The organism is Paraclostridium dentum (genome assembly GCF_048568265.1).
Classification (GTDB): Bacteria; Bacillota; Clostridia; order Peptostreptococcales; family Peptostreptococcaceae; genus Paraclostridium; species Paraclostridium dentum.
Genome location: NZ_CP183813.1, coordinates 1 through 57,671 on the forward strand (window position 1 = coordinate 1; position 57,671 = coordinate 57,671).

Sequence of the window (57,671 nt, forward strand, 5' to 3'; positions counted from 1 at the left end):
TTTTTTAAAGAATTAAACACAAACAACCAAGCCAGATATTCAGATAATGATTAGCTGAGCGATGGACAACTTTTTAAATTATATTTGAGAGTTTGATCCTGGCTCAGGATGAACGCTGGCGGCGTGCCTAACACATGCAAGTCGAGCGATCTCTTCGGAGAGAGCGGCGGACGGGTGAGTAACGCGTGGGTAACCTGCCCTGTACACACGGATAACATACCGAAAGGTATACTAATACGGGATAATATATGAAAGTCGCATGGCTTTTGTATCAAAGCTCCGGCGGTACAGGATGGACCCGCGTCTGATTAGCTAGTTGGTAAGGTAATGGCTTACCAAGGCAACGATCAGTAGCCGACCTGAGAGGGTGATCGGCCACACTGGAACTGAGACACGGTCCAGACTCCTACGGGAGGCAGCAGTGGGGAATATTGCACAATGGGCGAAAGCCTGATGCAGCAACGCCGCGTGAGCGATGAAGGCCTTCGGGTCGTAAAGCTCTGTCCTCAAGGAAGATAATGACGGTACTTGAGGAGGAAGCCCCGGCTAACTACGTGCCAGCAGCCGCGGTAATACGTAGGGGGCTAGCGTTATCCGGAATTACTGGGCGTAAAGGGTGCGTAGGTGGTTTTTTAAGTCAGAAGTGAAAGGCTACGGCTCAACCGTAGTAAGCTTTTGAAACTAGAGAACTTGAGTGCAGGAGAGGAGAGTAGAATTCCTAGTGTAGCGGTGAAATGCGTAGATATTAGGAGGAATACCAGTAGCGAAGGCGGCTCTCTGGACTGTAACTGACACTGAGGCACGAAAGCGTGGGGAGCAAACAGGATTAGATACCCTGGTAGTCCACGCCGTAAACGATGAGTACTAGGTGTCGGGGGTTACCCCCCTCGGTGCCGCAGCTAACGCATTAAGTACTCCGCCTGGGAAGTACGCTCGCAAGAGTGAAACTCAAAGGAATTGACGGGGACCCGCACAAGTAGCGGAGCATGTGGTTTAATTCGAAGCAACGCGAAGAACCTTACCTAAGCTTGACATCCCACTGATCTCTCCCTAATCGGAGATTTCCCTTCGGGGACAGTGGTGACAGGTGGTGCATGGTTGTCGTCAGCTCGTGTCGTGAGATGTTGGGTTAAGTCCCGCAACGAGCGCAACCCTTGCCTTTAGTTGCCAGCATTAAGTTGGGCACTCTAGAGGGACTGCCGAGGATAACTCGGAGGAAGGTGGGGATGACGTCAAATCATCATGCCCCTTATGCTTAGGGCTACACACGTGCTACAATGGGTGGTACAGAGGGTTGCCAAGCCGCGAGGTGGAGCTAATCCCTTAAAGCCATTCTCAGTTCGGATTGTAGGCTGAAACTCGCCTACATGAAGCTGGAGTTACTAGTAATCGCAGATCAGAATGCTGCGGTGAATGCGTTCCCGGGTCTTGTACACACCGCCCGTCACACCATGGAAGTTGGGGGCGCCCGAAGCCGGTTAGCTAACCTTTTAGGAAGCGGCCGTCGAAGGTGAAACCAATGACTGGGGTGAAGTCGTAACAAGGTAGCCGTATCGGAAGGTGCGGCTGGATCACCTCCTTTCTAAGGAGTAATTGCCTACTGTTTAATTTTGAGAGTTCTTAAATGAACTTCATATTGTGGGGGTGTAGCTCAGCTGGGAGAGCACTTGCCTTGCACGCAAGGGGTCAGGAGTTCGATCCTCCTCATCTCCACCATATTAGTACTTTGAAAACTGCATAACATTTAGTGATGATTAAATAAACCAATTATAAGAGAAGAAAACTCTTTAAAAAATAACACTTTTAATAACTGGTCAAGTTATTAAGGGCGCAGGGCGGATGCCTTGGCACTAAGAGCCGATGAAGGACGCGATAAGCTGCGATAAGCTTCGGGGAGTTGCACGTAAACTTTGATCCGAAGATTTCCGAATGAGGAAACTCACTTAGAGTAATGTCTAAGTATCATTAAGTGAATACATAGCTTAGTGAGGGGAACCCGGGGAACTGAAACATCTAAGTACCCGGAGGAAAAGAAAGAAATTCGATTCCGTAAGTAGCGGCGAGCGAACGCGGAATAGCCCAAACCAGTGAAGTTTTCTTCGCTGGGGTTGCGGACACATCATCAACAAAGAGGTATCGTAAACGAAGAGAGTTGGAAAGCTCCGCTATAAAGTGTAATAGCCACGTAGTTGAAACGAGAAGACTTTAGATGTGATCCAGAGTACCACGGGACACGTGAAACCCTGTGGGAAGCAGGAGGGACCATCCTCCAAGGCTAAATACTACTTAGTGACCGATAGCGCATAGTACCGTGAGGGAAAGGTGAAAAGAACCCCGGGAGGGGAGTGAAATAGAACCTGAAACCCTGCGCTTACAAGCTGTGGAAGCACTTTATATGTGTGACCGCGTACTTTTTGTAGAACGGGCCAACGAGTTACGATAGTAAGCTAGGTTAAGTACTTAAGGTATGGAGCCGTAGTGAAAGCGAGTCTTAAATGGGCGTTAAGTTTGCTGTCGTAGACCCGAAACCGAGCGACCTATCCATGAGCAGGATGAAGCGAAAGTAAAATTTCGTGGAGGTCCGAACCCACGAGCGTTGAAAAGCTCGGGGATGACTTGTGGATAGCGGTGAAATTCCAATCGAGCTCGGAGATAGCTGGTTCTCCCCGAAATAGCTTTAGGGCTAGCCTCAAGGTTGAGAAATACGGAGGTAGAGCACTGAATATCCTAGGGGGCATTGCGCTTACCGAAGATTATCAAACTCCGAATGCCGTTATTTTATACTTGGGAGTCAGACTGTGGGTAATAAGATTCATAGTCGAGAGGGCAACAGCCCAGATCGTCAGCTAAGGTCCCTAAATGTAAGTTAAGTGGTAAAGGATGTGGGATTGCATAGACAACCAGGATGTTGGCTTAGAAGCAGCCACTCATTTAAAGAGTGCGTAATAGCTCACTGGTCGAGTGATCCTGCGCCGAAGATTACCGGGGCTAAAACTTACTACCGAAGCTACGATATCATTTATGATAGGTAGGGGAGCTTCCTATGCAGGCTGAAGCATGACCGTAAGGACGTGTGGACAGTATAGGAGTGAGAATGTTGGCATGAGTAGCGAGACGTGGGTGAGAATCCCACGGGCCGTAAACCCAAGGTTTCCAGGGGAAGGTTCGTCCGCCCTGGGTTAGTCGGGACCTAAGCCGAGGCCGAAAGGCGTAGGTGATGGACAACAGGTTGAGATTCCTGTACCACCGATAATCGTTTGAGAGATGGAATGACACAGTAGGATAAGCTAACCACACTGTTGGTTATGTGTGGCTAAGTACTGAGGCAGTCAAGGCAGGCAAATCCGCCATGATAATGCTGGGGTACGATGGGGAGCGAAATTAAGTAGCGAAGTAGCTGATTTCACACTGTCGAGAAAAGTTTCTATCGAGATTAAAGGTGCCCGTACCGCAAACCGACACAGGTGGGTGAGGAGAGTATCCTAAGGCCAGCGAGAGAACTGTTGTTAAGGAACTCGGCAAAATGACCCCGTAACTTAGGGAGAAGGGGTGCCACGTTAGGGTTAACGCCCGAGGTGGCCGCAGAGAATAGGCCCAAGCGACTGTTTACCAAAAACACAGGTTTCTGCTAAGTCGCAAGACGATGTATAGGAGCTGACGCCTGCCCGGTGCTGGAAGGTTAAGGGGATCTGTTAGGATTTATCCGAAGCAGTGAACTTAAGCCCCAGTAAACGGCGGCCGTAACTATAACGGTCCTAAGGTAGCGAAATTCCTTGTCGGGTAAGTTCCGACCCGCACGAAAGGCGTAACGATTTGGGCACTGTCTCAACAACAGACTCGGTGAAATTGTAATCCCGGTGAAGATGCCGGGTACCTGCGACAGGACGGAAAGACCCCATGGAGCTTTACTGTAGCTTGACATTGAATTTTGGTGCTACATGTACAGGATAGGTGGGAGGCTATGAAATCGGGACGCCAGTCTCGGTGGAGCTATCCTTGGGATACCACCCTTGTAGTACTGAGATTCTAACCAGATACCTTGAATCAGGTATTGGGACACTGTCAGGTGGGCAGTTTGACTGGGGCGGTCGCCTCCCAAAGAGTAACGGAGGCGCTCAAAGGTTCTCTCAGCACGGTCGGAAATCGTGCGTAGAGTGTAAAGGCAGAAGAGAGCTTGATTGCAAGACATACAGGTCGAGCAAGGACGAAAGTCGGACTTAGTGATCCGGTGGTTCCGCATGGAAGGGCCATCGCTCAACGGATAAAAGCTACCCTGGGGATAACAGGCTTATCTCCCCCAAGAGTCCACATCGACGGGGAGGTTTGGCACCTCGATGTCGGCTCATCACATCCTGGGGCTGTAGTAGGTCCCAAGGGTTGGGCTGTTCGCCCATTAAAGTGGTACGCGAGCTGGGTTCAGAACGTCGTGAGACAGTTCGGTCCCTATCCGTCGCAGGCGTAGGAAATTTGAGGAGACCTGTCCTTAGTACGAGAGGACCGGGATGGACGTACCTCTGGTGTACCAGTTGTTCTGCCAAGGGCATGGCTGGGTAGCTATGTACGGAATGGATAAGCGCTGAAAGCATCTAAGCGCGAAGCCAACTTCAAGATAAGATTTCCCACCGTAAGGGTAAGATCCCAGGAAGACTACCTGGTTGATAGGTCGGAGGTGTAAGTGCAGCAATGTATGTAGCTTACCGATACTAATAGATCGAGGACTTGACCAAGATTATTTAATCTTACAAATGTTATTCAGTTTTTAGAGTACTAACTCTAAATAAAGATTATGCGGTTATTACAGCAAAGAGGATACACCTGTTCCCATTCCGAACACAGAAGTTAAGCTCTTTAGCGCCGATGGTACTTGGTGGGAAGCTGCCTGGGAGAGTAGGACGTAGCCGCGTAATCTTTTTTTATTTTACGTGGATTTAAGTGGTGGTTAGTATTAAGTTACATTTGAAGTCATAAAGCTGAGGAAATGCTTTGAATGACATCTGCATTGTAACTTAATACTAACCACTTTTTTGATGTGTAAAATAAAGAAGAATTACGCTTGTACTGTATGAGTTAAAGAGATGAGAAAAGATGATTTAAAATGACATCTGCATTGTAACTTAATACTAACCACTTTTTGTTGTATAAAATATAAAAATATTATTCTTGTACGAGATGTGATTAAACTATATAAAGTAAAAAATGATAAAAGATACTTTAAAAAACTTGATTATAATTATATGATTAAAATAGTCGTTTAATATAATCACAATATGTTTTGGGAGGAGGATCTTTAGCTTGAAATTTAAGTTAAAGTAAAATTAAAAGTAATGAATACACCAATAATAGATTCTTTAAGAAAAATAGTTGATGATAATATAATATCATTTCATATGCCAGGTCATAAGAAAGGCGCTATATATAAAATGCTAGGGTATGAAGATATACTTGAAAATTTATACAAGCTAGATACAACTGAGATTCCAGGGGCAGATAATTTACATTCACCAGAAGAGTGTATAAAAGAGTCTCTTAAAAGGGCCTCAGAAGTATTTAAAAGCGATAAAACTTTTTATTTAGTGAATGGATCTACTTGTGGAATTGAGGCAGCTATAATGGCTTCTGTAAATCCTAAAGGAAAAATAATACTAAATAGAGATTGCCATCAGTCAGCGATTAATTCTTGTATAATTGGAGATATAAATCCAATTTATGTTAACCCTAGTATAAATAAAGATAGTAATACTTTATCTGGAGTTAGTTTTAATGATGTAAAAAGAGTTATAGACTCAAATCTAGATGCCAAGGCAGTTTTTCTGACTTATCCAACTTATTTTGGAGATGTATTTGATTTAAAGTCTATTTGTAGTTATGCACATGAAAAAGGTATGACTGTTATAATAGATGAAGCCCATGGAGCTCATTTAGGGTTAAGTGAGAAGCTACCAGAGACAGCATTAAGCCAAGGAGCAGATATAGTAATACAAAGTACTCATAAAACATTACCATCTTTTACACAATCATCTATGATTCATATTAAAGGAAATAGAATAGATATAAATAAGTTAACAAATATGTTGAGAATAACAGAATCTTCGAGCCCATCATATTTACTTATGGCATCTTTGGATATAGCTGTAGATATATACGAAAAAAATGGATTTGACTTGATGGACAAACTTTTAAACAATATAGATGAATTTAAAAGTGAACTTTATAAGCTTAAAAATATTAAAGTAGATGAAAGTAAAGATTATACTAAAATATTTTTAAATACAAAGAAACTTGGGATTACGGGACATGAATTAGAAAATATTTTAAGAGAAAATTATAATATACAGGTTGAGTTATCTAATTATTATGGTGTTTTATTGATTGCAACAATTGGGAATACAAAAGATGAATTTTTAAAGTTAAAAGATGTATTATTTGAAATCGATAAAATTTATAAGAAAGAAAGTCATTTAAAAAGCGTATCGTATCCAATTAAGTTACCTAAAAAGATATTAAGTCCAAGAGAAGCATTCTATATGGATAAAAAAAATGTTAAAATAGAGAATAGCATAGGAAAAATTTCAGGTGAGTATATAATACCATATCCACCTGGAGTTAGCTTAGTATCTCCAGGAGAAGAGATTACGAAAGAAGTTATTGATTACATTATAGAATGTAAATCTAAGGGAATGAACGTTAATGGAGTTAAAGATAGTGAACTTAGGTTTATTCAAGTTATAGACATAGATTAAATTCACAAGAAAGGAAGACAGTATTAGTTACGTATATAAGTATATTAAGCGTGATTAATATTGATAGGTGTAAAAAATGAAAGGAAAGTTAATAATTATAGAAAGTGGTTCAGATGCTAGCGGAAAAGCAACTCAAACCAAAAAATTATACAATAGATTAATAGAGGATGGGTATAAAGTAAAAAAAGTCGAATATCCGAATTATAAATCAGAGTCTGCTTCACTAGTTAAGATGTATTTAAATGGAGACTTCGGGAAAAATGCTAATGACGTAGATGCATATGTAGCTTCTACATTCTTCGCAGCAGATAGATACGCATCTTTTAAAACGGAATGGGAATCTTTTTATAATGAAGGCGGAATTATAATAGCAGATAGATATACTACTTCAAATATGGTTCATCAAGCATCAAAAATGGATGAACAAGAAAGAGATAAATATATAAATTGGTTATTTGACTTTGAGTTTAATTTATATAAGATTCCACAACCAGATTGTGTAGTATTTTTGGATGTTCCTGTAGAGTTTAGTAAAAAACTTATGGAAAATAGAAAAAATAAATTTACAGGGGAAGAAAAAAAGGATATACATGAAAGTGATATAGACTATCTAACAAGATCATATAATAACTCTTTATATATAGCAAACAAGTATAATTGGAATAAGATTGATTGTATAGACGATGAAAAATTAAGAAGTATAGATAGCATACATGAAGAAATATATAAAGTCGTTAAAAAAACTATAGATTCTATGGAGAAATAGATATGTATTTTGAAAATATTATAGGACAAAGTTTTGCTAAAAAATATTTATCAAACTCTATTACAAAAGATAAAATAAATCATGCATATTTATTTGAGGGAATAAATGGAGTTGGTAAAAGCACACTTGCACAGGAGTTTGCAAAATTTTTACTTAAAACAAAATATCTTGAGAATAACCCTGATTTTATATCTATAGAACCTCAAGGTGCAAGTATAAAAATAGCTCAAATAAGAAGCTTACAGACTGATGTTATAATAAAGCCGCATGGAGACTATAAAATATATTTAATTACTGATGCGGAAAAAATGACTATAGAGTCTCAAAATGCATTATTAAAAACATTAGAAGAGCCACCTAACTACGTAATAATAATACTTTTAACAAATAATAAAAACTCATTACTAGATACAATAAAGTCAAGATGTGATATAGTAAAGTTTTTACCAATACCGTTTATAGAATTAAAGGAGTATTTGAAAACAAAGGGAATTGAAGATAGAAAAGCTAGCATGTTAGCTACATTTTCTAGAGGAAGTATAAGCAAAGCTTTAGAACTGTCTGAGTCATCAGATTTTATGGTAATGAGAGAAGATATTCAAAGTAATATACAAACTATGTTAGATAAGAATGTAGTTGATATATTAGAACTTCCAAGTAAGTATGATAAATATAAAGATAATATTATTGAAGTTTTGGATATAACTTTGAATTATTTTAGAGATATAATGATGTTAAAAGAAAATATAAATAAAGATATGATTATAAATATAGATAAAATAACATTTTTACAAAACATGAGCAAAAAAATTAACTATTCTCAAGTGTCTAAGATTATTGATATAATAGAAGAGACTAAGAAAAAGTTAAGAAGTAATTGTAACTTTAATTTGAGTATACAAGTGATGTCTTTAAATATATATGAGGTGATTAAATGATAAGAATAGTGGGTGTTAGATTCAAAAGTGCAGGAAAAATATATTATTTTGATCCTGTAGAATTTGAAATAGAGAAAAATGTAGATGTAGTAGTAGAAACTGCAAGGGGATTAGAATATGGTAAGGTTGTAGTAGGACCTAAGGAATTAGATGAAAGTGAGCTAGTATCACCTTTAAAACCTATTGTAAGAATAGCAACAGAAGAAGATACTAAGATTTATTTAGAAAATAAAGAAAAGGCGAAAGAAACTTTTGAGGTTTGCCAACAAAAAATAAAAGAACATGAATTAACTATGTTTCTTATAGATTGTGAATATACATTTGATAGAAATAAGCTAATATTCTACTTTACGGCAGAAGGAAGAATAGATTTTAGAGAACTTGTAAAAGACTTAGCTTCTATATTTAAGACTAGAATAGAATTAAGACAAATTGGAGTAAGAGACGAAGCTAAATCTATAGGTGGACTTGGACCGTGCGGAAGAAGATTATGTTGTTCTTCTTGGTTAGGAGATTTCCAACCTGTATCTATAAAAATGGCGAAGGATCAAAGTTTATCACTTAATCCTACTAAAATTTCAGGTATATGTGGTAGATTATTCTGCTGTTTAAAATATGAACACGATGTATATAGTGAAGCATTAGAAAAAATGCCAACAGTAGGTTCTATAGTACAATCTCCAGATGGAAAAGGAAAAGTAATTGAAATTAACCCTCTTTTAGAACAAATTAAAGTAGAATTACAAGATAAAAATATAAAACTTTATGAAAGAGAAGATATAAAGATTTTACAAGAAGCTAAGAAATGTGCTGGATGTGGACAAAAAGATGAAAAACTTGATGCAGAGACATTAAGAGAGTTAAAAAAATTAGAAGATTAATAGGGGGTAGGATATTTCCTACCCTTTAAATTGTGAATTTTTAACGCTTAAAGAAATTACACTTGCTGAAATTTGTGAATAATCTACAAAATTTAGTTGTATCAAAATACTATATTTTGAGCGTTAAAAAGATTTTAAGCAACGGATGAAGTGAGCGAAGCGAATTTTTAATGTTAAGGAGTAGATTTATGGACGTAAAAATAAAAGAGACGGAAAGAATAGATGATATTCAATTAAAAGGACTAAGGTTGATACAAGACACAACTGGATTTTGTTTTGGAGTAGATGCTGTTTTATTAGCTAATTTTGCTAAAGTAAAAAGAGGTGCTAGTGTAGTAGATTTAGGAACAGGAACAGGTATAATACCAATATTAATAGCTGGTAAAAGTGAAGCTAAGGAAATTATAGGAGTAGAGATCCAAGAAGAAGTTTATGAGATGGCTTCAAGATCTGTACTATTAAATGACTTACAAGATAGAGTTAAAATTGTAAATGGAGATATAAAAGTAATAGATAAAACTTTAGAAGTTAACAAGTTTGATGTAGTTACTTCAAATCCTCCATATATGCATGATAATGGGATAAAAAATCCAAATGATAAAAAGGCTATATCAAGACATGAAGTAAAATGTAATTTAGAAGATGTTATAAGATCAGCATCTAGACTATTAAAAGATACAGGTAAGTTTTACATGATCCACAGACCAACTAGACTGATAGAAATAATAACAGTAGCAAGACAGTATAAGTTAGAGCCAAAGCAAATTCAGTTTATTCATCCTAAGCAAGGCAAAGCTCCTAACATAATGTTAGTTCAGTTTACTAAGGGTGGAAGACCAGATTTAAAAATATTAGATCCATTATATGTTTATGATGAGGATGGAAATTATACTAAAGAAATTGATGACATATATGCAAATCAAGATATAGGAGAAAAGTAAATGAGTGGAAAATTATATGTATGTGGAACTCCAATAGGAAACTTAGAAGATATAACATATAGAACCTTAAGAGTTTTAAATGAAGTTGATTTAATAGCAGCAGAAGATACTAGACATAGTATTAAACTTTTAAACCATTTTGAAATATCGAAACCATTAACAAGTTATCATGAATATAATAAAGATAATAAAGGTGGATATTTAATAAATAAATTACTAAGCGGAGAAAATATAGCGTTGATAAGTGATGCTGGAATGCCTGGAATATCAGACCCTGGGGAAGAAGTAATAAAACAGGCTATTGAAAATGATATTGAAGTAGTTGTATTACCTGGGGCTACTGCATCTATCACGGCATTAATAGGTTCAGGGCTTGAAACTGGAAAATTTGCATTTGAAGGTTTTTTAGATAGAGATAAAAAAAGAAGAAGAGCTCAACTAGAAGAATTACAATATGAAAAAAGAACTATTATATTCTATGAATCTCCACATAGACTAAAAGATACTTTAAAAGATATGTTAAAAGTATTAGGGAATAGATCTATAGCAATAAATAGAGAATTAACTAAAAAGTATCAAGAGATAATAAGAAAAGATATACAAGGTTGTATAGAAATTTTTAATGAAAGAGAAGTAAAAGGAGAATTTGTGCTTATAGTTGAAGGATTTAAAGGTGAAGTAAAAAAAGTTTGTGAATACGATGATTTAAATGATAGAGAGTATGTGGTAAAGCTTATGGAAGAAGGTATAAGTAAAAAAGATGCAATCAAAGCTGTGTGTAAAGAAAGAAAGTTAAAGAAAGATATAGTATATAAACAAGTTCTAGATTTATAAAATAGAGGTGATAAAGCATGACATTAGTAAAAAAGCTAATGGATTGTATAAGAAGTGAAAATACAGTTGATTCAATAAAAAAAATGGATGAGTCAGGCGATCTGTCAAAAATATTACCGATTACTAGTGATATGAAGAGTGTAGGTGAATGTAAATATCATGTCATAAATTGTTTTGAGCATTCAATTCTAGCTGTTAAATTATTTGAAGATATTTTAAAGGAAGAAAACTTTTTTGAAAGTCATTTGAAAGACAGAGTATTTGAATCTTTAAACAAAGAATTAGAAAATGGAATAAAAAAAATAGATCTTATAAAATTAGGGATATTCCTACATGATATGGGTAAACCGATAGCTCAAACTGTTGATGACAATGGAAGGATCCATTTTAAAAAACACGAAATATTAGGAGCAAATAAATCATTAGAAATATCTAAAATATTAAATTTAAGTGAATTAAATTCATCTATCTTATACAAATATATTAGATATCATATGTCATTACTTGAATTATATAGGAATAATGATATGTCTAAAGAAAGATTATTTAATATATTTGATAATCTAAAAGATGAAAGTATAGATATATTCCTTATAGGATATGTTGATATAGTATCAACTCGAAAATTAATAAGACCAGATGAAGACATGGGTATAATTAAATCTTATATGAACTATGCAATGACTAACTATATATATAGATATGAGGGAGATTAGTTTAGATAAAAGGCAAAGTCGTTGGAGTATAGGTATAGTAAAATTTTATTTAACATTAAGATATAGACAATTTGTAAAAATTTGTATATTATAAAAGTGTGTTAATTTTTTTAATTAATACACTTTTATTACGTTTATATTTAAAGATTTTATTAAAAAAAGGTTAAAAAACAATATCTTGGAAAACGGTTTTATAAATGACTTAAGCTTGGGGAGGATAAAGAATGAGAAAAGATATATCAAATAAATTAAAATCAATTCAACCATCGGTAACATTAGCTATAACTGCAAAAGCTAAGAGTTTAAAAGCTCAAGGTGTAGATATAATAGGATTTGGGGCAGGGGAACCTGATTTTAGAACTCCAAAACATATAAGAGATGCAGCTATAGATGCTATAGAAAATGAGAGTATAGGGTATACTGCTGCTTCGGGAATGGATAGTTTAAAGCAAGCTATATGTGATAAATTAAAAAGAGATAATAACTTAGAATACACTAAAGATCAAATAGTTGTTTCTAATGGAGCTAAACACTCATTATTTAATACTTTATCAGCAATATGTAATCCTGGGGATGAGGTAATAGTTCCTAATCCATATTGGGTAAGTTATCCAGAACTAATAAGATTAGTAGATGCAAAACCTGTATTTGTAGAGTGTCCAGAAGAAGCTGAATTTAAATATACAGTTGAAGCTTTAGAATCAGCAATAACAGATAAAACTAAAGCAATAATATTAAATACACCAAATAATCCAACTGGAACAGCTTATAAAGAAGAAGATTTAAAAGCTATAGCTGATTTAGCTGTTAAAAATAATATATATGTAATCTCAGATGAAATATATGAAAAATTATTATATGAAGGAACTCATAAAAGTATAGCATCTTTTAATGAAGATATAAAAGATTTAACGATAGTTGTAAATGGAGTAGCAAAAGCTTATGCAATGACAGGTTGGAGAATAGGATACACTGCTTGTAAAAAAGAAATAGCTAAGTCTATGTCGAATTTCCAAAGTCATGCTACTTCAAATCCAAATACTATAGCTCAATATGCTACAATAGCTGCTTTAAATGCTCCAGAGGATACATTGAAGGACATGGTTGAAGCATTTAAAGAAAGAAGAGACTTCATGGTTGATAAAATTAACTCTATAGAGAATTTATCATGCTTAAAACCACAAGGGGCTTTTTATGTAATGGTAAATATAAGTAAACTATTAGGTAAAACGTTAAATGGTAAAGAAATAAAAAATTCAATAGACTTTGCTGATTATTTATTAGATGATGCAAAAGTAGCTGTTGTTCCAGGAATAGGATTTGGAAATGATAATTACATAAGACTTTCTTATGCAACATCATTAGAAAACATAAAAGAGGGTCTAGATAGAATAGAGAAAGCTATAACTTTATAATTAAGAATTAACATGCTATTTTAACTTGTAGATTTATATTCTACTTGTTAAGATAGCTTTTTTATTTTTGATTTATATAATGTCAATTAGATTACAAAGGTCATATATTATAGAACTAAGTAATATTTTGGAGTATAATAATAAATATTGTTTGAAAAATAGAATAATGGGGGGAATTTATGTTAAAGAAAGGCATAGTAGCTATAGTTATAGCAATTATTGTATTCCAAATGTACAGCATGATATCATCAAAAGAAAAAGATACTTATGCAGATGTAAATGAGGATAAAATTGAATCTATAGAAAAAAAACCAAAACATGAAAGAAGTGAGTATATAGAAGGTATACAACCTCTTTATATAGATGGAATATTGGTTGCGAATAAAGATTATGGTCTTCCTAGTGAATATGCTCCAGCAAGTGGAAGTGAAGATTATGAAGCAATGGAAGCTTTTAAAGAAATGAAAGAAGCTGCAAAGAAAGATGGACTTGAACTAAATGTAAGAAGCGGATATAGAAGTTATGATACACAAGTTCAACTATATAATAATTATGTTCAAAGAGATGGAAAAGAAGCTGCTGATAGATACTCTTCAGTGCCAGGGTTTAGTGAACATCAAACAGGGCTAGCTTTAGATATATCAAATGGAAATTATAAAAAATCAATAGGTCCATGGTTTGACAATACACCGCAAGCTAAGTGGTTGTATGAAAATGCATCTAAGTATGGATTTATACTTAGATACCCAAAAGGTAAAGAAGATATAACTGGGTATATGTATGAATCTTGGCACTATAGATATGTAGGTAAAGAGCATAGTAAGAATTTTAAAATGAATGATTTAACACTAGAAGAATATTTGGGATTAAAATAGAGGATGAAAAAAATCATCCTCTATTTTTATTTATAATATAGATTTACCTTCGATTATAGTTGAAAGAATAACTGATGTTTTAGTTCTTCCGACTTGTTTAATTTTATCAATTACTTGTTCAAGTGCATACATATCTGGAACTATAACTTTTAGTAAAAGGCAATCATCTCCAGTTATATGATGACATTCAACAATACGGTTATCACGTTTAACGTAGTCTATAAAAGATTGATAGTTTTCACTAGGTAAAGATATATTTATAAAAGACTTAATTACTCTTCCTAATTTATCTGGATTTACGATAGCTTTATAGCCTTTAATAACTCCAGATTCCTCTAATCTTTTAACTCTTTCTGAAACTGCAGGTGATGTCAAACCTACTATTTTCCCTAAATCCTTCATGGAAATTCTACCATCTTCTTGTAGTAGTTCTATAATTTTAAAATCTGTTGCATCCATATTAAAACTCCTTTCGACTTTCGATATTAGTTAAATATTTTTTTTAGTGTCTAGCATAGAATTTTTTAGATTCCAAAGATTTTCAGATAAGTCAACTTTGTATGTTTGAGGATAGACTAGTCGTCTATATTCTCTCCATAAAGTATTTAGTTCATTTTGAGCATATTTTTTTATTTCAGACACTGATCTTTTTTCATATACACAATTTCCATTAACAAATAAAGGCTGTAAAAGCTCTCTGATTGTATAATTTTTAAATGTTTTTTTCTTCCATGTATATACTGGATGGAATACAGTCAATGGTTTTGTAGTATCTAGAACCTCATCTTCAAGCATTATTAAATCTGCTTCAGCTTTTCCTTGATTATTATATATTCTAACAACTTTTTTGTATCCAGGGTTAGTAATTTTCTCTGGATCTTCAGAAATTTTTATTTTTGGTTCAATTTGGTTATTTTTAAAAGATGCTACCAGTTTATAAACTCCGCCTAATGATGGAGAATCAGCTGAAGTTATTAGCTTTGTTCCGACTCCCCAAGAGTTAATTGGAGAACCAGATGATTTTAAACTTGATATAGCATATTCATCTAAATCATTAGATGCTGTTATTTGTATATCCGTGAAACCTTCTGAATCTAATACTTTTTTACATGCTTTAGATAAATAATCTAAATCACCAGAGTCTAGTCTGATTCCAACTGGTTTATAGCCTTTAGTCTTTAAATCTTTAAAGACTTTAATTGCATTAGGAACTCCACTATTTAAAACATCATAAGTATCTACTAATAGAAGGCACTTATCTGGATAAATTTTTGCATAAGCTTCAAATGCCTCTAATTCAGAATCGAATTTTTGAACCCAGCTATGAGCATGAGTTCCAACAATAGGGATATCAAACATTTTCCCTGCGAGTACATTTGCAGTAGCACTACATCCCCCGATTATAGCTGCTCTTGCACCATATATTCCTGCATCTGGACCTTGAGCACGTCTTAACCCAAATTCTAATACGGAATCACCTTGAGCTGCAAAGCAAACTCTTGAAGCTTTACTAGCTATTAGTGACTGGAAGTTTACTATTGTAAGCAATGCAGTTTCAATAAGTTGAGCTTGATAAAGTGGTGCTTTAATCCTTATTATCGGTTCATTTGGGAACATTACAGTTCCTTCAGGAACAGAATAAATATCTCCTGTAAATTTAAAATCTTTTAAGAAATCTAAAAATTCATCTGAGAATAAGTTTAAGCCCCTAAGATATTCCAAGTCACTGTTGGAAAAATTAAGGTTATTTATGTACTCAACTAGTTGATCTATACCACAAACAATCGTATACCCACCCTTGCAAGCGTTTTTCCTAAAAAACATATCAAATACGACTATATCATCATGAACACCATTCTCAAAATATCCATTAATCATAGTAAGCTGATATAAGTCAGTAAGAAGTGTTAAATTTTTCATTATATATCTCCTTATTACCCTAAAAATATAAAAAAATTACATAAGTATACTAAAACATAATATAGGATAAGTTTCAAGTATAATATGGGAACTTACTATCATAAAATTCATAAGAGGGGGTAGATTTGTATGGGAAAAATATGGTTTTGGATGATTTCAATTGGGATAGTAGGAAGCATATGTACAAACAATTTAGCACAATTAAATGAGGTTATATTGAATGAATCATCTAAAGGAATTGAATTTGCAGTAAGTTTAGCCGGAATAATGGCCCTTTGGATGGGGATTATGAATATAGCTAAAGATTCTGGATTAATAAATAAAATAGGGGATATATTATATCCTATTTTAAAAAAATTATTTCCATCTATTCCAAAAGGTCACAAAGCTATGTCATATATAGTTATGAATATGGTTTTAAATATGTTAGGCGCAGGGAATGGAGCAACAGCATTTGGACTAAAAGCTATGAATGAATTACAAACTTTAAATAAAAGAAAAGACACAGCCACAAATGATATGATTATGTTTTTAGTAATAAATATTTCATCTATACAAATTATTCCATTTACCATGATTAAATTAAGGTTAGATGGAGGATCAACAAATCCAGGAGAAATAATTATTTCAACTTTATTTGCGACAATTATATCTACAATAGTTGCAATAACAAGTTGTAAATTCCTTCAAAGAAGGAGGTATAAGTAATGATTGATTTATTTTCAAATTCTATAATACCGATTATTATTTTAGGAATTGTAATTCATGGAAAGATAAAAGGCGTAGATATATATGATAGTTTTGTTAAAGGTGCTATAGATGGACTGAAGGCTACATGGAGTATATTGCCATACATAATAGGAATATTTTTAGCAATAGGAATATTTAAAAGTGGAAAAGGGATTGATATGTTAGAGTTTATATTTAAGCCTATAGCAGAATTATTTAATATTCCAAAAGAGCTGATAGGTCTTATAATAGTGAAACCTTTATCGGGAAGTGGAGCTTTAGGAATGTATAATGAACTTGTAAGTAGGGTAGGAATGGGAAATTTAGTTGAGCAAATGGGAGCAACTATAGTTGGAGCATCGGAAACCATATTTTATACAATGGCTATATATTTTGGAAGCTTAAAAATAAAAAATACTAGACATACTTTAGCGTGTGCAATGATGAGTCATGTTGCAGGTGTATTAGCGGCTGTGTTTATATGTTACATATTATTTGCTTAAAATATTGAATCTTAAAATTTAATATCTTATACATAGCATGTCCAATATTGTTCGATAGGCTGAAAACATTTTGCAGAATTTATACAAAAAAGTTTTTTGTTAAATTTTAAAAATTTTTATTTACAATTACATAATAAGGCACTATAATTAGTTTATAATAAAATTTCAAAATTAAATTCTATGAAAAAGAGAGTAACACTAAATTGAGTTTCAGCGAGCTAGGGTTGGTGTGAGCCTAGTAATGAAGTTTATTGTGAAGAGAGCTTTGGAGAAGGTTGCCTGAAATAATAGTATGGTAATCGGTGAGCCTGCCTTAAAGGATAGAGTGGATAAGTTTACTTATCAATTAGAGTGGTAACGCGGATATAATTCGTCTCTTGGTTTTTATAACCAAGAGACTTTTTTAATATAATGAATTATATTTGTATTAGCATATATTTGATTAACTTATCAATGAGAGTGGTACCACGGATAATTTCGTCTCTTAGCATTTTGCTAAGGGGCTTTTTTTATGCTTAAGTGGACAATTAAGGAAAAAATTATAACAAAAGTAACTATGTATTATCAATTACTAATAATTATTAATTAGGAGGTATTATAATGAAAATATTAAAAAAAGTAGTGTTTACAGGATTAATAGGAGTTTTAACTTTAGGTGTAGTAGGATGTTCATCATCAAAAGAGGATAAGAGTCAATTGCAATCAATCAAAGATAAAGGAGTACTAACGGTAGCTACAAGTGCAGATTACCCTCCGTATGAGTTCCATAAAAAAGTGGATGGAAAAGATAGCATAGTAGGATTTGAAATGATGATAGCAGAAGAAATAGCAAAAGATTTAGGTGTAAAGTTAGAAATTAAAGATATGAAGTTTGATGGTTTATTAGGGGCAATTAAATCAGGAAACGCAGATATGGTAATTGCAGGGATGAGTCCAACAGAGGAAAGAAAAAAAGCTGTTAATTTTTCTAATGTATACTACAACGGAGAACATACTATTTTAGTAAAAGACTCTAATAAAGATAAATATAAAAATATTGAAGATTTAAAAAGTGCAAATATAGCTGTACAAAAAGCTAGTTTACAAGAAACTATAGCTAAGGATGTTATAAAAACTAAGAATATAAAATCTTTAGGGAAAATATCAGATGTAATTTTAGAGTTAGAAAACAATAATGTTGATGCAGCTGTAGTAAGTAAAGAAGCTATAAGTGGATACTTAAAACAATATCCTGATCTTGTAGAATCAAATGTAAATTTAGGTCAAAATCAAGGTGAAGGATCAGCTATAGCTATAGATAAATCTCAAGATAAAACTTTAGTAGATCAAGTAAATAAAACATTAGATGAATTAAAATCTAAAAACAAAATAGAAGAGTTTGTTCAAAAAGCTACTCAATTAGCGCAATAAATAGGAGGTAAATTACAATGGATTTTAGTTTTTTAAGTGATTATTCACAGTTTTTTATAGATGGAACGAAAATTACAATTGGAATATCGATATGCACACTAATTTTAGGATTTTTAGTTGGAGTAATAGTCTGTATGGCAAGAACTTCAAGAAATAAAATTTTTAGTATTTTAGGTTCAATATATATAGAATTTTTAAGAGGAACTCCTTTACTTGTGCAAATATATATAATTTACTTTGGATTCCCTACAATAGGAATAAAATTTCCAGATGTAGGTCCTATACCATCTGAGTATATATCAGCGATAGTTGCACTTTCTATTAACTCAAGTGCATATATAGCAGAAATTCTTAGATCAGGAATACAATCAGTAGATAAAGGACAAATGGAAGCTAGTAGATCATTAGGATTTGATTACTCGACTAGTATGAGATTAGTAATTATTCCTCAAGCATTGAAAAATGTACTTCCAGCTTTAGCAAATGAATTTATTGTTTTGGTGAAAGAATCTTCAATAGTTTCTGTAATAGGAATACAAGATTTAATGTATAGTGCAGATATAGTCAAAGGAAACACTTATTTAGCATTTGAGCCGTTATTAGTAGCAGCTATGATTTATTTCGTACTTACATTTACACTATCTAAATTAGTTGGATTATTTGAATTAAAACTTGAAAATAAAAGTGTAAGAGAATCAAAATCTGCTTTTAAAATTTTCAAAACTACTAATGCTTAATAAGGAGGTTAAATTATGATCCAAGTAAAGAATATAAAGAAAAAATTTGGTAAATTAGAAGTATTAAAAGATATAAATTTAGATATAAAAAAAGGAGAAATAGTAGCTATTTTAGGGCCAAGTGGATCTGGAAAAAGTACGTTGTTAAGATGTTTAAACTTATTAGAAAAACCAAATAACGGAGAAATTATTTTTAATAATCAAAATATACTAGATAAAAAATGTGATGTTAATAAGATAAGAGAAAATATAGGGATGGTGTTTCAAAATTTTAATTTATTTCCCAATATGACTGTACTAGAAAATATAATCATATCACCTATTAAATTAAAAAAAATAAATAAAGATGAAGCTATTAAAGATGCTTTGAACTTGTTAGACAGAGTTGGATTATTAGATAAAAAAGATGCATATCCATCTCAATTATCAGGAGGGCAAAAACAGAGAATAGCAATTGCTAGAGCGTTAGCTATGAAACCGGAAGTTTTACTATTTGACGAACCTACGTCTGCGCTTGACCCAGAGATGGTTAAAGAGGTTCTAGATGTTATGAAAGAACTTGCAGATGAGGGAATGACTATGGCTGTTGTAACTCATGAAATAGGATTTGCTAAAGAAGTTGCAAGTAAAGTTGTATTTATGGATGGAGGGTATATCCTAGAAGAGGGTACACCTAAAGATGTATTTGAAAATACAAAAAATATAAGAGCTAAACAATTCTTTGATAAAGTTATATAAAACATAGCAATATAGGAAAATTACATTGACATAATGTAGTAAATTTAATAAAATTAAGCTTAATAAGTTATACAAAAATTCGCTTCGCTCATGTCGCCAACGACCTTAATAAACAGGTCCGTTGCTCAAGTTTATGAGTTGGTAATTACATTAATCTAAAGTTCGCGATTAAATATAATTACCTAAGAATTAAAATAATATTAACAAAAACAATGAATATAACATATACTTTATGTTAAATATAATAACTAATTAAGCTATGAAGAGATGAGTAAATAATTATTTTTCCTACAGAGAGCTAGATAAGGTGAAAGCTAGTGTTAAAAGAGTTATTGAATATGGTCTTGGAGCTATTTTATCCGAATAGTAGATTAATATCTATTTTTAAGATAAAACGGATGGACTCGTTATCGTCTTTTGAGATATCTAATATAATATTTTTTATTAGATAAAGTTAGGGTGGTACCGCGAATATAACCTCGCCCCTATGTATATCATAGGAGGCGAGTTTTTTATTTATATAGAAAATGAGGAGGAAAATATATATGACAAAACCAACTTTTTACGTTACAACTCCTATATATTACCCAAGTGGTAATTTACATATAGGACATACTTACACAACTGTTGCAGCAGATGCAATAGCAAGATTTAAACGTTTCTGTGGATACGATGTAAAATTCTTAACAGGGACAGATGAGCACGGTGAAAAAATACAAAAAACTGCTAAAGAAAAGGGAATGACAGAAATAGAGTACCTTGATGGAATGATAGCAGACATACAAAAACTATGGAAAACTATGGATATATCTTATGATGACTTCATAAGAACAACTCAAGAAAGACATGAAGTTATAATACAAAAAATATTCACTAAGTTATATGAGCAAGGTGATATATATAAAGGATCTTATGAAGGAAGATACTGTACTCCTTGTGAAAGTTTCTGGACAGAATCTCAATTATTAGAAGGAAATAAGTGTCCTGACTGTGGAAGAGATACTTATATAGCGAAAGAGGAGGCATATTTCTTTAAACTATCTAAATATGAAGATAGATTAAGAGAGTTATTTGCAGATCCGAACTTCTGTTTCCCTGTATCTAGAAAAAATGAAATGGTTGCAAACTTCTTAGATAAAGGTTTAGAAGACTTATGTGTAACTAGAACTACTTTTGATTGGGGAATTAAAGTTCCTTTTGATGAAAAACACGTTATATATGTTTGGGTAGATGCGTTATGTAACTATATAACAGCTTTAGGATATATGAGTGAAGATGATTCTGAATACAAGAAGTATTGGCCAGCTAATGTTCATATAGTAGGAAAAGAAATAATGAGATTCCATACTATAATATGGCCAGCTATATTAATGGCTTTAGGTGAAGAGATGCCTACACAAGTATATGGTCATGGGTGGATATTATTTGATAACGACAAAATGAGTAAATCTAAAGGAAATATAGTATACCCAGAACAAATGATAGAAAGATATGGAGTAGATGCTCTTAAATACTTCTTATTAAGAGAATTTGCATTTGGTCAAGATGGTAACTATACTCACAAAAACTTTGTAACTAGACTTAATTCAGATTTAGCAAATGATTTAGGAAACCTAGTAAGTAGAACTGTTTCTATGGTTGAGAAGTATAACGAAGGAATAATACCAATGCCAAAAGTAAGTACTGAGTTTGATGATAGTTTAAAAGAAACAGCTAAAAATTCAGTTGAAAACTTTGAAATAGAAATGAATAAACTTCAATTTAATGAAGCTTTAGAATCAGCTTGGAAATTAATAAGAAGAACTAATAAATATATAGACGAAACTATGCCATGGGCTTTAGCTAAAGATGAAGCTAAAAAAGATGAATTAGATGCAGTGTTATATAATTTATGTGAATCTATAAGAATAGTAGCAACTCTTATAAATCCAATGATGAACGATACTGCTAAAAAGATATATGGACAATTAGGAATAAATGATGAGAGTTTAACTACTTGGGAAAGTACTAAAACTTTTGGATTAATAAAAGAAAATACAAAGGTTGAAAAAGGAAATGCATTATTCCCAAGATTAGATATAGAAAAAGAAGTAGAAGAACTACAAGAATTATTTTCAGAGAAAAAAGAAGAAGTAGAAGCACCATTAGAACATAAACCAGAAATATCTATAGATGATTTAGATAAAATTGAGCTTAGAATAGGTAAAATTATAAGCTGTGAAAAACATCCAAAAGCAGATAGACTTTTAGTATCACAAGTAAAAGTAGGTCCAGAAACAAGACAAATAGTTTCAGGAATAGCTAAGTGGTATAAGCCAGAAGATTTAATAGGAAAAGAAGTTACAGTAGTATGTAATTTAAAACCTGTTAAATTAAGAGGGGTAGAATCACAAGGAATGATATTAGCTGCAGGAGATAATGGAGATGACTTAGTCGTACCATTCACAGAAGGAGCTAAAGACGGTTGCGAAGTTAGATAAGGAGATGACAAAATGTTATTTGACTCACATGCACATTTAAATGATGAAAGATTTGATGAAGATAGAGAAGAATTAATAAACTCACTTAAAAATAAAGGTGTAGATTTAGTTTTAAATCCAGGCGCTTGTATAGAAACATCTAAAAGCAGTGTAGAATTAGCTAATAAATATGATTTTATATATGCTGCAGTTGGAGTTCATCCTCATGATGTAGGTGAAATGAACGAAGATGATATAGAAACATTAAGAAAACTTGCTACTCAAAATGAAAAGGTAAAAGCTATAGGTGAGATTGGTTTAGATTACTATTATGATAACTCTCCAAGAGAAACTCAAAAGGAATGGTTTAAAAGACAAATAGAACTAGCTAATGAACTTAAATTGCCTATAATAATTCATGATAGAGATGCACATGGAGATACATTTGAAATAATAAAAAACACAAAAAGTCCTGAAATAGGATGTGTTCTTCATTGTTATAGCGGGAATGTAGAACTTGCTAAAGAATATATTAAAATGGGATGTTTAATATCTATACCAGGAACTGTAACATTTAAAAATAACAAAAAAACTAGAGAAGTTGTTAGAGAAATACCTCTTGAGTATTTACTTATAGAGACTGATTCTCCATATATGGCTCCAGAACCACATAGAGGAAAAAGAAATGATCCTTCTTTAGTTCAATTTGTAGCTGATAAAATAGCTCAAGAAAAAGGAATTTCATATGAGCAGGTTTGTGAAGTTACAAAAGAAAATGCTAAAAGATTTTTCAATATAAAATAAAGATAAAGGGGGTGTCTAAGACATCCCTTTATTTTGTATAAAAATATTTAAATTAAGGGACAATCTGATTTGTAGCCTTGATAAAATTTAGCATAACGCTTAAAATATAAAGATATTAAGTAAAATGAGCGAAAAGGTGATTAGATGATAAAGGAAATAATAGTAGTAGAAGGAAGAGACGATGTAACTGCTGTAAAAAGAGCATTAGATGCAGAATTAATAACTACAGGTGGATTTGGATTTCCTAAAGGAGTTATGGAAAGAATAAAAGCTGCACAAGAAAGAAGAGGAGTAATAATATTTACTGATCCAGATTTTGCTGGTGAAAAAATAAGAAAGAAGATAGCTGCAGAAGTTCCAGGATGTAAACATGCATTTTTACCAAGAGAAGAAGCTAAAAAAAATGGAGACATAGGTATTGAAAATGCAACTCCAGAAAGTATAAGAAGAGCTCTTGAGAAGGTAAGAACTGAAAGTACAGATAAAAGAGATGAATTCGGACAAGTAGACTTAATAAGAAATGGGCTTATAGGAAGTGATGATGCATCGCATAGAAGAGATAAGCTAGGAATGATACTTGGTATAGGATACGGAAATGCAAAACAATTTTTAAATAGACTAAATAATTATGGAGTTAGTAGAGAAGAATTTGAAAAATCTTTAGAGACTCTATAAAAACTAGATAGGTAAAAGGAGAAAAATATGGATAGACTTTCGTCACATAGAAAAACCAAAGAAGTAGTAGATAAACATGGGTTTAAGTTTTCTAAGTCATTAGGGCAAAACTTTTTAATAGATGATAATGTAATAGATAAAATATTAGATGGAGCCAGACTTTCTGAAGGCGACAAAATAATAGAGGTAGGACCGGGAATAGGAACTCTTACTCGTGAAATGGGAAAAGTTGCAGATAAAGTAGTTGCTATAGAAATAGATAAAACTTTAATTCCTATACTTAAAGATACTTTAGATGAATTTGAAAATATAGAGGTTGTAAACCAAGATATATTAAAAGTAGATGTACAAGGATTAGTAAATGAAAAATTAAGTGGAGGACCAGTTAAGCTTGTTGCAAATCTTCCATATTATATTACAACTCCAATAGTAATGAAGTTTTTAGAAGAAGACATACCTGTAACAGATATAGTAGTTATGGTTCAAAAAGAAGTTGCAGATAGAATGAATGCAGGTCCTGGAACTAAAGATTATGGAGCATTATCTATAGCAGTTCAATATTATTGTGATACAGAAATTGTAGCAAAAGCACCTAGACATATGTTTATACCTCAACCAAATGTTGATTCGACAGTAATAGGTCTTCATGTAAGAGAAGAGAAAAAGTACAAAGTAGACAGTGAAGAAGTATTCTTCAAAACTGTAAAAGCAGCATTTGGGCAAAGAAGAAAAACATTACTAAATGCACTAGGAACTTTAGGGTTTTTAGATAAAGATGAAATAAGAGAAGTTTTACAAGAAGCAAATATAGATGAGAAAAGAAGAGGTGAAACTCTATCTATCGAAGAATTTGCAAATCTTGCAAACTGTGTAAATAAAAAAGTACCTTCTAAATAGAAGGTACTTTTTTGCATGTCCAAACATATAATGTTTAGAGGGATTTATATTTTTTATAGGGGGGATAACTTTGAGTACTAAAAAGAAATATAAAAGAGATTATATAATTTTAGAAGCCAAGGATATGAATTTCAGATATAAAGACAGAGTTTTACCTAAAGCTTTTGCAAAAGTTGAAGTGACAGAAGACAAATCACTAGTTGCTCTTTATGTAGAAAACTTAAAATATGTTAGAGAAGGATATAAAGTAGTTGCGATATTAGAAGATTATAACACTGTAGATTTAGGAAATATAGTTTTAAGTGAGCAAGGAAAAGGGGAATTTGCTTTAAGTTTAGATGAAAATACTTCAAATATTAAATCTATAGCTTTAACATATGAAAAAAGTATTCCTTTAATAGGCTTTAAAGGAAGTAAATTAGAAAACTATGAAGAACTTATATTTGCTGAAAATGAAGAATACGGAGAATATGAAGAAATAGAAGATGATGAATATGAATATGAAGAAGTTGAGTATATTGATGTAGAAGACGAAGATAGCGAATATGAATACGAATATTTAGAGTATATAGAAGTAGAAGATGATGAATATGAAGATGAGCAAAAAGATGTAGAAGAGTATGTAGAGCCTAAACAAGAGTATACTCCTAATAATAATAATAATCATAGAAATCAAAACCAAAGTCAAAAACAAAAACAAAATAAATATAGTAAACAAGTTGAGGATATAAAACAGGTAAATGAAAATATAGAATATGAAGAAGTTGAAACAACTAAAATAAGAAATCTATTAATGCCTAGACAAATAAAAAAAGGATTAAAGATGTTTAAAGAGGTAAAACCATTTGTAAATGAAAGTTTTGACAATACTAGATGGTGGAAAATAGAAATAACACCAATGACTATGTGTGGTTATACAATGCCTTATTTAGGATATGTAAATACTCTAAATTATACTATGTATAGTGATATAGTTTTACAGGCTTATAGATATAGACACTATTTATTTGGTGTTCAATATGATGAATATAATAAACGTAAAAATTATATATATGCAATTCCGGGCAATAAAAATGAACAGCCTGACCAAGGCCATACGGGATTTGATATGTATAAACCTTGCGATGATAGAAGTGATAAACTAGGATACTGGATATGTCTTGTAGATTCTAGAACTAGAAAAATTGTAAAATAATTGGCACTAGTTTAAAAATATCGTTTTCTCTTGAAAAAACTACCAATATAAATTACAATGTATATATCACATATACCAAGGAGGAAATTTAAGATGATAAACAAAAAAAGATTAATAGACGAATTCATTGAATTAGTAAAAATAGATAGTCCTTCAGCTAAAGAAGGTAAAGTTGCAAAGGCTTTAGTAGAAAAATTAGAAGCTATAGGATGCGAAGTTTGTATAGATGAAGCTGGAACAAAAGTTGGTGGAGAAACAGGAAATGTAATAGCTAAATTAAAAGGAAACAGAGAAGGTAAAACTATTTTATTCAGTTCTCACATGGATACAGTTAGCCCAGGAGAAGGAATAAAACCTATAATAGATGAAGCTACTGGAATAATAAAAAGTGACGGAACTACAGTTTTAGGTTCTGACGATAAAGCTGGTATAGCAGCTATATTAGAAGCTTTAAGAGTTATACAAGAAAACAATATAGACCACGCTGATATAGAAGTAGTATTCTCTATATGGGAAGAAGGTGGATTGTTTGGAGCTCAATACTTAGATTATTCTAAAGTAAGCCCAGATTTTGCATTTGTTTTAGATAGCGGTGGATCTCCAGGAGAAATAATAACAAAAGCTCCAGCTCAAGATAAAATAGAAATAACTATAAAAGGTAAGCCAGCACATGCAGGATTACAACCAGAAAATGGAGTAAGTGCTATAATGGTAGCTTCTAAGGCTATAGAAAATATGAAGTTATTAAGAATAGATGAGGAAACTACTGCAAATATAGGTATAGTTAATGGAGGAATAGCTACTAACATAGTTATGCCAGAACTTGAGATAGTTGCAGAAGCTAGAAGTTTAGAAGTAGCTAAATTAGAAGCTCAAACTAATCATATGGTAGAAGAATTTAAAAAAGCAGGAGAAGCTATGGGAGCAGAAGTAACAGCTAAAGTAACTAGATGTTATGCACCATTCAAAATGGATGATAATGAAGAAATAGTAGAACTTGCTAAAAAAGCATTCTCTAACTTAGGAATAGAAGCTTATACAGCAGCAACAGGTGGAGGAAGTGACACTAACGTATTAAATGGAAATGGCGTAAAAGCTGTAAACTTAGGAATAGGTATGAAAAATGCTCATACATTAGAAGAATATATAGCTATAGAAGATATAATAAATTCTTCAAGAGCAGTATTAGAAATAATTAAAGAAGCTTAATCAAATATATGATATAATATAAAGATCGCCCAACATTTGTTGGGTGATTTTTCATTTTAAAGATAAATGATAATTAATATTGAATTATAACCATAATTTATTGCACTTAATATTTAATATAAGTTTAAATGTGAATAAAAATGGATAGTAAAATAAAAGATAGTATTAAAAGGAGGGAAATTAAGTGGAAACAAGGTATGATGAAGCAAATAAGGTAACAATAAAATCTATAGTATGGAATGTTATTTTAACTTTTATAAAAATATTTGCAGGTATAGTAGGTAAATCTAATGCTATGATAGCAGATGGATTACATTCAGCATCTGATATTATTAGTTCGGTAGGAGTTTTAATAGGGAATAAAATAGCTAATGCTCCAAATGATGAAAATCATAATTATGGACATGAAAAAGCCGAGACATTAGTATCTTTTTTACTTTCTATATTATTAATAGTGGTATCATTAAAAATAGGATTTGATGCATTAAAATCATTATTTAATTTAAATAGTGTTCAAATACCAACAGCGTTGCCATTAGTAGTATCAGTTATATCTGTAGCTATAAAAGAGTATCAATACAGAATAACAATAAAAATAGCTCAAAAAATAAATTCACCATCATTAAAAGCAGATGCATGGCATCATAGATCAGATGCTCTTTCATCTATAGCAGCATTTATAGGTATAGGAGGAGCTATGTTAGGTTTTAAAGCATTAGATCCTATTGCTTCTATAGTAGTTGCGTTATTTGTTGCAAAGGTTGGATTTGATATATTAAAAGATTCAGCAAATGAACTTATGGATTATTCTATTGATACAGAAGAAGAAAAACAAATTATAAGTATAGCAGAAGGAACACAGGGCGTAATTAACTTAGGTGAAATTAGAACAAGAAAACATGGTGCAACTGCATATGTAGATTTAACTATATGTGTAAATAAAGACTTAACTGTATATGAAGGGCATGAAATTGCCACTAAATTAGAAAAAAGGATAATAAAAGACATGCAGTTTGTCAAAGGGATAACAGTCCATGTAGAACCATGTATAAATTGCCCAGGAAATTCATGCAAAAAATAATCAAAATTTTAAAAAATAATAAAAAAGCACTATGATTAAATTGTAGTGCTTTTTAGTTTGTGAATTTTATAGTATAATAAAATCGTAATTATATAGGGGGGAGCTTTTATGGCAAAGAAAAGAAAAATAAAAAAGCGCGTAATCATACTTATAGGGATGATTGTTTTTTTCGTTGTATATGCGGGTACATATATTTATTTCTCAAAACAACAAGAAAGTAGTGAACCTGTTAAAGTTCAAGATAAAAGTACAGAATCCGATAATAAAACTTTAATTTCTCAAATGAAAGAGACTGACACTGTATATATTTCAGATGATAAATTAAAAGATGTAAGGATAGAAAAAGATTACTGGGACCAAATAAAGTTTTTCTCTACAAAGTTTAAAGAAGTTAGAAAGCCTAGTAATTACGAAAGTAAATATGAAGCTTACATGGATAATGGAATTAGATTTTCTACAGATTTAGATTATTTTAGAATTTACACAGTAAATAAAGAAGAGTTTTATAAAATACCAGTATCAGAGAAACAAGCATTTGATAAGTTGCTTCAAGAAAGTATATATACATCTATAGATTCTGTAAAAAAATATAAAACTTGGGATAGTGTAGAGATAATATACAAAGATGAAGTAAAAAAACCATGGAAATGGAAATATGATGATTTAGCTTATAAAATATCTGTAAAGAGACTAGTTGGAAAAATTCAACCAGAAAAGAGTAAAGAAAGAAGTGAATATAACTTTACTATTAAAATTCATGGTGATGGTTATTCTACTACACTAGAAACAATGGGTAACGATTATGTTAAAATAACATCAGATAAAGCAACTGCATATTATGAAGTTCATGATGGATTATATGAATATTTAAAAAATGATATATTTAAGATTGGAAGTAAATAAAAAAACTAGGGCTTAGCCCTAGTTTTTTATTTATTAAGAAGCATTTCGCCGATTTTATAAACTGTACCAGCGCCTGCAGTTATAACTAAATCATCTTCAACTACATTTTCAGCAAGATAATTAGCAATATCTTCAAATTCACTTAGGTATAGTACATCAACATTATTTTGATATAACTTATCTACTAAATCTTTAGAATGTATATCACCAGGATCTTTTTCACGAGCAGCGTATATATCTGTTATTATAACTTTATCAGCAGCATAGAATGCATCTGAAAACTCGTTTAATAAAGATTTAGTTCTTGTATAAGTATGAGGTTGGAATATACACCATAACTTATTCTTTTTAATTTTCTTAGCAGCAGATAAAGTTGCCTTTAATTCTGTTGGATGATGAGCGTAGTCATCTACAACTAAAGCATTTTTATATTTACCTTTAACTTCAAATCTTCTTCCAACTCCTCCATATAATGCAATGTTTTTTCTTATAGTCTCTAATTCTACACCAGAAACTAAAGCTGCTATTATAGCACCAGTAGCATTATATATATTGTGGACACCAGGAACAGAAAGTTTGAACTCTCCTAAATTGTTTCCATTATAGTTAATGTTGAATATTCCGTATCCGTTTTCATCAAATCTAACATCTTTTATTAAAGCATTATTTCCTTCATCTTGACCGTATTTTATAACAGTAGCTTTTATTTCATGAAGTATATCTTTAGTATTTTCGTCATCTCCATTGATTATAAAGTATCCATCATAAGGTAATAATTTACCAAACTTATTGAAAGATGCTTTTATCTCATCGATTCCAGAGAAGTAATCTAAATGATCTTCTTCTATATTAAGTACTACTGAAATTTTAGGATTGAAGTTTAGGAAACTGTCAACATACTCACAAGCTTCAGTTATGAAGTTCTCAGATTTACCTATTTTAACATTTCCACCTATAATACTAAGGTTTCCTCCAACTAATATCGTAGGGTCAAGATCCGCGTATTCAAAAATTGCAGATAGCATCGAAGTTGTCGATGTTTTCCCGTGAGTACCAGAGATTGCTATAGCATTTTGATACTCCCTCATTATTTGACCTAAAAATGCAGCTCTATTTATTGTTAATTTATTTTTTTCTTTAGCAGCGATTAATTCCTCATTGTCAGATTTAACAGCAGCAGTATATACTACCATATCTATATTATCAGTTATATGCTCTTTTTTATGACCAACATATATTGTTGCTCCTTGAGAACGTAAATCATCTAATAGATATGACTCTGTAGAATCTGAACCGAAAACATTATAACCTTTATTTAGGCATATTTTAGCTAGAGCACTCATGCTTATACCGCCAACACCTATAAAGAATATGTTCATATTGAAACCACCTTTCTAATAAATTAAAAGTTCTACAATAAGAACTATGTTTGTGATATAATAGTATAATGTTCAATATTTTAAGCAAACTAAAATTATAAAATATTTCTATACATTAATATATTAAATTTCAAATAAAACATAACAAATATTATAACATATTGGAAAAAAATATGCATTAACAAGTTTAAATACATAGGTTTCAGGTACAGGAGGTATTATATATGAAGTTTAAAAGAACGGAGCGTATAGGAGCGATAGTTAAAATACTATCAGATAATCCTAATAAAATATTTACTTTAAGCTATTTCACATCAAAATTTAATTCGGCTAAATCAACTATAAGTGAAGATTTAATAGTTGTTAAAAATGTTTTTGAAAAGCTAGAATTAGGACAAGTAATAACTATATCAGGAGCCGCTGGTGGAGTTAAATATATTCCAAAAACATCAAAATCAGAAAATGAAGAATTTTTATTAAACCTATGTGAAGAAATAAAAGATCCATCTAGAATTCTTTCAGGAGGATTTTTATATCTTATAGATTTAATATACGATCCTAGAATAGCGTCTAAGATTGGTAAAATATTTGCATCAAATATAGATTATTCACAAGCTGACTACGTTGTTACTATGGAGACAAAAGGAATACCTATGGCTCTTATGACAGCAAAAGCTATGAATTTACCTTTAGTGATAATAAGAAAAGACACTAAAGTATCAGAAGGTCCGACACTTAGCATGACATATGTAAGTGGAAATAGTTCTTCTAAAGTAGAAAGCATGAGTTTACCGAGAAAAGCTGTTAAGCCAGGAAGCAAAGTTATATTAATAGATGACTTTATGAGGGGCGGAGGAACTATAAAAGGTATGATGCAACTTATGAATGAGTTTGGAGCGGAAGTTATAGGAAGGGGAGTATTCATATCTACTACTAATCCAACGCAAAAAATGGTCGAAGATTATATATCTTTAATAGAAATAGATGTAGTTAATAATGAAGTTGTAAGCGTTAAACCTAATTTACAAACTTTTAGGGAAGAATATTGGTCTACAGCTGAAGTGGGAGAAACTGTAGAAGAACAAAGTGAAATTGATAAATTAGAAGAATAATATAAATTTTAAGGGTAAATTTCTATCAAATAAAAAAAAGGTAAAAAAATAAAAAATTTTTTCTGAAATAATAGAGGAAATTTAGCAATTTGATAGAATTAATATATTATAAATAAAAAAAGATTTTTTAATGTTCAAATTAAATTTGTCAAAACTAAAAGGGGGATATTAGTAAAATGAAAATCACTGACGTTAGAGTAAGAAAATTAACTGATGAGGGGAAAATGAAGTGTATAGTTTCATTAACTTTCGATAATTTATTTGTGGTACATGATATAAAGGTTATAGAGGGGCACAATGGATTATTTATAGCTATGCCAAGTAGAAAAATAGGTGAAGGAAACTTCAGAGATATAGCTCACCCTATAAATGCTGAAATGAGACAAATGTTAGAAGAAGAAGTTTTAAAAGCATATCAAGAAGCAATTTCTCAATTAGAAGTAGCTGCTGAATAGTAAAAAGAAGAACTAAAATAAGATATATTTTCGAATATATTTCTTAAAGAGCCGAATTTTAGGCTCTTTTTTATTTGAATAATATGTACTTTTTACTTCAAAAATGGTATATTAGTTAATAGAATTAGGAAATTGTATACAAAATAAAATATTTACACATCATATATAGATTTATTTAAAATTAAAAAAGATTGAAATGGAGTGGGTTTATGAATTTTAAGGCAATAATCCTTGCGGCAGGAAAAGGAACAAGAATGAAATCAAGTTTGCCAAAAGTAGTTCACAAGGTATGTGGGAAAGAGATGGTAAACCACGTTGTCAATGTATCTAAAAAGTCAGGGGTTAACGAAATTGTTGCGATTTTAGGTCATGGAAGTGAGGTAGTTCAAGATGTATTGCCTACTGATACTAAAATAGCTATGCAAACTGAACAATTAGGAACAGGTCATGCTGTTATGATGGCAAATGAGCACATATCAGAAAATGATACTATAGTTGTTTTATGTGGAGATACTCCTTTAGTAAATTCAGATACATTAGAAAATCTATTCAAATATCACTTAGATAATGGATATCATGCTACTGTATTAACTACTAAAGTAGAAAATCCAACAGGTTATGGAAGAATAATAAGAGATGAAAAACAAGACTTATTAAAAATAGTTGAACAAAAAGATGCTAACGAAGAAGAAAAGTTAGTAAATGAGATAAATTCAGGAATTTATTGTTTTAACGGAAAAAGCTTAAAAGATGCTCTTTCTAAAATAGACAATAATAATGCTCAAGGAGAATATTATTTAACTGATACAGTAGAAATAATGAGAAATAATAATCTTAAAGTAGGAGCATTTAATGGAGCTACAATAGAAGAACTTATGGGTGTAAACTCAAGAGTTGAATTATCTAAAGCTGAAGAAATAATGAGAAGAAGAATAAACACTATGCACATGGTGAATGGTGTAACTATAATAGATATAAATAGCACATATATAGAATCAGATGTAGAAATTGGAAATGATACAATTGTATATCCAGGAGCTATGTTAAAAGGAAATACAAAAATAGGAAGTAATTGTAAAATTGGAATGAATACTTCTATATCAAATTCAACAATAGGTGATGGAACAGAAGTAGAAAATTCTACGATAATAGATAGTAAAGTTGGTAATAATACTACAGTTGGACCTTATGCATACTTAAGACCTAAGAGTAATATAGGTAATAATGTAAAAATAGGAGATTTCGTAGAAGTTAAAAATGCTACAATAGAAGATAATTCGAAGGCATCTCACCTAGCTTACATAGGAGATGCACATGTAGGAAAAAATGTTAATATAGGTTGCGGAACAGTATTTGTAAACTATGACGGTAAAAATAAATTTAAGTCAGTTGTAAAAGATGGAGCTTTTATAGGATCAAACTCTAACTTAGTAGCTCCAGTTGTAGTAGAAGAAAATGGATATATAGCTACAGGATCTACTATAACGGATGATGTTCCACAAGGAGCATTGGCAATAGCTAGAGAAAGACAAGTTATAAAAGAAGGTTGGGTAGAAAAGAAGAACCTTAAGAAATAAATTCATATAAACAAGGCTATAACGCAGATATAGCCTAGTCTATACCTGCGTTTAAATATAATATTTTCTTTAACAAAATTTTCGGGAGGTAATTATGAATACTAGCGGAAGCGAAATTAAAATACTTGCAGGAAATGCGTCGAAAGAGTTAGCTCAAAAAGTAGCTGATTACATAGGTGTACCAATGGCAAAATGCGAAGTTGGGACATTTAGCGATGGAGAAATATCTGTAAATATAAGTGAAACAGTAAGAGGTTGTGATGTTTTCGTAATACAATCAACTAATAGCCCAGTAAATGATAACTTAATGGAGCTATTAATAATGATAGATGCATTAAGAAGAGCATCTGCAGGTAGAGTAACTGCTGTTATACCATACTATGGATACGCAAGACAAGACAGAAAGGCTAAGGCTAGAGATCCAATTACAGCTAAATTAGTTGCAAACTTAATAACTGCAGCAGGAGCAGATAGAGTTTTAACTATGGATTTACATGCGGCACAAATACAAGGATATTTTGATATACCATTAGATCACTTACAAGGTGGAGCAATTTTAGCAGACTATTTCAATACAAAAGAAATAGAAGATTTAGTAGTAGTTTCACCAGACTTAGGAAGTGTTACAAGATCTAGAAAGTTTGCTAATACTCTAAACGGAGATGTTCCAATAGCAATAATAGATAAGAGAAGACCAAAAGCTAATGTATGTGAAGTTATGAACATAATAGGTGAGGTTAAAGGTAAGAACGTTATATTATTAGATGATATGATAGACACAGCAGGTACAATAGTAAATGCAGCTAATGCTCTTAAAGAATTTGGAGCAAAAGATGTATATGCATGTTGTACACATGGAGTTTTATCAGGTCCAGCTATAGAGAGAATAGAGAATTCAGCTATAAGTGAGTTAATAGTACTTGATACTATACAACTTCCTGAAGAAAAGAAAATTGATAAGATAGAAATAAAAAGTGTAGCTCCTTTATTTGGAGATGCAATAAAGAAAATATTTGCTAATGAATCAGTAAGTCAATTATTTTAATATTCATGCAAATTAAAAAAAGAGTTCATTTATTTATAAATGAACTCTTTTTTTGTTTCAATCTTAATATAACATTTTAAAGTTCAATCTAATTTTTATATATTTCCTAGGAAAATATTTGTATATCTGAACTCAATATAGAAATAATCTTAAAAGAGATGCAAATAAATCGTAGGAGGTAGATTATGGATATATTTGATATTTTAATAAACGCTAGTGATTTAGGAGCTTCAGATGTACATATAAATTCTAAATATGAACCGATAGCTAGAGTGAATGGAAAGTTTATAAAAATTTCAAATGAATTATTAAGCAAGTCAGACACTGAAAAAATGGCTAATGAATTAATAGAGACTCAAAAACTTAATGAGGTTAAAGAATTAGGAGAATATGATTTTTCTATATCAATAAAGAACTTATATAGATTTAGAGTGAATATATATAAACAACAAGATAGTTATGCAATTGCTGCAAGAATAATAAATTCCAAAATCCCTGATCTTGAAACATTAGGACTACCTAATGTTGTAAAAGAATTTGTAAAGAAAGAAAATGGGTTGGTTTTAGTTACAGGTCCAACGGGAAGTGGAAAAAGCACAACATTAGCAAGTATATTAGACTCTATTAATAAAAATTTTCAAAAACACATAATAACACTAGAAGATCCAATAGAGTACATTTACAATAGAAAAAATAGTATTATATCTCAAAGGGAAATAGGTAAAGATACAAAAAATTTTAAATCTGGATTAAAATCAGTTCTTAGGCAAGATCCAGATGTTATTCTTATAGGAGAGATTAGAGATGAAGAAACATTAGCTACAGCTTTAACAGCAGCAGAAACTGGACATTTAGTTTTTTCAACATTACATACCATTGGAGCAGCTCAAACAATAGATAGAATTATAGATATGTTTCAAGCTAATCAACAGAATCAAATTAGGATGCAACTATCGAGTGTATGTGAGGGTATAATTTCACAACAACTTATACCTAATATAAACAACGAAGGTATGGTGGCGGCTACTGAGGTAATGGTATCTACATCCGCTATAAAAAACTTAATAAGAGATTCAAAAACTCATCAGATTTCAAATATTATACAAACTGGATCTAAAAATGGAATGCAACTTATGGATCAAGATTTAGTAAATTTATTTAAAAGAAGGAAAATTTCAAAAGAAAGTGTAATAAATAGATGTATAGATTTAGAATATACGAAACGATTAATTGGATTAGAATTTTAGCAAGATGTTAATAATTAAAATATCCTGCTATTAGTACTTAAATTATGATGAAAATAATATTAATGAGTTTATTAATGGTACAAATAATAATATTTTTTTTAGATGAGGTATTTAAAATTGATTTAAAAGATAATAAAATAAAAATCTTTTTATATGTTATAATACCTATAATTATCTATATGTTATACGTGAAACTAGGATTAAGTAAAGAATTTATAATGTACTCAATACTAATAGGGTTTTTAATAGTGATATCTATAGTGGACTATTATACAATGTATATATACGATATAACTACGATTAGTGGTATAATAGTTCAAGGATTTATTATATTGATAACAAGAGGAATAATAATAGATCATTTGATGGGATTGATATTTGGATTTATGATTCCGTATATAGTGGTAAAAATAACGAAAGGTGTAGGCTCAGGAGATATAGGAGTCTATGCTTTGTGCTGTTTTTGTATAGGAATAAAAAAGTGCATATATATAATACCTATATCTTTTATAATTGGGGGTATATATGGTATGTATATGTTGATTACGAAAAAGAAGCGTGTAGGATCGTATGTTCCTCTTGCGCCATGGATTTCTTTAGGTACATTGGCTGTGATATTTTTAGAACAAAACAGTATGTTACTAATATAAAAAATTTAAAGTAAGTTTTAAATTGAAACAAGATATAAGGAGGAATGAAAATGTATGTAATAGTAGGATTAGGAAACCCAGGAAAACAATATGAAAACACAAGACATAACGTTGGATTTAATGTTATAGATATTTTGGCAAAGGAATATGGCATAAGCGTAACGAAAATAAAACATAAGGCCCTTATAGGTGAAGGTAGAGTAGGAGCTGAAAAAGTTTTATTGGTAAAACCACAAACTTACATGAATTTAAGTGGAGAAACTTTAATTGATATATATAATTACTATAAAGTAGACTCAGAAAATATAGTTGTTATATACGATGATATAGACTTAGATGTTGGAAAAATAAGAATAAGAAAAAAAGGTAGTGGTGGAACTCATAATGGAATGAGATCTATATTAAAATGCTTAGGGACTAATGAGTTTCCAAGAATTAGAGTTGGAGTATCAAAGCCAAGACCAGGACAGGACTTAGCAGATTTTGTGTTATCTAGATTTAGAAAAGAAGAGTCAGAAGATATTCAAGATGGCTTAGAAAAAGCTGCTAAATCTGTTGATTGCATGATTAGAGAAAATATAGATTTAGCAATGAATAAATATAATGGTTAGGTTATAAGGGGGATTTGAATATGTCTGATATTTTTATATCTCCTTTGCAAAATTCTAAAGAATATAAAGACATAATAAATAATATTGAAAATAATAAAAGTGCATTGCTTGTAAATGGATTACTACAAGCTCAGAAATCCAATATAGCTTACTCTATATTTAGTGATTTAAAGAAGCAAATTTTATATGTTGCAAATACTGATTTAGAAGCTAAAAAAGTATATGAAGATTTATGTTTTTATATGAAGGATAAAGTGGATTATTTAAGTTCACAAGATATCTATTTTTATCATTTAGATGCAAAGGATAGAAATGAAGAAGCAAAGAAATTAAAAGTACTTTTAAAGATGATAAGCAGAGAAAATACAATTATAGTTACATCTGCAGAAGCTATTCTTAGAAAGTATATACCTAAAGATGTTTTAAAGGAAAATATTTTTACCTATAAAATAGGCGATGTAGTAGATTTAGATGAATTATCAAAAAAGCTAGTTTCTCTAGGATATGAAAGAGTATCTAAAATAGAAGGGTTTGGACAGTTCAGTGTGAGAGGTGGAATAATAGATATATTCTCTTTAGAATATGATACACCTATACGTATAGAACTATTTGATGATGAAATTGAATCTATAAGAACTTTTGATGTTTTTACTCAAAAATCTATAAAGAAAATAAAAAAATGCACAATAACACCATCAAGGGAATTTATATATCCTGAGGATGTAAATTCTACTATTGAGAAAATAAAAAAAGATACTCATAAATTTACGGATGACGATGTATATAAAAGTTTAGATAATATAGGTAGTAAAACGTATTTTGAAGGTGTAGAAAATTATATAGATTATATGTATGAGGAAGAAAACAAAAGTATTTTTACTTACTTAAAAGAAGATGCAATAGTATTTATAAATGACTTATCTCGTTTGAAAGAAAGATGTGAAAATTACACATCAGAGTTTAAAGAAAATTATAAGTTAAATCTAGAAAGAGGATTAGCTTTAAAAGAACAAGGTAAACTTCTTTATCATTATTCAGATTTAGAATATTTAGTAGAAGAGAAAAAATTGATATTAAATATGCTATTAACTAAAGCTGTTAAGGAATTCAACATAGGAAGTATAGTTAATTTTGAAAGTAGAGAAATACCTACTTTTAATGGAAAGATAGACATTCTAGCAGAAGAATTAAATAGATTAAAATATAATGGACATAAAATTCTTTTAGCTACTAATACATATGATAGAGCTAAAAAATTAAACAAGGAACTATTAAATTTAGGAACAGAAAGTATTTTATCTAGAAAAAGAGATATAGATATTCAATCATCACAAATTGTTATAGTTGTAGGTAATATAACGTCAGGTTTCCAATATAAGTCTATAAAATTTGATGTTATAACCGATAAAGAAATGATAGGCTCAAACAAAAGAGCTAAAACAGTGAAAACTAAAAAATCTAATAAAGGCCAAAAGATAGAAAGTTTCTTAGATTTAAATGTAGGAGACTATGTTGTACATGAAAACAGCGGGGTTGGTAGATATGTAGGTATAGATCAACTAAGTGTGAATGGTGTAAAAAAAGATTATATGAGAGTTGTATATCAAGGTGGAGATAATTTATATGTACCTATAGACCAAATGGATAAGATACAGAAGTTTATAGGTTCAGATACAGAAAAAATTAAATTAAATAAACTTGGTAGCAATGAATGGTCAAAGGCTAAAGCTAAAGTAAAAAAAGAAATAGAAGACATGACCAAAGATTTAGTAGAACTATATGCAAGAAGAGAAAAAATAAAAGGATACAAGTTTAGCAAAGATACTTTATGGCAAGGTGAATTTGAAACTTTATTCCCGTATCAAGAAACAGATGACCAAATAAAAGCTATAGAAGAAACTAAAAAGGATATGGAGTCTAACAAGGTAATGGATAGACTTATATGCGGTGATGTTGGTTACGGAAAGACAGAAGTAGCTATAAGAGCTATTTTTAAGGCTTGTATGGACCAAAAACAAGTTGCAGTATTAGTTCCTACTACAATACTTGCTCAGCAGCATTACAATACGTTTAGAGCTAGGTTTGAAAATTACCCTATAAGAGTTGAGGTATTAAGTAGATTTAAGACTCCAAAAGAGCAAAAACAAATAATTGAGGATGCTAGAAAAGGATTGGTAGACGTAATTATAGGAACTCACAGAATAATATCTAAAGATATAGATCTTCCTAATTTAGGATTAGTGGTAATTGATGAAGAACAAAGATTTGGGGTAAAACATAAGGAATCTTTAAAAAAGATAAAATCAACAGTAGATGTTTTAACATTATCAGCAACACCTATACCTAGAACTTTACACATGTCTTTAAGTGGAATAAGAGATATGAGTGTTATAGAAGAGCCACCTCAAGAGAGATATCCAGTTATAACATATGTTGTAGAAGGTAAAGAGAGTATAATACAAGATGAGATAGAAAGAGAAATCGCTAGGGATGGTCAAGTATTTTTTGTATATAATAGAGTTGAAAGAATAGATGAAATGGCCAGTATGATTCAAAAATTAGTTCCAGATGCTAAAATAGCTGTTGCTCATGGAAGGATGACAGGTAAAGAGTTAGAAAATATTATATTAGGATTTTTAAATAAAGAATACAATGTTCTTGTATGTACAACTATAATAGAAACTGGGATGGACATATCTAATGCTAATACTATGATAGTTTATGATGCTGATAAGATGGGATTAGCTCAACTATATCAGCTAAGGGGTAGAGTTGGAAGAAGTAATAGGCAAGGATATGCTTACTTTATGTATGAAAAGGATAAAGTTTTAAGTGAAATTGCAGAAAAAAGATTAAAAGCCATCAAAGAGTTTACTGAGTTTGGATCAGGGTTTAAAATTGCTATGAGAGACTTAGAAATTAGAGGAGCAGGAAATATACTAGGACCACAGCAACATGGACATATGGCTGTTATTGGATATGATTTATATGTTAAAATGTTAAATGATGCAATAAGAAAGGTAAAAGGAGAAATAGTAGAGGAAGAAATAGATGTAGAAATAGATTTACCTGTAAATGCATACATTCCTGATAGCTATATAGAAGATGAAATTATAAAAATTGAAATGTACAAAAAAATTGCTTCTATAGAAAATGAAGAAGATTTAAATGATATAAAAGATGAGTTAGAGGATAGGTTCTCTGATATTCCGAAATCTGTAAATGCACTTATGTCTATTGCGTACATGAAAACATTATGTAAAAAGTTAGGTATAGAAAAAGTTAGAATGGCAAAAGATGAAATTATTCTTTTACCACAAACTAGATACAAAACTAAGGAAAAAAATGGATATAAGATAATTTTAGAATTAGAAAACATACTTGAGCAAATGTGTAATTCAAAAAAATAAAAAATTAGAGAGGATGTTGAAATTGAAAAAAATAATATCGTTAATAATGGTAGTTCTTTTAGGGGTAGCGATGACTGCATGTGGTAATGAAAAGCCTGTAGCAGTCGTAAATGGAGTTGAAATAACTGCATCTGATTATAAAAAGACAGTTGAGACTTATAAAGAATCTATTTCTAAAATGTATGGTAAAGATTTATGGAACCAAGAAATTAAAGAGGGTGTAAAATACAAAGATGAAATGAAAAAAGCTATTTTACAACAAATGGTACAAGAGCAAGTTATATATCAACAAGCAAAAAAAGATAAATTAGAAGCTAAACAATCAGAGGTTGATAAACAATTTAAACAATTAAAAGAAAGTGTAAAACAAGATAAAGATTATGAAAAATTCTTAAAAGACAATGGTATCGATGATGAATTTTTAAAATCTCAATTAGAAAAAGATATAACTATACAAAATTTTAAAAATAACTTTGATAAAAACACAAAAATAAGTGAAGCTGAAATGAAAAAGTACTATGAAGAAAATAAAAATAATTATGTAGATGATGAAGTTAGAGCATCTCATATATTAATATCAACAGTTGACCAAAAAACTAATAAACCTCTTTCAGAGGAAAAACAGAAAGAAGCTAAGAAAAAAGCTGACGATCTTTATGAAAAAGTTAAGTCAGGAGGAGATTTTGCTAAGCTTGCTAAAGAAAACTCAGATGATAAAGGTTCTGCAGCTAAAGGTGGAGATTTAGGATTCTTCTCAAAAGGTCAAATGGTCCCAGAATTTGAAAAAGCTGCATTTGAAATGGATAAAGGTGATATATCTAATGTAGTAAAAACTCAATATGGATATCATATAATAAAAGTGACTGATAAAAAGTATAAAGAATATACATTTGATGAAGTTAAAGATAATATAAAACAAAACTTACTATATCAAAAATATACTGAAAAAGTTAAACAGTTAACAGATAAAGCAGACGTTGAAACAAATGAAAAAGAAGCTTTAAAAATTAACATATAAAAAAAACCTATACCATTATTATAATGGTATAGGTTTTTTTTGTATATTTTTCTTAACGTTGGTAAAAATAAGTTCAAAGTTACTAATGGAGGTATTAATCTGATATGAGAGCTACAGGAATAGTTAGAAGAATAGATGACCTTGGAAGAGTTGTTATACCAAAGGAAATAAGAAAAACTCTAAGAATTAGAGAAGGAGATCCTTTAGAAATATTTACAGCTAAAGATGGAGAGGTAATATTAAAAAAATACTCTCCAATTGGAGAGCTTAATGAATTTTCTCAAGAATATGCAGAAACTTTGGGAGAAACTTTAGGTCATGGAGTTGTGGTAACAGATTTAGATTCAATAATAGCTGTATCTAAACTACCTAAAAAAGATTACAAAGAAAAAAGTATAAGTAGGGAATTAGAAGATCTTATAGAAAATAGAATTTCTACTCATGTAAAAGATAACAAATTAGTTGCACTATACAAAGACGATTCTATGGACTATAAAATGCAAATAATAATGCCTATAGTTAGCTCATCTGGAGATTGTATAGGATCTATATGCTTAGTGTCTAAGGATGAAGCAGGTCTAAATGATAGTGATGAGAAACTACTTAAAGTGGCAGCTAATTTTTTAGGTAAACAAGTTCAATAGTATTTTTTAAAAGACCCTTTATTAAAGGGTCTTTTAAAGTTTGCAAGGTAATTATTGAATCTACAATAGCATATATGTTATATTAGAGTTTGTTATACAACATAATATGGAGGGGAATTATGAGTAACAATAAGGGAAAAGATTCATTCTTGAAAGGGGCATTAATACTAGGATTAGCAGGAATCTTAGTTAAAATAATAGGTGCATTTTTCAGAATACCTTTGGGGAATTTAATAGGTGCAGAAGGTATGGGATACTATCAAGCAGCATATCCTGTTTATACTTTATTTTTAACTTTAGCAACTGCAGGTTTTCCAACTGCTCTAGCTAAATTGGTTTCGGAAAAAATGGCTATAGGTAATTATAAAGGGGCACATAAAGTTTTTAAAGTATCTTACTCGGTGCTCTCAATAACTGGGTTTGTAGCGTTTTGTATATTTTTCTTTGGAGCAGACTTTATAGTAAATGATATAATGAAAAATCCAGGCGCAAAATATGCAATGATTGCTATTTCACCAGCTCTTTTATTTGTACCAGTAATGTCATCTTATAGAGGATATTTTCAAGGAAGAAGAGAAATGACTCATATAGCTATTTCTCAGATAAGTGAACAACTTTTTAGAGTTATATTAGGAATAACGTTGGCTTACCTTTTTATGTACAGTCTTGGGCCAAACCCTGGACCAGAACAAGGTGCAGCAGGTGCCATAATGGGTGCAACTATAGGTGCTATAGCATCTATTATATATTTAATTTTAGCTTATTTATTTAAGTTAAAAACTATAAAAAGAGAAATAAAATCAAGTAAAAAATTTAAGGAAGAAAGCGTATCTAGAATACTTAAAAAATTACTTGTAGTAGCAATACCTATAACTATAGGGGCTTCTGTTATGCCATTAGTAAATATGATAGATACTGTAATTGTTATAAGAAGATTGGTAGAAGCTGGTTTTAGCCAAACTGAGGCAAATGTAATGTTTGGGCAATTAACAGGAATGGCTATGGCTATAATCAACTTACCGGCAGTTATAACAGTTGCTATGAGTATGAGTTTAGTGCCAACAATATCACAAGCTTACGCTGTAGGAAATAGAGTTAAAGCGATGAAAGAAACTAAAAGTGCTATAAAAGTAACCTTAATGATTGTTTTACCAGCAGCTTTTGGTATGGCGTCTTTAGCACATCCTATAATGAAACTTTTATATCCATCACAGCCATCTTCTGTTGGAACTATACTATTATTTTTAACACCTTGTGTAGTGTTTTTAGGGCTTATACAGAGTTTAAATGGTATACTTCAAGGAATGGGAAAACCGATTGTTCCTGTTATTTGTTTAGTTGTAGGAATGGCTTTTAAAATAGCAATTAGTTACACTTTAACAGCAATACCAGAAATAAATGTTATAGGTTCTGCATTGGGGACTGTAACTGCTTATTTCGTAGCTGCTATGCTTGAACTAATTTACATAAAAAAGGCAATGAATATGAGATTGTCAGTTAAAACATTCTTTATAAAACCATTAATAATTGTATTGATTATGTTTATATCAGTAAAATTAAGTTATAGTTTTATGGTAGGAATGTTAGGAAATACTTTGTCGACGGTAGTATCAATAGCTATTGGAGGTATAATTTATATAATTTTTACAATAGCATTAGGTGGAATAAGAAAAAAAGAATTACTAAGTATGCCTAAAGGAGACAAAGTTTATAAAGTTCTTAAAAAACTAAAACTTATGAAATAATGTATATATATATGTAAATAAAGGAAATACTTATAAAAGTAATTTCCTTTATTTTTACATGATAAGGAGAATTTTATATGGGAAAAATAACTATAGTAGGTCTTGGACCAGGAGAATATTCTTTAATAAGTCAAGGTGCATTAGATGCTTTAAAAAATAGCTCTAGAGTTTTTCTTAGAACAGAAAAACACCCTATAATTGATAAGTTAAAGAATGAGATAAAATATACATCTTTAGATTATTTTTATAATCGAGATGAAAACTTTGATAATGTTTATAACAATATATCAAATTTTATAATTGAAGAATCGCAAAATGGAGATCTTGTATATGCAGTACCTGGACATCCTAGGGTTGCAGAAAAGACTGTAGGTATAATTGCTGGGATTGCGCATAGAAAAGGCGTAGAAGTGGAAATAATAGCTTCTATGAGCTTTGTAGATGCTATGTTTAACTATTTAGAAGTCGATCCATCTGAGGGATTTAAATTAGTAGATGCATTTGAAATTGAAAATAGCTATATAGATACAAATACTAGCATGATAATTACTCAAATTTATGATAGATTTATAGCATCAAATGTAAAGTTAGCGTTAATGGAAAATTATGATGATGAACAAGAAATATGTATAGTAAAAGCTGCAGGAGTTAAAGATTTAGAAAGCAAAAAGTATGTTAAATTATATGAACTTGATAGAAATGACAATGAATTTGATTATTTAACAAGTTTATATATTCCAAAATCTGATAAAACTATGTATAATACAGTAAAAGATCTAGAAAACATAGTTGAGCAACTTAGAGGAGAAAATGGATGTGATTGGGATAAAAAGCAAACACATAAATCTCTTAAATCTCATATAATTGAAGAAGCATATGAACTTGGACAAGCCATAGATAATGATGATATTGATGAAATGATAGAAGAACTAGGTGATATTTTACTGCATGTTGTTTTTCACTCACAAATAGGCAAAGAGGAAGGCTACTTCGATTTAAAAGAAATTACTAATAGTATTTGTGAAAAATTAATATTTAGGCATCCTCATGTATTTAAAAATGAAGAAGTGGATATGAATACATATGACAAAACTTGGGAAGAGTTAAAAAAGAAGGAAAAAGGTGAATCTACGATAACAGAAGGATTGAAAAGAATTCCAAATAGTTTACCGGCACTAACAAAGGCTAAAAAAGTACAATATAAGGCATCTTTGGTAGGGTTTGACTGGGATGATATTGACGATGTTTTTAAAAAAATTGTAGAAGAATATAAAGAATTACTTGACGAACACAAACAAGGAAATATAAAATACATAAAGGAAGAACTAGGAGATTTACTATTCTCTATAGTTAATCTTGCTAGATTTTTAGATATAAATCCAGAAGAAGCATTGAACTTGACTACTGAAAAATTTGTAAATAGATTTGAATTTATAGAAAATAGAGCTATAAGTTTAAATAGACAATTAGAAGATATGTCATTAGCAGAGATGGATGAAATTTGGAATGAATCTAAAAAAATTTAGTAAGCAGAAGGTATTTTGTTAAAAATCTAGAATTTTATCTAATATTGATTATAAAATTCTATAATATAAACTTTTAGGAGGTAAGTAACGTGAATAAAGCTGAATTAGTAGCAAAAATGGCAGAAAAGAGTGAATTAACAAAGAAGGAAGCAGAAGCAGCATTAAATGCTTTCATGAAATCAGTTGAAGAAGCATTAGTATCAGGAGAAAAAGTTCAATTAGTAGGATTTGGAACTTTCGAAACTAGAGAAAGAGCAGCAAGACAAGGAAGAAACCCAAGAAACCCAGAAGAAGTTATAGATATACCAGCTTCTAAGGCACCAGTTTTCAAAGCTGGAAAGGGATTAAAAGATATAATAAATGGATAATTTTATTTATATTTAAAAGTGTGGATTTTCCACACTTTTTCTATATAAGGAGGTTTTCATAGATGAGATTAGATAAATTTTTAAAGGTTTCAAGAATAATAAAAAGAAGAACAGTGGCTAAAGAGGCTTGTGATAAAGGTATAGTTACTATAAACGGTAAGTTAGCTAAATCATCATCAGAAGTTAATATAGGAGATATTCTTGAAATTCAATTTGGTGAAAAACTAATGAAATTTGAAATAAAAGAAATAAAAGAGCATGTATTAAAAAATGATGCTAAAGAAATGTTTGAGATAATAGAATAAATTTTAAATATCCCTCGTATATTTATATTAGGTTAATTATAAAGATTTAATATGGAGGGATATTATGGAACATAGTATAAGCTTAAACAATCGATCAAGTTTAACTATTTCTGGAGTAGAGCATATATACTCTTTCAATGATAAAAAAGTAGAAATAAGAACTACCTCTGGAGATATGATTGTAGATGGAGAAAATTTAGACATGAGCAAGCTTAGTATAGACGAAAAAGTTATTACTGTGACAGGGACTATAAATGGAATAAATTACAGTAAAGCTAAGGAACCTCAAGAAAATTTCTTTAAGAAGTTATTTAAATAATGATACCATTCACTCAGGACCTCGGAGCATTTTTTGCAACGATATATGGTGGAATATTTATAGGGGTTTTATTTGATCTATACAGGGCTTTTAAACAAAACTTTAATATAATAAAAATTTTCTCGTTTTTTTATGATGTATTATTTTGGATAATTGTGACTTTGCTTGTTTTTGTAACTATAAATGTTATAGAATCCTTTGATTTAAGATATTATCATTTCATTGCTTTATTTATAGGATTTATTATTTATTATAATACTATCAGTAAATTCATACTAAAAGTATTAAATAAATCAATAGGATTTGTTATTAACACTATAAGACGAATTTTAGTATGTACGTGCAAGATTTCGGTTAATTTGTATTACGTTATAATCTACTCAATACACTTATTATTTGATACTATATTTTATATACCTAATTTAATTTTAAGAATGGCGATGTTTATGAAATGTAAGTTAGGTAAATTAAAAAGAGTAAAAGTTAAATCGTAAGGAGAGAGATTATGAACAAAAGAAAAAAATTTTTAGGTCAATATCTAATTGTTGGAATGTTTTTATCTTTTTTAGTAATATCACTTATAGGTGGGTTTACGACTCAAATTTTTAAATCTGTTAAATATAACAATGAAATTGCTTCTTTGAAAAAAGAAATAAAAAACACAGAAAAAGAGATTAAAGGATTAAAAGAATCCAAGAAAAGCTTAGATGATGATAAATATGTAGAGGACATAGCTAGAAATAGATTGAAAATGGTAAAGCCAGATGAAATAATATATGTAGATATAAATAGAGGAAGTAATTAAATACTTCCTCTATTTATATCTACATTTTTTAAATTACATTAATAGGAGGTTATTTAATTGAAATTAGGAGCTATAGATATAGGAACAAATTCTATGAGATTGTTAGTTGCAGATTATATAGATGATAAACTTTTAAATAGAGAAAAGTTTGTAAACACGACTAGAATTGGACAAGGTGTAGACCGTGAAGGGTATATATCAAAAGAAGCTATAGAAAGAAATATTGAAGCTTTAAAGGAGTTTTCGGTTTTAGCAAAATCTAAAGGTTGTAAAGAATTATACTGTATAGGGACATCGGCATTAAGAGACAGCAAAAACAAATTGGATTTTGTGAATAGAGCGAAAAAAGAATTAAATATAGATGTAGATATAATAAGTGGAGAACAAGAGTCTAATTTAGGCTTTGCAGGGGTTTTACAGGGGCTAGAAGGTAAAGAAGGCATATTAGCTATAGATATAGGAGGAGGTTCTACAGAATTTATTTTAGGAGGTTTTGAAGGGATCGAATTCTGTAAAAGTGAAAACGTTGGAGCTTTAAGAATGACTGAGAAATTTTTAAAGCATGATCCTATATGTGAAATAGAGTTTGAAAATATGGAAAAATTTATATTTAAAACTATAAATGAAACTCTTAATACATTAAAAAAAGAAAATATAAAATCAGTAGTTGGTATCGGAGGTACAATAACTTCTGTTTCAGCTATGAATCAGGAATTAGAAACATACTCGATGGAAAAAATCCATGAAAGTGAAATATGCAAAAAAGATTTAGATAATATTTTACAAAATTTAAAAAAGATGACATTAAATGATAAGAAAAACTTAAAAGGGCTACAACCAAAAAGAGCGGATATTATAACAGCTGGTGTAGCAATTTTAAATTTAATAATGAAAAACTTAGAAAAAGAAAAAATTATAGTAAGTGAATACGATAATTTGGAAGGGTTATTATGTCAAAATGCAAAAAAAATGTCTTAATATTATAAGGTATTAGCTACCTATTATGACAAAAAAGATATCTCCCATTTGTTACAATTTCAGTATGAAAATAACAGGGGGAGGTTTTTTTATGGAAAGAAGTATAGCGGTTAATAAAAGAAATTTAGTTTTTAAAAATATAGGACAAGTTAATTTTTTAGATACAAATACACTTGTTTTATGTATATTTGGATTTTTACTTAGTAGAGCTATGGTTGTGGATAATATAGCCCCATTAGGTGTAGCTTTTTTCTTATGTGTATCTATTATAGATAAGTATAAATTTCCTGTATTTATAGCTACTTTAGCAGGTACGGTATTATCGTTTAATCAAGTGCCTAATATTATAAAATACTCAATTTGTATAATTATTATTCAAATTGTTTCTAGTCATATTAAAAATATAAAATCGATAAATAAGATATCGATTATAGGAACATTAATAATGATTCCTATATCTATTGGACAAGCTCTTATATTTGGCAGTTACGTATATAATTTAAGTATAGCTTTAGTTGAATGTATTCTAATGTTTGTTGGAACGTATATTTTTTCTTATGGAGTAGCTGTTATAAATAAAAGGGCTTCAAGGACTGTCACTTCTAATGAAGAAATAGTAGCTTTAACAATCATTGTAATATTTAGCATAATGGGAATAGGGGAAGTATCTTTGCTCGGTATATCTATTAGAAATGTTTTAACAACAATGACTATATTAATATTATCTATTACAGGTGGTGCAGCACTAGGTGCATCTAGTGGAGTTATAATTGGGTTGGTTTATTTCATAAATAATCTTGTATCTAGTATGTATATGGGTATTTATGCATTTGCAGGACTTATTTCAGGTGGATTTAATAAAGTTAACAAGTATTTAAGTATAGCGGGATATATAGTAGGTTGGAGTTTGATTTATATTTATACATCTGGAATAGGATCTAATATTATGGAAGTAAGAGATATTTTAATAGCCAGTGTATTAGTAATACTTATTCCTGATAAGGTAATAAAAGGAATAGAAAAAACTATAAAAGGTAATGGTGGTCTTAAAGATGGTGTTGAAGATTATTTAGCTAGGAATAGAGAAATAACTAACAATAGATTAAGAGGGATGTATAAAACTTATTCAGACTTAGCAAATACTTTTGATAGAGTTAGGGAAAAGGAAAAAATATTAGATCAAAAAGATATCGCACACATAATAGATATGGTACATAATGATGAGTGTAAAAATTGTGGAATGAGAAGAAGATGCTGGGATTCTAAATTTAACTACACTTATACAATGCTGAATAGAATATTAGAAGAGTTAGAGGACAGCGGTGAAATTTATTTAGAAAATATACCTATTGATTTTAAAAAGGATTGTATAAAACCTGAAAGTATTGTTAAGGCATCTAATTATTATTATAAGATGTTTGCATTAGACTATAGTTGGGAACAAAAATTTTCTGAAAATAGGAAATTAGTAGCAAATCAAATAAGATATATGTCTAAATCAATTGAAAGTATGGCTAAAGAATTAGATAAAGATATAACATTCGATATGGAGATGGAAAAAAACTTACTTGTTGAATTAGATAGAAATAATATAAGTGTGAAAAAACTTAATTATATATCTACAGATAGTAATGATTTTGAAGTTTTGATAGAAAAAGAAGCTTGCAGTGATAATAAATTATGTGAAAGAAAAATAACTAATATTATATCTAATGTTTTAGGAGAAGAGTTAGTTGCAAGGAAAGTTGGATGTACCTGTACAGGAGGACAATGTAAAATAAAATTAACTAAAAGGCAAGAATTTAAAATTGCAACAGAAGTTTCGAATATGTCTAAAGATGGATATATAATTTCAGGAGATAATTACACTTATATGGAAGTATCAGATGGTAAATATATGGTAGCTATAAGTGATGGAATGGGTAAAGGAAGAAAGGCATATGAAGAATCATCTGTAACTATAGATATACTAGAAAACATGATGGATTCTAACATAGATGAAGAAATAATAATAGACACTATAAATAATATATTGATGCTTAAATCATCAGATGAGATGTTTTCAACATTAGACTTAGGAATTGTTGATTTGAATAAGGGAGTATTAAATACTATTAAAATGGGAGCTTGTTCAACTTATATAAAAAGAAGTAATGGAGAAATAGAGCTTATATCTAGTGCTTCGTTGCCAGTAGGAATACTATCAGATATAAATATAGACAGAGATAGTAGGAAATTAAAGGATGGAGATTATATAATTATGGTTTCTGATGGAATTGTTGATGCTGGAAAAAACAAAAACTTAGGTGACAATTGGCTTATATATTTTTTAAAAGGATTAGAGACAACTAATCCAAAAGAAATTTCAAATGAAATTTTAAATAGAGCTCTGGATATACAAAATAATAATATTCATGATGATATGACGGTACTTGTGAGTAAAGTATTTAAACATTAAATCCATAAATCCACAAGTTATACACAAAATGTGGATAAAGTGTGGATAAAATGTGGATATATATATAGGGTTTAAAGTTATGAATATGTTGAAATTACAATATTCGACAAAATATGTATAAATTTAAAAATAATTCTAACAATTTTAACTAGAAAACAGTAATTTAAAAATAAATAAATATCAACAAAAAAACATAAAAAATGTTAATAACTATGTATAATGTGTGGATAATTACAGAATAAAATGTATAAATACGAAAAACTTTGTATAAAATATGTTGAAAAATTAACATTTTAAACATGTTAATATGTTGATAATTATGTGGATAATTTTCAAAATACTTATTTTCCAAAAACTGAATAATATAAATTCAAAAAGCCATCCTAATACTAATAATCTTAGTGAAAGGATGGCTTTTTATGGGGAAAAATATGTATAGAGTAATAACTATAGTCATTGCAGTTATATTAGTTGCATCTATTTTATTAAAACGAGATATAAATGGAAACAGTGAAGCTTTTAGTGAAAAAGCACTTGAAATGATAAATGATAATAATAAAAAAGAACCTTCTAAAAATGATAAAAAAGAAGAAGAAAAAAAACCAACAAAATTTACTACTTGGGATATATCTAAACTATATAAGGGTAATAGTGATTGGAAAAAAAATCTAAGTAAATTTAGTAAAGAAACTAAAGAGTTAGAAAATTATGTGGGAAAAGTAACAAAATCTCAAAAACATTTACTATATGCATTAAATATAAAAGAAGAATTAGATTCAGAATTAGAAAAATTAAGTGCGTATGTATCTTTAAATAGTGATATTAACAATAAATCGTATGACTATTTAAATATGAATGAAAGTTTGAATAAAGTATATAAAGAATATAGTTTTATTTGTTCTAATTTAGAATTAGAAATTTTAAAATTATCAAATAAAGATTTTAAAGATATCATGAAAAATGAAAAGATATCAAGTAAGTATAGTATGTATTTAAATAATATCAGAAGAAACAAAAAGCATTATCTAAATTCTAAGGAAGAAGAAATGTTGAGTAATATAAGTGATATAGCTTCTTTACCTAAAGAAGTATATGATCTTTTTATGAATATGGATAAAAAATCAAACTTAAACCCATCACAATATTCATTAGCACTAGAAAGTTCTAATCGAGAAGAAAGAAAAAAAGCTTATGAAAATGAATCTCTACAGTACAATGATAATATAAATATGTTATCAGGATTATTTATAGGACAAGTCAAGAAAAATATTTTTTACTCAAATACTAGAGGTTATAAAAATTCAAGAGATATGTATATGTCAGGCGATGATATAGATCCTAAAGTTTATGATGAACTTATAAATACGGTTGATAATAATTTAGGAAGTTTGCATAAATATATAGATTTAAGAAAAAAAGTATTGAACTTAGATAAAGTTTACTCATATGATATGCATGCTCCAATTATAAACCCAGTAGATGAGTATATTCCATATGATAAAGCACAAAGTATTGTATATGCATCGTTGAATCCTTTAGGTAAAGAATATGGAGATATACTTTATAAAGCTTTCAATGAACGATGGGTGGATGTATATTCTAATGATAATAAAGTAAGTGGAGCATATTGTTTATCTGTATATGATAGTCATCCGTATGTTTTAATGAATTATAGCGGAAATTTAGATTCTGTATCTACTTTATCTCATGAATTAGGACATGCTGTGTATGGATATATGAGTTCAAAGAATCAAAATTATTTAAATTCAAAACCTAGTATTTTTACTCATGAAGTAGCATCTATAACTAATGAAGCTATGTTATATGAAATGTTAATAAAAAATACTCAAAATAAAGATGAAAAAGCTTATTATATAACTCAGTATTTAGATTTAATAAAGAATACATTGTTTGTACAAACAATGTATGCGGAATTTGAGTACAAAGTTCATCAAAAGGTTGAAAGTGGAGAAGTTGTAAATGTGTTAGTACTAAATGATATATGGGGAGAACTTTTACAAAAATATTATGGTAAAGATTTTGGAGTAGACCAACTGTCTAAGGTTGGTTGGTCAAAAATACCGCATTTTTACAATAGTTTCTATGTTTATAAATACGCTACAGGATGTAGCGCTGGAATTGCATTTTCTCAGGATATAATTAAAAATGGTCCTGAAAATTATTTATCATTCCTTAAAAAAGGAGGCTCTAACTATCCGATAGAATTATTGAAAGAGAGTGGTATAAATCTTTACAGTACTAAACCTATAGAACAAACTACTGAAAAATTTAATTCTTTAGTATCAGAGTTAGAAAAGCTCTTAATAAATTAAGGATAGAAGTAATTGAGAAATAGTGGTAGAATATATTAAAAAGTCCTTGTAATTTAAGGACTTTTTAAACTTTTAGTTTAGGTTAATTTATAAGTAATACATAATGTTTAAAATTGATAAGGTAATAACTTTGTAAAAACTAAAGATCAAAAGGATATTCAAAGGTATTAATCTTACTTACAGGATTGTAAATATAAGGAGGTAAAACATGAAACTATTTATAGATACTGCAAATGTAGATGAAATAAAAGAAATAAACTCTTGGGGAGTTATAGAAGGTGTTACAACAAACCCTTCATTAATAGCTAAAGAAGGAAGAGTTTTTGAAAATGTAGTTAAGGAAATAACTCAAATTGTAGATGGACCAATATCTGCAGAAGTTATCTCAATGGATAGCGAAGGAATGATAAAAGAAGGCGAAGAGTTAAGTAAAATTCATGAAAATATAGTAATAAAGATACCTATGTGTGCAGAAGGATTAAAAGCTGTATCAGCTTTACACAAAAAAGGAATAAAAACTAATGTAACTTTAATATTCTCATCAAACCAAGCATTATTAGCAGCTAAAGCAGGTGCTTCTTATGTAAGTCCTTTTGTTGGTAGATTAGATGATATAGGTCAAGAAGGAATAATGTTAATAGAAGAAGTTGCTGAAATATTCAGCATACATGGTATAGAAACTGAAATAATATCAGCTAGTATAAGACATCCTCAACATGTTTTAACTTCAGCTAAGGCAGGTGCTGATATATCAACTGTTCCTTACAAAGTTTTTAAACAAATGTTAGGACATCCTATGACGGATATAGGTATAGAAAAATTCTTAAAAGACTGGGAAACTGTACCTAAGAACTAATAAAAAGGCGATAATTTTTAAATTATCGCTTTTTTTATGTCTTTTTACAATTATATAACATACTAAAACCCTTATTTAACATTTATAAATGTTTACTATTTATTAAATGTGATATATAATTTGAAGAGAGATTAACGAACTAAGGGAGATGAATTTTATGGATAGAAATTTAGCATTAGAGTTAGTTAGAGTAACGGAAGCAGCAGCTTTAGTCTCATCGCAGTTTATGGGTAGAGGAGATAAAAACGGAGCTGACGGAGCAGCAGTTGAGGCTATGAGAAGAGCTTTTGAAACAGTTAAGGTCGATGGTGAAGTTGTAATAGGAGAAGGAGAGTTGGATGAAGCTCCTATGTTATATATTGGTGAAAAGGTTGGAATGGCAACAGAGGATAGCATGAAAGTCGATATAGCAGTAGACCCTTTGGATGGAACTACACTAATAGCTAAAGGACTACCTAATGTTATATCTGTAATAGCTATGGGAAAAAAAGGAAGCTTACTGAAAGCTCCTGATACTTATATGAAAAAAATAATTGTTGGTCCTAAGGCAAAAGGATGTATAGATTTAAACGCAAGTGTTGAAGAAAATATAAAAAATGTAGCTAAGGCTTTAAATAAAAAGACAACAGAAATGACTATAACAGTACAGGATAGAGAAAGACATGATTATATATTTGAAGCAGCTAGAAAATTAGGGACAAGAATAAAAATGTTCGGAGATGGAGATGTAGCAGCAGGTATTGCAACTTGCTTTGAAGATACAGGAATAGATATGCTTATGGGAATTGGTGGTGGACCAGAAGGTGTTATAACAGCGGCAGCGATTAAGTGTATGGGCGGAGATATGCAAGCTCAGATTTATCCACTAAGTGAGCAAGAAAGAATTAGATGTCATGAAATGGGACTAACAGATGAAGATATATCGAAAGTATTATCATTAGAAGACTTAGCTCAAGGTGATGAACTATTCTTTGCAGCAACAGGAATAACGGATGGAGATTTGTTAAAAGGTGTAGTTAGTTTAGGTAATAATAGAATAACAACAAATTCTGTTGTTATGAGAGCAAAAACAGGAACGATAAGATTTGTCGATGCAATACATTCGGTTGATAAAAATGATATATTAACTGATTTAATGGGTAAATATAGTATATAAAAGGCGTAAAAAATAAAACTATTTTGTTTGAATAGTTTTATTTTTTTATTTGTTGACCATAATGTATAAATAGTGATAGTATTAAGTTTAACTGTTTGCTATAATAATGGTAGCTTCTCATTTGCACGCCTTTAATTTCCGAATAAAATTGTAATGTAATTATGGGATAGGAGGACTTTTTTGAATACGAAAGATATGACTTTGGATAATTTAGATGACATGACTCTAGTTCAACTAAAAGAATTAGCAAAGAAATTAGAGATTAAGTCTATAAGTAAGTATAAAAAGAATGAGTTAATACAAATAATAAATGAGTATAAAAATAAGGACATGATAGATAATAATAAAGAAATCGAGAAAAAAGAAACCGAGAAAAAAGAAATTAAAAGTGAACAAAAACAAAGTGTGAATAAGCAAGAAACTAAGGTTTATGAAAATAGGACTCAAAGATACAATCAAAATCACAACAGAAATTCATACAATAATTCATATAATGTTAAAGAAGTTGATGAAGCTAAGATTGTTGATGAGTTTAATACATCTAAAGATGATGAGGTAATGGGTGTTTTAGAAATACTACCAGATGGATTTGGATTTTTAAGAGGGCCTAACTATTTATCTACAGAACATGATGTATATGTTTCACCATCGCAAATTAGAAGATTCAATATGAAAACAGGGGATAAAGTTAAGGGTATAACAAGACATCCAAAAAGTGGAGAAAAATTTAGAGCATTATTATATGTTCAAAAAATAAATGATGAACATCCTGAGACAGCTACAAAAAGAAGAGCTTTTGAAACTCTTACACCGATATACCCGGAAGAAAGACTTACATTAGAGAAGTATCAAAATGAAATATCTACAAGGCTAATAGATTTAATTTCTCCTATTGGTAAAGGTCAAAGGGGATTGATAGTAGCACCACCTAAGGCTGGTAAAACTATCCTTTTAAAAAGTGTAGCCAATAGTATTGTTAAAAATCATCCAGATGTGGAGTTAATAGTTCTTCTTATAGATGAAAGGCCAGAAGAAGTAACTGATATGCAAGAATCTATAGATGCAGATGTTATTTACTCAACTTTTGATCAGGTGTCAAGTCATCATGTTAAAGTTGCTGAGATGGTTCTAAATAGAGCACAAAGATTAGTTGAGCACGGAAAAGATGTTGTTATATTATTAGATAGTATTACAAGACTTGCAAGAGCTTATAACTTGAGCATATCGCCAACTGGAAGAACGTTATCAGGAGGGTTAGATCCTGGAGCACTTCATGGGCCTAAAAAATTCTTTGGAGCTGCAAGAAACATTAGACAAGGTGGATCTTTAACTATTTTAGCTACAGCGTTAGTTGAAACAGGATCTAGAATGGATGATGTTATTTTTGAAGAGTTCAAAGGAACTGGAAATATGGAATTACACTTAGATAGAAAATTAGCTGAGAAGAGAGTGTTCCCTGCTGTTGATATATATAAATCAGGAACAAGAAGAGAAGATTTATTATTAACAGAAGAAGAGAAAGCTGCACTTTGGAAACTTAGAAAAGAGATGAGCAGTAATTCGGTATATGAAGTAACTGATAAAGTACTAGAATTACTTAAGAGAACAAAGGATAATAATTCGTTTATAAAGTATATAAAAGAGACTTTAAACTAATTAGAAAACTCTTGTACCCTAAATAATCTTATGTTATAATGGTGTAGTTGAATAATGAAAAACGAAAAGTTAATATAATTAATTTCGAAAAGTAAGGAGAAGAGGTGACAAATATGCAAAAAGATATACAACCAAAATACCAAGAAGTTGAAGTACGTTGCGCTTGTGGAAACACATTCGTTGCTGGGTCAACTAAAGACGAAATAAAAGTTGAGATATGTTCAGAATGCCATCCTTTCTATACTGGAAAGCAAAAGAATATAGAAGCTGGTGGAAGAATAGACAAGTTCAAGAAGAGATTCAAAATCGACTAATAGTAAATACGGAGTTGGCTTGCCAACTCCTATTTTATTTATATAGGAGGATTAAGTATGTATAGACCGGTAAATCATGGATATATAGAAATTGTCATAGGTCCTATGTACAGTGGTAAAAGTGAAGAGTTAATAAGAAGATTAAAAAGAGCTAAGATTGCAAAACAAAACGTAGTTGTTTTTAAGCCTCTTATTGATGATAGATATAGTAAAGAAGATGTAGTATCTCATAGTGGATATGCAATAAATGCTATTCCTATAAAGGATTCTTCAGAAATGGAAAAATACATAAATGAAGATACTCAAGTAGTGGGAATAGATGAGGTTCAATTCTTTGA

Annotated in this window: 50 protein-coding genes, 1 tRNA gene, 3 rRNA genes and 2 other annotated features (1 of these 56 running past the window's edge); of the genes, 51 read left to right on the forward strand and 3 right to left on the reverse strand. The window is 30.4% G+C overall.

Annotation, left to right across the window (positions count from 1 at the left end; translation table 11 throughout):
• Positions 1 to 80: 80 nt before the first annotated feature.
• From ACN6I1_RS00005 to ACN6I1_RS00065, 13 genes are all read left to right on the forward strand, one after another.
• Positions 81 to 1,582 (forward strand): 16S ribosomal RNA (locus ACN6I1_RS00005).
• A 58-nt stretch (positions 1,583 to 1,640) separates the two neighbouring features.
• Positions 1,641 to 1,716: transfer RNA gene (locus ACN6I1_RS00010), tRNA-Ala, on the forward strand.
• Between the two features lie 96 nt (positions 1,717 to 1,812).
• Positions 1,813 to 4,727, forward strand: a 23S ribosomal RNA gene (locus ACN6I1_RS00015).
• 60 nt (positions 4,728 to 4,787) lie between these two features.
• Positions 4,788 to 4,904: ribosomal RNA gene (gene rrf / locus ACN6I1_RS00020) — 5S ribosomal RNA — on the forward strand.
• The 16S, 23S and 5S rRNA genes sit together here with 1 tRNA gene alongside, the layout of an rRNA operon.
• 420 nt (positions 4,905 to 5,324) lie before the next feature.
• A complete protein-coding gene (locus ACN6I1_RS00025; RefSeq protein ID WP_419742337.1) occupies positions 5,325 to 6,740 on the forward strand; it encodes an aminotransferase class I/II-fold pyridoxal phosphate-dependent enzyme in 1,416 nt (471 codons plus the stop codon).
• A 76-nt stretch (positions 6,741 to 6,816) separates the two neighbouring features.
• Complete coding sequence (locus tag ACN6I1_RS00030) at positions 6,817 to 7,506, forward strand: dTMP kinase (RefSeq protein WP_419742338.1); 690 nt, start codon at positions 6,817 to 6,819, stop codon at positions 7,504 to 7,506.
• Between the two features lie 2 nt (positions 7,507 to 7,508).
• Positions 7,509 to 8,444 carry an ATP-binding protein gene (locus tag ACN6I1_RS00035; protein ID WP_419742339.1) on the forward strand — a complete coding sequence of 312 codons (936 nt, stop codon included), beginning with the start codon at positions 7,509 to 7,511 and terminating at the stop codon, positions 8,442 to 8,444.
• Positions 8,441 to 9,325, forward strand: coding sequence for a PSP1 domain-containing protein (locus ACN6I1_RS00040; RefSeq protein WP_021430378.1), 885 nt, complete (start codon positions 8,441 to 8,443; stop codon positions 9,323 to 9,325). The genes ACN6I1_RS00035 and ACN6I1_RS00040 overlap by 4 nt, the downstream gene beginning before the upstream one ends.
• Positions 9,326 to 9,513: 188 nt before the next feature.
• On the forward strand, positions 9,514 to 10,266 hold the full coding sequence (locus ACN6I1_RS00045; protein WP_419742340.1) for a tRNA1(Val) (adenine(37)-N6)-methyltransferase: 753 nt from the start codon (positions 9,514 to 9,516) through the stop codon (positions 10,264 to 10,266).
• The gene (gene rsmI, locus ACN6I1_RS00050) at positions 10,267 to 11,100 is read left to right on the forward strand and encodes a 16S rRNA (cytidine(1402)-2'-O)-methyltransferase (RefSeq protein ID WP_021434228.1); all 834 of its coding nucleotides are present in this window, start codon (positions 10,267 to 10,269) and stop codon (positions 11,098 to 11,100) included.
• Between the two features lie 17 nt (positions 11,101 to 11,117).
• A complete protein-coding gene (locus ACN6I1_RS00055) occupies positions 11,118 to 11,816 on the forward strand; it encodes an HD domain-containing protein (RefSeq protein WP_419742341.1) in 699 nt (232 codons plus the stop codon).
• 224 nt (positions 11,817 to 12,040) lie between these two features.
• Positions 12,041 to 13,231, forward strand: a complete 1,191-nt coding sequence (locus tag ACN6I1_RS00060; RefSeq protein ID WP_419742342.1) for a pyridoxal phosphate-dependent aminotransferase — start codon at positions 12,041 to 12,043, stop codon at positions 13,229 to 13,231.
• 179 nt (positions 13,232 to 13,410) lie between these two features.
• Positions 13,411 to 14,106: a M15 family metallopeptidase gene (locus ACN6I1_RS00065; RefSeq protein ID WP_419742343.1), complete on the forward strand. Its 696-nt coding sequence runs from the start codon at positions 13,411 to 13,413 to the stop codon at positions 14,104 to 14,106.
• Between the two features lie 30 nt (positions 14,107 to 14,136).
• Here ACN6I1_RS00065 and ACN6I1_RS00070 read toward each other — a convergent pair whose 3' ends face one another.
• A complete protein-coding gene (locus tag ACN6I1_RS00070; protein WP_021430395.1) occupies positions 14,137 to 14,565 on the reverse strand; it encodes an Lrp/AsnC family transcriptional regulator in 429 nt (142 codons plus the stop codon).
• Between the two features lie 30 nt (positions 14,566 to 14,595).
• Positions 14,596 to 16,026, reverse strand: a complete 1,431-nt coding sequence (locus ACN6I1_RS00075; protein ID WP_021430370.1) for a nicotinate phosphoribosyltransferase — start codon at positions 16,024 to 16,026, stop codon at positions 14,596 to 14,598.
• A 129-nt stretch (positions 16,027 to 16,155) separates the two neighbouring features.
• Here ACN6I1_RS00075 and ACN6I1_RS00080 point away from each other — a divergent pair, with 129 nt between their 5' ends.
• The 13 genes from ACN6I1_RS00080 (at position 16,156) to ACN6I1_RS00140 (ending at position 29,366) form a co-directional block, all read left to right on the forward strand.
• Positions 16,156 to 16,734: a nucleoside recognition domain-containing protein gene (locus tag ACN6I1_RS00080; RefSeq protein ID WP_021430415.1), complete on the forward strand. Its 579-nt coding sequence runs from the start codon at positions 16,156 to 16,158 to the stop codon at positions 16,732 to 16,734.
• Positions 16,734 to 17,258, forward strand: a complete 525-nt coding sequence (locus tag ACN6I1_RS00085; RefSeq protein ID WP_419742344.1) for a spore maturation protein — start codon at positions 16,734 to 16,736, stop codon at positions 17,256 to 17,258. Before ACN6I1_RS00080 ends, ACN6I1_RS00085 begins: the two co-directional genes overlap by 1 nt.
• Before the next feature lie 171 nt (positions 17,259 to 17,429).
• Positions 17,430 to 17,639, forward strand: a binding site (T-box leader).
• A 219-nt stretch (positions 17,640 to 17,858) separates the two neighbouring features.
• The gene (locus ACN6I1_RS00090) at positions 17,859 to 18,668 is read left to right on the forward strand and encodes a transporter substrate-binding domain-containing protein (protein ID WP_021430380.1); all 810 of its coding nucleotides are present in this window, start codon (positions 17,859 to 17,861) and stop codon (positions 18,666 to 18,668) included.
• A 17-nt stretch (positions 18,669 to 18,685) separates the two neighbouring features.
• On the forward strand, positions 18,686 to 19,405 hold the full coding sequence (locus tag ACN6I1_RS00095) for an amino acid ABC transporter permease (protein ID WP_419742345.1): 720 nt from the start codon (positions 18,686 to 18,688) through the stop codon (positions 19,403 to 19,405).
• Positions 19,406 to 19,420: 15 nt separating this feature from the next.
• The gene (locus ACN6I1_RS00100) at positions 19,421 to 20,143 is read left to right on the forward strand and encodes an amino acid ABC transporter ATP-binding protein (RefSeq protein ID WP_220795924.1); all 723 of its coding nucleotides are present in this window, start codon (positions 19,421 to 19,423) and stop codon (positions 20,141 to 20,143) included.
• Positions 20,144 to 20,393: 250 nt separating this feature from the next.
• Positions 20,394 to 20,633: a binding site (T-box leader), on the forward strand.
• A 55-nt stretch (positions 20,634 to 20,688) separates the two neighbouring features.
• Positions 20,689 to 22,623: a methionine--tRNA ligase gene (metG, locus tag ACN6I1_RS00105; protein WP_021430355.1), complete on the forward strand. Its 1,935-nt coding sequence runs from the start codon at positions 20,689 to 20,691 to the stop codon at positions 22,621 to 22,623.
• Positions 22,624 to 22,635: 12 nt separating this feature from the next.
• Complete coding sequence (locus ACN6I1_RS00110; RefSeq protein WP_025162039.1) at positions 22,636 to 23,406, forward strand: TatD family hydrolase; 771 nt, start codon at positions 22,636 to 22,638, stop codon at positions 23,404 to 23,406.
• A 144-nt stretch (positions 23,407 to 23,550) separates the two neighbouring features.
• On the forward strand, positions 23,551 to 24,081 hold the full coding sequence (gene rnmV / locus ACN6I1_RS00115; protein ID WP_021430389.1) for a ribonuclease M5: 531 nt from the start codon (positions 23,551 to 23,553) through the stop codon (positions 24,079 to 24,081).
• A 27-nt stretch (positions 24,082 to 24,108) separates the two neighbouring features.
• Positions 24,109 to 24,978, forward strand: a complete 870-nt coding sequence (rsmA, locus tag ACN6I1_RS00120) for a 16S rRNA (adenine(1518)-N(6)/adenine(1519)-N(6))-dimethyltransferase RsmA (RefSeq protein ID WP_021430387.1) — start codon at positions 24,109 to 24,111, stop codon at positions 24,976 to 24,978.
• Between the two features lie 70 nt (positions 24,979 to 25,048).
• Positions 25,049 to 26,173: a hypothetical protein gene (locus tag ACN6I1_RS00125; RefSeq protein ID WP_419742346.1), complete on the forward strand. Its 1,125-nt coding sequence runs from the start codon at positions 25,049 to 25,051 to the stop codon at positions 26,171 to 26,173.
• A 93-nt stretch (positions 26,174 to 26,266) separates the two neighbouring features.
• On the forward strand, positions 26,267 to 27,382 hold the full coding sequence (locus ACN6I1_RS00130; RefSeq protein ID WP_021430353.1) for a M20/M25/M40 family metallo-hydrolase: 1,116 nt from the start codon (positions 26,267 to 26,269) through the stop codon (positions 27,380 to 27,382).
• 184 nt (positions 27,383 to 27,566) lie between these two features.
• A complete protein-coding gene (locus tag ACN6I1_RS00135) occupies positions 27,567 to 28,463 on the forward strand; it encodes a cation diffusion facilitator family transporter (RefSeq protein ID WP_021430367.1) in 897 nt (298 codons plus the stop codon).
• A 108-nt stretch (positions 28,464 to 28,571) separates the two neighbouring features.
• A complete protein-coding gene (locus tag ACN6I1_RS00140; protein ID WP_021430418.1) occupies positions 28,572 to 29,366 on the forward strand; it encodes a hypothetical protein in 795 nt (264 codons plus the stop codon).
• 26 nt (positions 29,367 to 29,392) lie between these two features.
• Here the strand turns inward: ACN6I1_RS00140 and murC are convergent, their stop codons facing one another.
• Positions 29,393 to 30,745 carry a UDP-N-acetylmuramate--L-alanine ligase gene (gene murC / locus ACN6I1_RS00145; protein WP_021430411.1) on the reverse strand — a complete coding sequence of 451 codons (1,353 nt, stop codon included), beginning with the start codon at positions 30,743 to 30,745 and terminating at the stop codon, positions 29,393 to 29,395.
• A gap of 224 nt (positions 30,746 to 30,969) precedes the next feature.
• Here murC and purR point away from each other — a divergent pair, with 224 nt between their 5' ends.
• The 25 genes from purR to ACN6I1_RS00270 all read left to right on the forward strand — a co-directional run.
• Entirely contained in the window at positions 30,970 to 31,857 is an 888-nt protein-coding gene (gene purR / locus ACN6I1_RS00150) for a pur operon repressor (protein WP_035118368.1), read from the forward strand.
• 176 nt (positions 31,858 to 32,033) lie between these two features.
• On the forward strand, positions 32,034 to 32,312 hold the full coding sequence (gene spoVG, locus ACN6I1_RS00155; RefSeq protein WP_021430398.1) for a septation regulator SpoVG: 279 nt from the start codon (positions 32,034 to 32,036) through the stop codon (positions 32,310 to 32,312).
• 209 nt (positions 32,313 to 32,521) lie between these two features.
• The gene (gene glmU / locus ACN6I1_RS00160; protein ID WP_220795929.1) at positions 32,522 to 33,889 is read left to right on the forward strand and encodes a bifunctional UDP-N-acetylglucosamine diphosphorylase/glucosamine-1-phosphate N-acetyltransferase GlmU; all 1,368 of its coding nucleotides are present in this window, start codon (positions 32,522 to 32,524) and stop codon (positions 33,887 to 33,889) included.
• Positions 33,890 to 33,983: 94 nt separating this feature from the next.
• Entirely contained in the window at positions 33,984 to 34,934 is a 951-nt protein-coding gene (locus ACN6I1_RS00165) for a ribose-phosphate diphosphokinase (RefSeq protein WP_053832921.1), read from the forward strand.
• Between the two features lie 185 nt (positions 34,935 to 35,119).
• On the forward strand, positions 35,120 to 36,181 hold the full coding sequence (locus ACN6I1_RS00170) for a type IV pilus twitching motility protein PilT (RefSeq protein WP_220795930.1): 1,062 nt from the start codon (positions 35,120 to 35,122) through the stop codon (positions 36,179 to 36,181).
• Between the two features lie 74 nt (positions 36,182 to 36,255).
• Positions 36,256 to 36,831, forward strand: a complete 576-nt coding sequence (locus ACN6I1_RS00175; protein ID WP_278548988.1) for a prepilin peptidase — start codon at positions 36,256 to 36,258, stop codon at positions 36,829 to 36,831.
• Between the two features lie 50 nt (positions 36,832 to 36,881).
• The gene (gene pth / locus ACN6I1_RS00180; protein WP_021430425.1) at positions 36,882 to 37,442 is read left to right on the forward strand and encodes an aminoacyl-tRNA hydrolase; all 561 of its coding nucleotides are present in this window, start codon (positions 36,882 to 36,884) and stop codon (positions 37,440 to 37,442) included.
• Positions 37,443 to 37,462: 20 nt separating this feature from the next.
• Positions 37,463 to 40,852 (forward strand): transcription-repair coupling factor, encoded by a 3,390-nt coding sequence (gene mfd / locus ACN6I1_RS00185; protein ID WP_419742347.1) that lies wholly within the window; start codon positions 37,463 to 37,465, stop codon positions 40,850 to 40,852.
• Between the two features lie 13 nt (positions 40,853 to 40,865).
• Positions 40,866 to 41,870 carry a peptidylprolyl isomerase gene (locus ACN6I1_RS00190; protein ID WP_419742348.1) on the forward strand — a complete coding sequence of 335 codons (1,005 nt, stop codon included), beginning with the start codon at positions 40,866 to 40,868 and terminating at the stop codon, positions 41,868 to 41,870.
• A 104-nt stretch (positions 41,871 to 41,974) separates the two neighbouring features.
• A complete protein-coding gene (locus tag ACN6I1_RS00195) occupies positions 41,975 to 42,514 on the forward strand; it encodes a stage V sporulation T C-terminal domain-containing protein (RefSeq protein ID WP_021430424.1) in 540 nt (179 codons plus the stop codon).
• A gap of 119 nt (positions 42,515 to 42,633) precedes the next feature.
• Complete coding sequence (locus ACN6I1_RS00200) at positions 42,634 to 44,259, forward strand: putative polysaccharide biosynthesis protein (protein WP_419742349.1); 1,626 nt, start codon at positions 42,634 to 42,636, stop codon at positions 44,257 to 44,259.
• 77 nt (positions 44,260 to 44,336) lie between these two features.
• On the forward strand, positions 44,337 to 45,785 hold the full coding sequence (gene mazG, locus ACN6I1_RS00205) for a nucleoside triphosphate pyrophosphohydrolase (RefSeq protein ID WP_419742350.1): 1,449 nt from the start codon (positions 44,337 to 44,339) through the stop codon (positions 45,783 to 45,785).
• Between the two features lie 89 nt (positions 45,786 to 45,874).
• Entirely contained in the window at positions 45,875 to 46,153 is a 279-nt protein-coding gene (locus tag ACN6I1_RS00210) for an HU family DNA-binding protein (protein ID WP_021430423.1), read from the forward strand.
• A gap of 62 nt (positions 46,154 to 46,215) precedes the next feature.
• Positions 46,216 to 46,458, forward strand: coding sequence for an RNA-binding S4 domain-containing protein (locus ACN6I1_RS00215; protein ID WP_021430396.1), 243 nt, complete (start codon positions 46,216 to 46,218; stop codon positions 46,456 to 46,458).
• A gap of 64 nt (positions 46,459 to 46,522) precedes the next feature.
• Complete coding sequence (gene yabP, locus ACN6I1_RS00220) at positions 46,523 to 46,777, forward strand: sporulation protein YabP (RefSeq protein WP_021430372.1); 255 nt, start codon at positions 46,523 to 46,525, stop codon at positions 46,775 to 46,777.
• Positions 46,777 to 47,271, forward strand: a complete 495-nt coding sequence (gene yabQ / locus ACN6I1_RS00225; RefSeq protein WP_021430407.1) for a spore cortex biosynthesis protein YabQ — start codon at positions 46,777 to 46,779, stop codon at positions 47,269 to 47,271. The genes yabP and yabQ overlap by 1 nt, the downstream gene beginning before the upstream one ends.
• An 11-nt stretch (positions 47,272 to 47,282) precedes the next feature.
• Positions 47,283 to 47,582 (forward strand): FtsB family cell division protein, encoded by a 300-nt coding sequence (locus ACN6I1_RS00230; RefSeq protein WP_419742351.1) that lies wholly within the window; start codon positions 47,283 to 47,285, stop codon positions 47,580 to 47,582.
• A gap of 57 nt (positions 47,583 to 47,639) precedes the next feature.
• On the forward strand, positions 47,640 to 48,560 hold the full coding sequence (locus ACN6I1_RS00235; RefSeq protein ID WP_419742352.1) for a Ppx/GppA family phosphatase: 921 nt from the start codon (positions 47,640 to 47,642) through the stop codon (positions 48,558 to 48,560).
• A 91-nt stretch (positions 48,561 to 48,651) separates the two neighbouring features.
• Positions 48,652 to 51,018 (forward strand): stage II sporulation protein E, encoded by a 2,367-nt coding sequence (spoIIE, locus tag ACN6I1_RS00240; RefSeq protein ID WP_419742353.1) that lies wholly within the window; start codon positions 48,652 to 48,654, stop codon positions 51,016 to 51,018.
• A gap of 419 nt (positions 51,019 to 51,437) precedes the next feature.
• Positions 51,438 to 53,351 (forward strand): oligoendopeptidase F, encoded by a 1,914-nt coding sequence (gene pepF, locus ACN6I1_RS00245; RefSeq protein WP_419742354.1) that lies wholly within the window; start codon positions 51,438 to 51,440, stop codon positions 53,349 to 53,351.
• Positions 53,352 to 53,559: 208 nt separating this feature from the next.
• Entirely contained in the window at positions 53,560 to 54,207 is a 648-nt protein-coding gene (gene fsa / locus ACN6I1_RS00250; RefSeq protein ID WP_021430419.1) for a fructose-6-phosphate aldolase, read from the forward strand.
• A gap of 157 nt (positions 54,208 to 54,364) precedes the next feature.
• The gene (glpX, locus tag ACN6I1_RS00255; protein WP_220795943.1) at positions 54,365 to 55,363 is read left to right on the forward strand and encodes a class II fructose-bisphosphatase; all 999 of its coding nucleotides are present in this window, start codon (positions 54,365 to 54,367) and stop codon (positions 55,361 to 55,363) included.
• A gap of 195 nt (positions 55,364 to 55,558) precedes the next feature.
• Positions 55,559 to 57,019, forward strand: a complete 1,461-nt coding sequence (rho, locus tag ACN6I1_RS00260) for a transcription termination factor Rho (RefSeq protein ID WP_021430377.1) — start codon at positions 55,559 to 55,561, stop codon at positions 57,017 to 57,019.
• 113 nt (positions 57,020 to 57,132) lie between these two features.
• On the forward strand, positions 57,133 to 57,333 hold the full coding sequence (gene rpmE, locus ACN6I1_RS00265) for a 50S ribosomal protein L31 (RefSeq protein WP_025161269.1): 201 nt from the start codon (positions 57,133 to 57,135) through the stop codon (positions 57,331 to 57,333).
• A gap of 57 nt (positions 57,334 to 57,390) precedes the next feature.
• On the forward strand, positions 57,391 to 57,671 hold the beginning of the coding sequence (locus ACN6I1_RS00270) for a thymidine kinase (protein ID WP_148552008.1). 295 nt of this gene lie beyond the right edge of the window; only the first 281 of its 576 coding nucleotides appear in the window; it begins with the start codon at positions 57,391 to 57,393; its stop codon lies beyond the right edge, outside the window.

Coding starts and splice junctions, on each gene's coding strand:
- spoIIE (WP_419742353.1), top strand. CDS start 48,652: ATGGAAAGAAGTATAGCGGTTAATAAAAGAAATTTAGTTTTTAAAAAT.
- ACN6I1_RS00095 (WP_419742345.1), top strand. CDS start 18,686: ATGGATTTTAGTTTTTTAAGTGATTATTCACAGTTTTTTATAGATGGA.
- rpmE (WP_025161269.1), top strand. CDS start 57,133: ATGCAAAAAGATATACAACCAAAATACCAAGAAGTTGAAGTACGTTGC.
- metG (WP_021430355.1), top strand. CDS start 20,689: ATGACAAAACCAACTTTTTACGTTACAACTCCTATATATTACCCAAGT.
- yabQ (WP_021430407.1), top strand. CDS start 46,777: ATGATACCATTCACTCAGGACCTCGGAGCATTTTTTGCAACGATATAT.
- fsa (WP_021430419.1), top strand. CDS start 53,560: ATGAAACTATTTATAGATACTGCAAATGTAGATGAAATAAAAGAAATA.
- pepF (WP_419742354.1), top strand. CDS start 51,438: ATGGGGAAAAATATGTATAGAGTAATAACTATAGTCATTGCAGTTATA.
- pth (WP_021430425.1), top strand. CDS start 36,882: ATGTATGTAATAGTAGGATTAGGAAACCCAGGAAAACAATATGAAAAC.
- purR (WP_035118368.1), top strand. CDS start 30,970: ATGAAGTTTAAAAGAACGGAGCGTATAGGAGCGATAGTTAAAATACTA.
- yabP (WP_021430372.1), top strand. CDS start 46,523: ATGGAACATAGTATAAGCTTAAACAATCGATCAAGTTTAACTATTTCT.
- murC (WP_021430411.1), bottom strand. CDS start 30,745: ATGAACATATTCTTTATAGGTGTTGGCGGTATAAGCATGAGTGCTCTA.
- ACN6I1_RS00130 (WP_021430353.1), top strand. CDS start 26,267: ATGATAAACAAAAAAAGATTAATAGACGAATTCATTGAATTAGTAAAA.
- ACN6I1_RS00200 (WP_419742349.1), top strand. CDS start 42,634: ATGAGTAACAATAAGGGAAAAGATTCATTCTTGAAAGGGGCATTAATA.
- ACN6I1_RS00025 (WP_419742337.1), top strand. CDS start 5,325: ATGAATACACCAATAATAGATTCTTTAAGAAAAATAGTTGATGATAAT.
- glmU (WP_220795929.1), top strand. CDS start 32,522: ATGAATTTTAAGGCAATAATCCTTGCGGCAGGAAAAGGAACAAGAATG.
- ACN6I1_RS00080 (WP_021430415.1), top strand. CDS start 16,156: ATGGGAAAAATATGGTTTTGGATGATTTCAATTGGGATAGTAGGAAGC.
- mfd (WP_419742347.1), top strand. CDS start 37,463: ATGTCTGATATTTTTATATCTCCTTTGCAAAATTCTAAAGAATATAAA.
- ACN6I1_RS00195 (WP_021430424.1), top strand. CDS start 41,975: ATGAGAGCTACAGGAATAGTTAGAAGAATAGATGACCTTGGAAGAGTT.
- glpX (WP_220795943.1), top strand. CDS start 54,365: ATGGATAGAAATTTAGCATTAGAGTTAGTTAGAGTAACGGAAGCAGCA.
- ACN6I1_RS00110 (WP_025162039.1), top strand. CDS start 22,636: ATGTTATTTGACTCACATGCACATTTAAATGATGAAAGATTTGATGAA.
- ACN6I1_RS00175 (WP_278548988.1), top strand. CDS start 36,256: ATGGTACAAATAATAATATTTTTTTTAGATGAGGTATTTAAAATTGAT.
- ACN6I1_RS00065 (WP_419742343.1), top strand. CDS start 13,411: ATGTTAAAGAAAGGCATAGTAGCTATAGTTATAGCAATTATTGTATTC.
- ACN6I1_RS00055 (WP_419742341.1), top strand. CDS start 11,118: ATGACATTAGTAAAAAAGCTAATGGATTGTATAAGAAGTGAAAATACA.
- ACN6I1_RS00100 (WP_220795924.1), top strand. CDS start 19,421: ATGATCCAAGTAAAGAATATAAAGAAAAAATTTGGTAAATTAGAAGTA.
- rho (WP_021430377.1), top strand. CDS start 55,559: ATGACTTTGGATAATTTAGATGACATGACTCTAGTTCAACTAAAAGAA.
- ACN6I1_RS00140 (WP_021430418.1), top strand. CDS start 28,572: ATGGCAAAGAAAAGAAAAATAAAAAAGCGCGTAATCATACTTATAGGG.
- ACN6I1_RS00170 (WP_220795930.1), top strand. CDS start 35,120: ATGGATATATTTGATATTTTAATAAACGCTAGTGATTTAGGAGCTTCA.
- ACN6I1_RS00230 (WP_419742351.1), top strand. CDS start 47,283: ATGAACAAAAGAAAAAAATTTTTAGGTCAATATCTAATTGTTGGAATG.
- ACN6I1_RS00215 (WP_021430396.1), top strand. CDS start 46,216: ATGAGATTAGATAAATTTTTAAAGGTTTCAAGAATAATAAAAAGAAGA.
- ACN6I1_RS00030 (WP_419742338.1), top strand. CDS start 6,817: ATGAAAGGAAAGTTAATAATTATAGAAAGTGGTTCAGATGCTAGCGGA.
- ACN6I1_RS00040 (WP_021430378.1), top strand. CDS start 8,441: ATGATAAGAATAGTGGGTGTTAGATTCAAAAGTGCAGGAAAAATATAT.
- rnmV (WP_021430389.1), top strand. CDS start 23,551: ATGATAAAGGAAATAATAGTAGTAGAAGGAAGAGACGATGTAACTGCT.
- ACN6I1_RS00060 (WP_419742342.1), top strand. CDS start 12,041: ATGAGAAAAGATATATCAAATAAATTAAAATCAATTCAACCATCGGTA.
- ACN6I1_RS00035 (WP_419742339.1), top strand. CDS start 7,509: ATGTATTTTGAAAATATTATAGGACAAAGTTTTGCTAAAAAATATTTA.
- rsmI (WP_021434228.1), top strand. CDS start 10,267: ATGAGTGGAAAATTATATGTATGTGGAACTCCAATAGGAAACTTAGAA.
- ACN6I1_RS00165 (WP_053832921.1), top strand. CDS start 33,984: ATGAATACTAGCGGAAGCGAAATTAAAATACTTGCAGGAAATGCGTCG.
- mazG (WP_419742350.1), top strand. CDS start 44,337: ATGGGAAAAATAACTATAGTAGGTCTTGGACCAGGAGAATATTCTTTA.
- ACN6I1_RS00085 (WP_419742344.1), top strand. CDS start 16,734: ATGATTGATTTATTTTCAAATTCTATAATACCGATTATTATTTTAGGA.
- rsmA (WP_021430387.1), top strand. CDS start 24,109: ATGGATAGACTTTCGTCACATAGAAAAACCAAAGAAGTAGTAGATAAA.
- ACN6I1_RS00070 (WP_021430395.1), bottom strand. CDS start 14,565: ATGGATGCAACAGATTTTAAAATTATAGAACTACTACAAGAAGATGGT.
- ACN6I1_RS00075 (WP_021430370.1), bottom strand. CDS start 16,026: ATGAAAAATTTAACACTTCTTACTGACTTATATCAGCTTACTATGATT.
- ACN6I1_RS00090 (WP_021430380.1), top strand. CDS start 17,859: ATGAAAATATTAAAAAAAGTAGTGTTTACAGGATTAATAGGAGTTTTA.
- ACN6I1_RS00190 (WP_419742348.1), top strand. CDS start 40,866: ATGTTGAAATTGAAAAAAATAATATCGTTAATAATGGTAGTTCTTTTA.
- ACN6I1_RS00045 (WP_419742340.1), top strand. CDS start 9,514: ATGGACGTAAAAATAAAAGAGACGGAAAGAATAGATGATATTCAATTA.
- spoVG (WP_021430398.1), top strand. CDS start 32,034: ATGAAAATCACTGACGTTAGAGTAAGAAAATTAACTGATGAGGGGAAA.